This is a genomic window from Pedobacter hiemivivus (genome assembly GCF_005144565.1).
Lineage (GTDB): Bacteria > Bacteroidota > Bacteroidia > Sphingobacteriales > Sphingobacteriaceae > Pedobacter > Pedobacter hiemivivus.
In genome coordinates, this window is record NZ_SWDX01000001.1 from 403,701 (window position 1) to 461,371 (window position 57,671).

Consider the following 57,671-nt stretch of genomic DNA (forward strand, 5'->3'; position numbering starts at 1 on the left):
TAAGTCACTCCTTTATAACAGGCGCACGAGCACAGTTAAAAGCAGGAACAGAGGGCATATATATAAAAGCGGGATCGATGTTCTCATCAGATGGTTTGGGATTAAAGCCTTCAGCTGATCTTACATTAATTGATCTGAGTTTAGAGAAATCAGCCACACCTGTTACGGGTGATGCGGGATCAGGAATAAGCAGGGGCTATAAATTTAGTGTCCCGCTAACCTTTACGGGAAGCCTGGGCTTTAGTTATTTTACAGCAGAACTTAATAGCAACACTGAAAGCCTGCTGCAACTTTTCTATAAATCCACTGAAGCCGACGTTACTTATACCGTTACAACGGGGACTTCAATAAATACTGTTGATAAGTATCTGGAAAACACCTTTACCAGTACCACTTTTTCTACATTGTCTGCAGCCGATCCGGTAATTTTTGTACCTCCTGCTTCGGCACCAATAACTACAACTGCTGCTGCTACTGTGATTACCATTACAGAGGCAACATTAAATGGAACAGTAAATGCTAATTCTGCGAATACCACCATAACATTTGCCTATGGTACGGATGAATCTGTGGTTTCCGCCGGGGGAGGAACAATTATAGCTGCTACACCTGGTACGGCTTCAGGAATAAGTAATACAATTGTATCCGCGGCTTTAACAGGCTTAAGTGCATCTACTACTTATTACTATAAAGTTAATGGATCCAATAGTGTTGGAGACAACTCTGGCTTGGTATTAAGCTTTACAACTAAGGCAGCGCCCTCTACCAATGCCAACCTATCTGCACTGTCGCTCAGCGAAGGTACTTTGTCGCCGGTTTTTGTTTCCGGGACCACCAGCTATTCAGCTACGGTTGGCAATAGTATAACCTTGGTTACGGTGACCGCGGCTCTTGAGGAAGCTAATGCAACCATTATGGTGAACGGGGCTACGGCAACAAGCGGCAGCATATCGGGTGCTATCGCGCTGAATGTGGGCAGTAATACACTGACCACGTTGGTCACTGCCCAGGACGGTACAACGACGAAAACCTATACGGTATCGATAATTCGTTTAGCTGCTCAAACGATTACCTTTAATGCACCTTCGGCAACTATATATGGTGATGCTGACATAACTTTGCCTGCGACTGCAAGTTCCGGACTAACCATCAGCTATATATCTGACAATACATTAGTTGCTACCATAAGCGGAAATACCGTAACGATAAAAAGTGCAGGCACAGCAAAAATAACAGCTAGTCAAGCTGGCGATGCTGATTATGATGCCGCCAGTCTGGTGGAACAGAATCTTATTGTCAGCAAAAAACCTGTTACTATAACAGCAGATGCGAAAACTAAGATCTATGGTGATGCTGATCCAGCATTGACTTATGCGGTTACTACCGGTTCATTAGTTGGTTCTGATGCCTTCACGGGTGCACTGACCCGTACCCCGGGCGAGACCATCAACACTTATGCAATTACACAGGGTACAGTGGCCTTGAGCAGTAACTACGCGTTAACATATGAGGCTGTAAACCTTGCTATCACCCCAAAAGCGCTGACCATTGTTGCAAATAACCGCAGCAAAACTTACGGTGATGCCCTAACCTTTACAGTTACGGAATTTACCACCATAGGACTCATCAACGGAAATACCGTTACGGGTGTCAGCTTAACCAGTACAGGTGCCATCACAACTGCAACTGTGACCACCGGCCCATATCCTATTGTTCCGGCTGCCGCAACAGGAACGGGACTGGAAAATTATGCCATTACCTATGTAAATGGTGCGCTAAGCGTGGATAAAAAAGCCCTCAGCGTTGTCAATACCAATCGTTCAAAAGCCTATGGTGAGGTGCTGACCAATCTTGACTTTATCGGTTCAATCACCGGACTAGTGAACAATGACAATATCAGCTTAACCCGTAATAGTACAGGCGCTACGGCCAATGCTACTGCAGGAACCAACTATCCGATTGTCGCCACACTGACGGATCCGGACAGTAAACTGGCCAATTATACCTTAACCAATGCAGATGGGCTCCTTACTGTAGCTCAAAAAGTGCTGACCATTATTGCAAATAACCAAAGTAAAACTTATGGTGATGCTGTAACCTTTACAGGAACTGAATTTACCACCATAGGACTCATCAATGGAAATGCCGTTACTGGTGTCAACTTAACCAGTACAGGTGCCATCACAACTGCAACTGTGACCGTCGGCCCATATCCTATTGTTCCGGCTGCCGCGACAGGAACGGGATTGGAAAATTATGCCATTACCTATGTAAATGGTGTGCTAAGTGTGGATAAAAAAGCCCTCAGCGTTGTCAATACCAATCGCTCAAAAGCCTATGGTGAGGTGCTGACCAATCTTGACTTTATCGGTTCAATCACCGGACTAGTGAACAATGACAATATCAGCTTAACTCGTAATAGTACAGGCGCTACGGCTAATGCTACTGCAGGAGCCAACTATCCGATTGTCGCTACACTGACGGATCCAGACAGTAAACTCGCCAATTATACCTTAACCAATGCAGACGGGCTCCTTACTGTAGATCAAAAAGTGCTGACCATTATTGCAAATAACCGCAGCAAAACTTATGGTGATGCTGTAGCCTTTACAGGAACTGAATTTACCACCATAGGACTCATCAACGGAAATGCCGTTACGGGTGTCAACTTAACCAGTACAGGTGCCATCACAACAGCAACTGTGATCGCCGGCCCATATCCTATTGTTCCGGCTGCCGCAACAGGAACGGGATTGGAAAACTATGCCATTACCTATGTAAATGGTGTGCTAAATGTGGATAAAAAAGCCCTCAGCGTTGTCAATACCAATCGCTCAAAAGCCTATGGTGAGGTGCTGACCAATCTTGACTTTATCGGTTCAATTACCGGACAAGTGAACAATGACAATATCAGCTTAACCCGTAATAGTACAGGCGCTACGGCCAATGCTACCGCAGGAACCAACTATCCGATTGTCGCCACACTGACGGATCCGGACAGTAAACTGGCCAATTATACCTTAACCAATGCAGATGGGCTCCTTACTGTAGCTCAAAAAGTGCTGACCATTATTGCAAATAACCAAAGTAAAACTTATGGTGATGCTGTAACCTTTACAGGAACTGAATTTATCCCTGTAGGATTAGTTAACGGAAATACCGTTACGGGAGTTACCTTAACTAGTGGTGGTGCAGCGGCTACAGCGAGTGTAACAGGAGCCGCATATTCCATTACTCCCGCTGCAGCTACCGGAATAGGCCTCGATAATTATGCCATCACCTATACCAACGGTGTACTTAGCATTGGAAAAAAGGCACTTGTCGTTATAGCAGAAGACAAAGAGAAATTTTCAGGGAGGGACAATCCGATCTTAACAGCCAGATATACCGGGTTTGCCAATGGTGAGGACAATTCGTCACTTTCGGTTCAGCCAGTGTTAAGTACCACCGCAACAACCAATAGTCCAATTGGCGATTATGCCATTACGGTCTCAGGGGCTGCTGCTGCCAACTATAGCATTACTTATGCTCCTGGGGTACTGAAAATCAAACCGGCTGCGCCAAATGTGATTACATTAGCTGCGATACCTTTATTTGAAAACCAGTCTGCGGGAGCGAATGCAGGTACTTTTAGTAGTGTTTCCGAAGATCCAATGGATACCTTTACCTTCAGCCTGGTTGCTGGAACTGGTGATACAGACAATGGCTTGTTTGCAATCAGCGGAAACAAGATCAGCACAGTTGCCAGTCTTGATTTCGAGAATAAATCCAACTACAACATCAGGGTAAGATCAAACTCCGTCTATGGATTATGGTTGGAAAAGGAACTTAGCATTATCCTAAATGATGTCAATGAAGTACCAACGCTGGCTGCCATTGCCAGTCAGGCGATTTGCTATGCCACAACTACACAAGTCTTGCCACTGACCGGCATTTCTGCTGGTCCTGAGACCAATCAAAGTACGACTTTAAGCGTCAGCAGTAATTCTTCGCTATTTGAAAATCTGAATGTAAGCGGTAACGGAGCTACAGGGAACCTAACCTACCGCATTAAGGAGGGGGTAGGGTCCGGAACGGCAACCATAACCGTAACGGTAAAAGACAGTGGTGGGACGGCTAATGGTGGAACAGATACCTTTAGCAGGTCATTTGTCATCACCGTCAACCCTCTTCCGGTTGCATCCATCAGCAGTGATAAAGGAACACAGATGAGCAAGGGAGAAGTCGCTGTGTTGAGTGCGACAGGAGGAAGTAGCTATGTATGGGCAAATGCCTCAGGAATTATTAGCGGGCACAACACTGCGGTCCTTACGGTCAGACCTTCACAAACCACCACGTACACCCTGACGGTAAGCAATGTAAGTGGTTGTACGCAGGTTCAGCAGTTTACCATTACCATTCTGGATGATTATGCTAAGGTTAAAGCACTCAATATCCTTTCACCAAACGGTGATGGTTATAATGACAAATGGTTGATCGATAACCTTGATTATTATCCAAATAATGAGGTGAAAATCTTTGATCGATCCGGAAGACAAATTTATAGTAAGAAAAGCTACGACAACAGCTGGGATGGTATGTTAAATGGCGCCGTCCTGGAGGAAGGAACCTATTTCTATGTCATTGATTTTGGTAATGGCAGTCCAAAATTAAAAGGATTTATCACTATTGTAAGATAAGAATAATCGCTAAATTTAGTTCTATAGGGGAGTAAATGCAAAAAGCCTTAGAGAAATCTAAGGCTTTTTGCATTTACTTATCAAGTTTCTTCCGGTTGCCAAATTTCGGACATTTTTCAGAACAAAGGATTTTCCTTTAAAGGTTGTCGAAGCTGTCTTGCGCTGACACAAGTTTTGCACTTAAATCCTGACTACCGGCCATTACACCCGCTATTGCAATAGATGAACTGCGAATGAATGCTTTTCTTGTGATCGATTCTGAAACCATTGAATAGAAATTATGGATTACAAATTTAATATATACAAGGGGTATTCTGGAAATATTAACTGCAGCCCCCGTTACTATGTGGGTTCACTCTGGCTATAGTAAAAAGTAATTTACTTTACCACTAATTAAGGAATATTAATCGGACACTGAGCGGCTCAGCCCGTTCAGTGTCCGATCAATGTCCGCTTAAATGCCGTTCAATAAAAGTTACCTTTAAGGTAACTTTCTGGAGTTAGGTCAGCGTTTTTGGATGATATTTAAGTATTTTGATAATATTTTTACAAATCGGATCCATCATGGACGGCTGCGGGTGATCTGTAATTATTGAAAGGCAGGCTGTTTTTTTAATTTTCGTTCGCTAAATTTGGTAGCTCTCCTTAGGTGGATATAAAATATGAAAAAATTAAAGATAGGTTGGGCCGGACTAGGCAATATGGGTACGCCAATGGCTTTTAACATCCTCAACTCTGGATATGAGCTGACGGTTTTTAACCGCAGTAAGGATAAAGAACAGGAATTAATTGCCGCAGGAGCGAGGTCAGCAAAAACTCTTCAGGACTTAGCATCGCATTGCGATGTAGTCTTTACAATGCTTTCGGATGATGTAGCCGTGAAATCTGTTTACAATGAGACTGATGGCTTGCTTTCTGGAGGATCAGAGCCAGGAAAGCTATTCATAGACATGAGTACGGTTGCACCAGAGACCTCTCGCTATCTTTCTGCACTTTGCAGAACCAAACAAGTGTCGTTTTTGGATGCTCCGGTCTCCGGTAGTGTGCAACCTGCAAGAGAGGGTAAATTGATCATTCTGGTCGGCGGTGAAGCGCAAGATTTCGAAAAGGCTAAGCCGATTTTAGATGTATTGGGGAAACTTGCTTTGTATTTAGGTTCTGAGGGTGCAGGGAGTTCGGCAAAGTTGGCCATTAATTACTTGTTGGGTATCAACATTCAGGCATTGGCTGAAACTGTTCTTTTTGCCGAGCAAAATGGCATTAGTAAAGAAAATATGTTAACCATTATCAATGAAGGTGCTTGCGGAAATGGAATCATTAAATTGAAAATCCCATCTGTATTGGCTGATAGTTTTCCATCAGCATTTGCTTTAAAATACATTGTTAAAGATCTAAAACTGGCAAAAGAGGCCGGGTTAAACTCACCGCTTTCTGCTCCACTATTAAACACATTTGAAGCTGCGGCGGCAGATGGACTTGGAGAGGAAGATTTGATGGCCGTAATTAAATATTTGAGGCGGAGCTAATCTTCCGCCACAAAATTATAATCCATACTTTGGCCATTACCTGAAATGGTTGCCTTTACCTTCTGCCCGTTGCGCTGGTAAGTTATTTTTTTAGGGAAGTCATGCTTCGGATTTTCGCAGGTAAAGCCATTAGCACTTAAAGCTGTCAGTTTAAAATAAGTTGGCAGCTTTTCACCTGTAACTAGCACTGAATAAAAAATATCTTTCCCCTTTACGATAAACTCAAGGTGCTCTAAGAAAATGGTTTCCTTTCCTTTTAGTGTTACGCCCTTCCCACTAAGTTTTAAATCTGTTACTTTATTCCAGGTTTCATAACCGGCTTGTCCAGCTTCGGGATTGGTTCTAATCCATTTGCCCACCAGCCATTCCAATTTTTTGAATTTCTGTTTGTTGGTTTCCTGTGCATAAGCAGCGGACATCATTAGTAAGATTGCGATGATAATAAGTAGCTTTTTTGTTCTCATAATGTTTTTTTAACCAAATATAAGTATGGTCAATTCAGTAGTATTGTACAAAACCGACTCGGTTCATTTACTTGTTTAAGAAAAAATTAGCCATGTTTTTCTCTTCAAAGAAATAGGAGGAAGGGTCTTCACCTGTAAAAGCTTTGAAGTTGCGGATAAAGTGTGATTGGTCGTAATAACCAGATTGGTAAACAATTTCCGCCCAGCTGCTATTTTTTAATTTGATCAATTGAAAAATGTAATTGAACCGAATGATGCGGGCATAATATTTCGGCGAAAGTCCGATGTGTTTTTTAAACAAGCGTTCCAATTGGCGTTCACCAAACCTTGCAACTGCAGTCATCTCAGCTACAGAGATCATTCCATTTGAATTAAATATGAGGTCTAGTGTATCTTTTAGCGGATTTTCGGGTACGTTTTTATTGAGTTCAATAAAGTAATTATCTAAAACAAGTTTAAGCTGGTCCTCATTTTCGAATGGAAGCACTTTGTCTTTTAAGGTAGAGAGCTGTTGATTGGGGAAAGTATCTAGATCAACTATTTTATCCAGATACTGCTGCATGTTTAGGTTAAATAGCTGAGTTAATGCAGCCGGTTTCAGTTTGATAGCAAAAGATCCTGTAGGTCCGGTGTTTTCGAGGTAAAAATAGCTGCTGATCTGCCCGGCTAATAAGTTTGGGCTTTGTACATGCCACTCTTTATCTGTTTTTGCTTTATAGACACTTCCATAATTGAAGATCAGCTCGGTAAAGCCATCTGGAATGATCTTTTCTATCCTGGGAGTTGGATCATCGCTTTGCATCATCCAATAACATTCAATGAGCTGTGTTAGATTGGGATGTGGGGCGATTCTAATGAACTTCATCTTGCAAATTAGACAATCATCCAAAGAATACTATATTTACTTTCCAATAAATAATTATAGTTAAAAAAAGACACTTGAAACATGATGACAGAAATTGCATTTATGATCGTAACCTGCCTATCTGTTGTCTTGTTTTATCTTGGCGCCGGGAAACAAAATAAAAGATTTTTATTATATCTATGTTGGATACTGGCTATAGCCTTGCTATCCTGGCTTGGATTTTTTAAGGATACGACTGGGATGCCGCCAAGAATATTATTGGTTATTATACCTGCGGTGATTTTTGTGGTCTATTCTTTTAGAAAGATCGAATTGGTTGGGCTAAGGAGAAATTACCTGATTGGCATCCATATTTTGCGGATACCAGTAGAATTGGTTTTGTTTCAATTGTATCTTCAAGGTAAGATTCCGGAGATTATGACCTTTGCAGGTTGGAACTTTGACATCTTAATGGGAATTTCAGCTGCGCTGATACTTGGTTGGACTATAATTACCGAAAAGGAGATGAATCAAAATCTCTTTCGGCTGTGGAATATAGTTGGAATTGTGTTTTTAGCAATAATTGTAGGTACAGCAATTTTATCTGCACCATCACCTATACAACAATTGGCATTTGATCAGCCAAATCTGGCCATTTTGCAATTTCCTTATACGCTGTTGCCTGGTATTGTCGTGCCGGTCGTGTTATTGTCGCATTTGCTCTGTTTGAAGAAGTAACTAATTACATAATGATTTATTTACCAATGAAAAAACTATTACTCTCCCTTTCCCTTATTCTGCTTGTTACGTTAACAAAAGCGCAATCTACATTGGTACGTTTTGTAACCAATAAAGGTGACATCACGATTATGCTGTACGATGAAACGCCAAAGCATCGGGATATGTTTTTAAACGGCATTAAAATAGGATTGTATAAAGACGCCGAATTTAATCGGGTTATAAAATCCTTTGTAAGTCAAGGTGGCGAATTGGATGATACCATTTTGAATAGAGAGAAACAACATCCTGAGCTAGGTACAAAGCGGTTCCCGGCGGAGATTAAACCTATGCTATTTCATAAAAAGGGAGCTTTGGGGGCTGGAAGAGATGACAATTCTGATAAAGCATCATACTTTACACAGATTTATCTGGTAGTAGGCAAAAAACAAAATGATGCACAATTGGATGCCATTGAGCAGAAGAAAAACAGAAAGATCCCGGAAGCGCAAAGAACAGTTTATAAAACAATAGGAGGCACACCAAATCTGGATCAGGATTATACCATTTTTGGAGAAATAGTAGGCGGAATGGAAGTAGCAGATGCGATTAATCAGATGGCCACAGATAAAAATGATGTACCGCTTAGTGCCATTGTTTTTAACCCGGTAGTGCTTTCTAAAGCAGAAGCGGCAAAACTTAGGCTGCAATTGAAATACTAGAAAAAGAAACGGCTAAGAACATCCGTTCTTAGCCGTTTTCAGTTGTGTTACTTTACTATTTCAGCAATTTCTCAATTGCGGCAAGCATACCTTTAAATTCCTCTTCATTGTATAACCGTGTCAGGTAGGCAATTTTGCCCTGCTGATCGATTACTACATTTCTGGTCACGCCGCTTTTTTTATCTGCAAAGCGACCAAAAATATCTGCAGCAGGATCAAGTGCCAATGGGTAAGTGATTTTCATGTCCTTTGCAAATTTTTGCACAACCTTTAGGGGTTCATCACGATCTACACCAATTAGCATTAGTCCTTTATCCTTATACGCTTGCCAAACATCCTTTTCCAGATGTGGCATTTCTTCACGGCATACTTCGCACCAGCTAGCAGTAAACTGTAGAACAACTACTTTTCCTTTCAATTTGGATAGGCTAGTCGTTTCCCCGTTGGATAAAACCAGTTTAAAATCATTGGGGGCCTGATCACCCAGCTTTACTTTGTATCCTCTATCATCAGGATTGCTATCCTGAGCCATTAAAATGGCAGGGAATAAGCAGATTAGGTAAACTAATAGTGTTTTCATAGCTGTATTTATTTATTCCACCAGATGGGAGTCGTAATCACATCATCTCCTTGGGCAGCAAGCGCCTGCTGGTAGTTGTTTTTGTTTACACTTTGTTCTTTTATTGGATAATAGATGCGTTTAGGTATGCCATTTCCAAACACTGGTTTGAAAACGTAATTAAAGGTTTCTGTAGGGGTAACCCTTGTCCATACCACATCGTTTGGTTTAACCAAAAAGTTAGGGAAGTCAGTGCGGCGAATTTCCGACCAGGATTCAAGTCCTTGGGTATAAAGGGCAAAGTATTTTTGTGTTAACACCCTCTCTTTAGTTGCTGCAGGTAGATTGTTTGCATAAGTCTGTGCGGTTGGTTCTGCAATGCCCCAGCGGGTTAGGGAAGCTACGACTCCTTTTTTGTATTCGCTATCGCTCCAGTTTTGATATTCAGAGATTAGAAATGCTACCTCTGCATACTCCTGAAGTACTTCACTAAAATCAGCCGCATTAACCAACGTACCTGGTAAACTGATGTCGGCAGGTTTATTAATCCCAGCAGCTTCTAATGGTAAACCATAAGGCTGACCTACATACTCATTGTTTTTATTAGGCTTTGCATAGATCGGTAAACGAGGATCTAAAGTGTTAAAAGGGCCCAATTCTCCTTTTAAGGAATTGATGAGGATGTGTGATACCGCAAAATCCTGACGGTTGGCGGTAATCGTTGCTTTGTAAAGCGGAGCTTCGTTTGGCGCCGATGTACTGTATTTAAAAGCAGCAGTATGTATATTGGATGTAAATACACCTTGTGCTAATGCTTCTGCAAAATGTTGCTGCGAAAGCGTAGGTAATTTAGTACGGATTCTGGTAGCCAGGCGTAGACGTAATGAGTTGGCAAATCTTGCCCAGTTTTCATTCTTGCCTTTGTATATAATATCCGAAGCGCCAAAAGTGTTGGCTGTCGAATATTTCCATAAGGTATCAGCCGCCTGTTTCAGTTCGTTCAGCAGGTCCGTATAAATTTTTTCCTGAGTAGCATACTTCGGGGTATAATTGTCAGGGTTTTGCTGCAAAGCTTCAAATGAAGGATCTGCGTTACCGAACGATTGGTAAGGTATATCGCCAAAAGCATCACTTAGGGAATGAAAGGTAAAGGCCTTTAGTACACGACAAATCGCAATCTGATTGGCATTTGTACCTGCAATAGTACCAGCAGCGGCAATGGCTTTAGTGGCTGGATTGGTGTTGAGCTTAATGATCTCATTTAAGTTGTTTAAAGCTTTAAACCCATCAGCCCAATAGCGATCCGAAGTGCTCTTTGGAAGATCGTAACGACTTTGATCTGTATAAATATTCTGGCTGTAGTACTGTGCAAACAGCATGGTGCCATTCAAGGAGAAATCCAGATTCCTCACATTGTCCATGATTTGTTTTTCAGCAGATAAAATTAAGGTAGGAGTAGTCACATTGCCCGGTCTGTTGGGATCTATATTGATTTCGGCCAGGTTCTCATCCTTGCATGAAATAAATGCAGTAAAAGACAAGAGTGCAATGGCTGATATTTTGTTATAAAAGTTCATCTCAGTAATTTTTAGGGTTAAAACTTAACACTTACATTTAAACCATAGGTAATAGGGACTGGAATATTACCGCCCTCTATGCCCTGTACATTTCCGCCACTATTGGTGAATTCTGGATCAATGTATTTACTTTTGGTATAGATGTTCCAAAGGTTTCTTCCGTAGGCAGTAAGACCAAGGGAGCGAATTGCGCTGTTCTTTTTCAGGTCGAAAGTATAACCCAGGGTAAGCTCTCTTAGCTTAATATATGAAGCATCAAACACACTAAAAGTAGTTGGTCCATTGTACTCATTCCTTGCCCAGGCCAGTGCCGATATATTAGTGTCGTTTTTACGGGTATTGGTCACTGTATACGAACCATCAGGATGGAAAGCTACATCGGCTTTTACGCCATCTACAACAATGCCAGTTTCCCTGATGCCATTTGCTGCAGTTTTATCCAATACGCCCGCATACATGCCTACTTTATAGGTCTGGGAGAAGAAACTTCCTCCCATTCTCCCATCTATGAGGAAGCTGAGGCGCATTTTTTTATAAGTGAAAGTATTTTGAAAACCAAACAAATAATCGGGTAGCACACTTCCTAATGCTACTTGTTGTGAGGTTTTAAGGTAAGTGCCGTCTGCCTGTACCACGCGTTGTCCATCTGGCGCATACACAAAGTCATTCCCCATTATCTGTCCGTAAGGTTTGCCTTCCTGTGCTACCAAAGTTACCAGCAGGTTGCTGAGTTCAAGAGTGTTTACACCTTTGTCTAAGGAAACCACTTTGTTCCGGTTTCTAGACCAATTCAGTGTACTGTTCCATTCAAAGTTGCTACTTTTTATCGGTGTGCCATTTAAGGTCACCTCTATACCTTTATTGTTTATTTTTCCCGCGTTTAGTATTTTGTTGTCATATCCAAAGGCGGCAGACATCGGTACAGGAAGAATTTGGTTGCGACTGTTGTTGTTGTAATACGTTACATCAAGCCCTAAACGATTCTTAAACATCTGTACATTTATCCCTGTTTCTACAGAACTGGTAATCTCAGGTTTTAACAACGGATTATTTAGTGTAACTGGCAAACGATAATTCGCAGTTCCATTAAATGGTTGTTGCGCTTCAAAAACGGGGAGTAGTTGATATGGGTCCGTATCATTACCAACCTGTGCCCAGCCTAAACGTACTTTGGCAAAATCAAGCCATTCTTGTTTTTTTAAACCTGCAAGTTCACTAAATACAAAACTTCCGGTAAGTGATGGGTAAATGAATGAATTGTTGTCTACAGGAAGGGTCGAAGACCAGTCGTTACGCAAAGTTCCATCGAGGTAAAGCATTCCTTTCCATCCGGCCGAGAAACTGCCGTATAAAGAATAGACTTTTTTGTGGAAAAAGTTATTGTTGTTTAGCACGATAGGTGCATTTTTAAGGTTGTAGTATTGCGGGATAATGAGACCCCCTTGAGTTAATCCATCACTAATACGGCGTTTTTGATCTCTGATGTTTCCCCCAATATTACCCGATAGGGAAAAATCTGCCCAGCTTTTCTTTGCTGAAGCCAGGAACTCGTAATTGAATTCGTTAAAATGATTGGTATACTCCTGATATTGTGATTGAGAACGTGAATATACCGCTATGCGGTCTTGGTACTCAGAAGTGTAGATGTCGGCATGTACTTTTCCAGTTAGTTTAAGCCAGCTATTGGCATCCACTGTGAAGCCCATATTTCCATAAATTCTATCGCGATTTTCTTCCATGTAACTTTCGTAGGCAGACCAGTATGGGTTGTCAATAAATCGGGTTGCTTCGTCAGTAGCTGTATTCTGATATCCTGTTCTGTTCCATGGGCGCGCAGTACCATCGGCTCTTTTGTATTCGCTTAGTTTTTTGTAATCCACCTGTACTCCGCCCCATTGGAAGGCTTCGAGCATGATGTTCCGGTTGGATGCCCCAGTCCAGGGTCTGCCCAGCGTGTTGTTTTTGACATAGTTCAGGTTGCTGAATACATTTACAATGCCTAGTTGTGTAGAACCTGAAAAGTTTACGGCATTACGTCCTAAACTGGAATTTGGAATTGTACCACGTACATTTTTATTGGTATAGGATAAACGGTAATTGGTTTGGCCGCTAGATCCACTAACCGCAATGTTATTGGTATTGGCAATACCGGTGCGGAAAAAGTAGTTGACATCATTCTTAGGATAAACCCATGGCTGTGGATTTAGATAATCGGCAGGATATTCTGGATCCAGGTTATACCAATGTAATACAGGCGTTCCATCCAATTTTGGCCCCCAGCTTTCATCAGCAGCATAATCTACGATATTATATTCCTTTCCGTTAATTGTGGCCTTAGCAAAGGTATTGGCATAGCCTTGTCCGTATAGATGCTGTCTTGTAGGTAGTCGGATAATGTTCTCTAAATCAATTCCGGTATTTAGGGTAATCTCGAATTTTTCGTTCTTACTTCCTTTTTTAGTCGTAATTAAAATTACTCCGTTGGCAGCTCTCGAGCCATATAGTGCGGCAGCAGAAGGTCCTTTTAGGACTGAAATGTTTTCTATGTCATCAGGATTCAGATCCTGTATCATGTTCCCTACATCTTTACCAGCACTTCCATTTACGGTGGAAGAGGTGTTCAGGTCTGAGTTGTCTATCGGTGTGCCATCAATTACATATAAAGGTTGGTTACTGCCAGTTATAGAATTGATACCGCGGAGTAAGACACGTGTTGAACCACCCATATTACCTCCAGAGGAAATGACTTGCAGGCCAGATACCTTACCGGAAATGGCACTCAAAGCATTAGTTGGACGAGTGGTCAGCTCTTCCGCCTTTACTTCTTGTACCGCATAGCCTAGTGCTTTTTTCTCTCTGGATATGCCCATTGCGGTGACTACAACTTCATTTAATCCTGATTGTGCAACCTGTAAAATAATCTTACCGATGTTGGCTGTGGCTTTTATTTCCCGGGTTATAAAACCTAAATAAGAAATTTCCAGGATCGAATTTTCTTTCACATCCTTTAAAATAAATGTGCCACTAGCATCAGTTATGGTCACTTTAGTACTACCTTTTACCCTTACTGTGGCACCCGGTAAAGGCAGCCCGGTGGTATCAACTACCTTTCCAGTAATGGATTCTTGTACAAGTGTTGTATGCGTAGGTGCAGCTTCTTCTTTTTCCATAATGATTACCATTTTGTCGGTAATACGGTAAGTAAATGTTTGATTCGCAAAGCATTTTTGTAGCGCTTCATCGAGCGATACATTTCTAACATGAATAGATACCGGTCTTGCTTTTACAATTAGCGCATTGTTATAAAAGAAGTCGTATCCACTTTGTGCGCGAATCTCTTTTATAATTTTGTTAAGGCTGGTATTGGTTTTATCCAGCGTAATTTTTTGTGCGAATGCATCCCTGGCCGATACTTGGATCATGGCTAGTAAGATGAAAAATATGGATAAGTTGATCCGCATGATGAGTTTTCGTATAATACTGTGGCTTCCACCACGTTTAACGTTTAGGTAAAAAATCATACATTTGATAGTTAGGGTTTAGATAATTGTCAATTCAATAATAATCCCGCTTAAGCCGCGGTTTTTAGAGCCCTTACAATTCTGCCGGGGATGAGTCCAATCATTCCCGGTTTCTTTTTAAGGTCATCTTTATGTGTAGTTTTATGGCATAACGATGATCCTCCTTCCTTCAATTTTAAAGTTTACATTTCCGGTTAGTTCCATCACCTTTAGTAGGGCAGACACATTTCTGGTTTTAGAGACTTCACCTGAAAAGGTTTGGTTTAAATCTACTCCAGGCTTGTATACTACGTCTATATCGTACCATCTGGCAATTTTATTCATGATGCTTTTAATGTCTTCATTAAACTTGAAATACCCATTTTTCCAGGAAACGACTTCCTCTAAATCGACATGATTGGCAATTGTAATGTGCTGTCCAGCTACCTGAGCCTGTTGTCCTGGAACGAGGTATTTAGCGGCTGATTGGTTGCTTACTTTTACTGATCCTTCGAGTAGTGTTGTTTTTATGGCCTGTTCATTTTCGTAAGCCATTACATTAAAATGAGTGCCCAATACTTCTACAGTTTGACCTTTAGTCATCACTTTAAAAGGCATAGCTTTATTTTGTGCAACTTCAAAATAAGCTTCGCCCGCAATTTCTACTTTCCGTTCTTTACCCATAAAGCTGGTCGGGTAGCTTAATGATGAAGCCGAATTAAGCCAAACTTTAGTCCCATCTTGCAAAATGATCTGATATTGTCCGCCTACCGGGGTACTGATGATGTTGTGTGCTGCAGCTTTAGCATTAAGCGCATTGGTGCTAATTTGGGTGCCATCATTGTAGACTAGTTCATCGGCTTTAATGATAATTCCTTTTTTATCGCCGCTTAAATTAATAGTTTGACCATTTGCCAGCCTAAGTACTGCTTTATTTCTTCCGGGTTGGACATCCGTTTTTGCCACTGCTGTATGGTGCTGTCCAGGTTTATTTTTGTCCAGATAAGTATATAGTCCAAAGCTGACGAATGCGAATACCACAGCTGCTACAGCCGCTATTTTTGGCCAAAAGACAATTTGTTTTACAGGTGCAATACTTTGTTCAAGTGCTGCAAGTATTTGCTGCTTGTCTTCTAAGCGCTCTTCAACATTCATATCCGGATAAATATCCGGGGTATGTTGGAGGTACCATGATTCAAGAAGCGCTTTTTCTGCTTCAGTACAATTACCTGCTATATATTTTTGAAACAGTGCTTGTGCCTTTTTTTCTTCCATATTCGACCAGACATTTAATGCCTTATAAAGATATACAGTTGAACACTGTGGAGGGGGTAAATAAAAATGAAAAAAATTAAATACCGATCAGCAGGGATAGAATCAGGTAGATTCCGATTTTGAAGCGTAAGATTTTTAAGGCATGTTGAACGTGCTTCCTTACGGTTAATTCGGAGATGTTAAGCTGACCAGCAATGGCTTTATGGCTTAGGTTCTCTTTTCTGCTTAATTGAAAAACCTCACGCATTTTTCCCGGCATACCTGCAATTTCATTTTCAATGAGTGCAGTCATTTGTTTTTCTCTAACCAAGTGGTCTGTAACACAGTTGTCTTCATTTGAAAAGGTTTCCAGTGTGGTTAAGTAGGCTGACTCAATACGTTTATGAGATAGTAGATTAAATATACGGTTCCTTACAGCTGCCGAGAGGTAGCTGAGCAGGCTAGGCTCAAAAGATAAAGTTTCCCGTTTTTCCCAAAGGGCCAAAAAAAGCTCGTGGATAATGTCTTTGGTTTCTTCCCGGTTGCGCATCCATTTATAAGCGTGGGCATGGAGTTGCCAGAAATACCTGTCGTATATTTCAGTAAAGGCCATACGATCACCATCCTTTAATAGGGTGGTTAGTTCGTAATCACTTAACTTACTGTATGTTGACATATTTGTATATATTATCTATGGCGAAGGTAGATATTTTTGTTTTAATTTGAAATATATGTATTAAAATGAGGCTTTGATGACTTGAAATATAAAGCTCCTTTCATAATGAATGTTAGATGAGATACTTGATTAATACCCAGAATCGACTTCAGTATTTTGCAAAAAAATAAATATAGTAAATTAATAATTATATATTTGCAGCCTCAAAACTAACCACCTTATTTTTCGAATTCAGCGATTTAATGGATTGAAAATGGATGTGTTATAATGATTGGATTGAATAGGTAAAATTAAAATATTTTCAATGGTGAAGTCAAAGTTTGTAACAATAGGTATTATTAAATCTTCCTTGAGTTGCATCTTGTCCACTTTGAAAGCTTAAATAACAACCAAAAGCCTTATGCCACGCTGGCAGAAGGCTTTTTAACTTTAAAGACAACCCAAATGCTGAATTTTGTTCTCTTTGGCCCACCGGGTGCAGGCAAAGGCACCCAATCTGAAAAATTGATCGAAAAATATCAATTGATCCACATCTCAACAGGTGATCTTTTCAGGGCACACATTAAAAATCAATCACCACTTGGACAACAAGTGAGTGCTTTAATTGCTGAAGGTCAATTGGTTCCTGATGAAATTACCATCGCTATGTTGGAAGAGGAAGTGGATAAAAACCCACAGGCCAAAGGATTTATATTTGATGGTTTTCCTCGCACAGTGCCTCAAGCACAAGCACTAGATGAGTTTTTAGTGAGCAAAGGCAGTAGCATTGCGGGTGTAATTGCACTTGATGTAGATCAGGATGAACTGACTAAACGTATTGCACAACGCCAGATTGAAACCGGTCGTGTTGATGATCAGGCAGATAAGCTGCAAAAACGTATTGAAGAATATTTTAGCAAAACGATCCACGTTTTGCCTTATTACGAAGCACAAAATAAATTGAGCAAAGTAAATGGTATCGGTAAAATCGATAACATCTTTGCTGATTTAAGCGCAGTAATAGACAAATACTAGTACAAAAACATTATTGATAGCGGGACAGAACTTAATGCTGCCCGCTATTGTTATTTATAAAAAAAACAGAAATTATGTCGCAAGGTTCCAATTTTGTAGATTATGTTAAAATATGCTGCCGTTCTGGTAAAGGAGGGGCAGGTTCTGCACATTTGCACCGTGATATAAGAACAGCTACAGGAGGTCCAGATGGTGGTGATGGTGGTCGCGGTGGTCACATCATCCTTAGAGGTAACACTCAGTTCTGGACACTACTTCACTTAAAATATCGTAAACACATTATTGCTCCTGATGGTTTATCTGGTTCAAGCGGAACTTCTACTGGTAAGTCTGGTAAAGATGAAATTCTTGACGTGCCCCTGGGTACGATCGCTAAAGATGCGGAGACAGGAGAAGTGCTATTTGAAATTACGGAAGAAGGAGAAACTAAAATTCTAACGGCCGGTGGCCGTGGTGGATTGGGTAACTGGCATTTTAAAACGCCTACGCTACAAACACCTCGTTTTGCGCAGCCAGGTGAGGCAGGAAGAGAAGAGTGGATTGTACTGGAGCTTAAGGTGCTTGCCGACGTGGGATTAGTAGGCTTCCCTAATGCAGGTAAATCAACTTTGCTATCTGTGGTTTCGGCAGCTAAGCCAGAAATTGCTGATTATCCTTTTACTACCTTGGTGCCAAACCTGGGTATCGTATCTTACCGTGATAGCAAGTCGTTTGTAATGGCCGATATTCCGGGTATTATAGAGGGCGCTTCTAAAGGTAAAGGTTTAGGTTATCGTTTTCTACGTCACATAGAACGTAATTCAGTATTGTTGTTTATGGTTCCGGCGGATACGCACAGAAGCATAACAGAGGAATACGAGATATTAAAATCTGAACTTAAGGATTACAATTCTGAACTGATGCAAAAGCCACATTTGTTGGCGATTACTAAATCAGATATGCTGGACGATGAGTTGATGGCGGAAATGAAAAAGGAACTTCCTAAAAATATTCCATCCATATTTATCTCATCTGTAGCCCAAAAGGGATTGGTACAGTTGAAAGATATGATCTGGGAAGCTATTAATGCTAAATAAGTCGATCGTCATTAATAATTCAGGATGACGACCGCTTCAGGATAACGACAGTGATAAAATAAAACTGAAATGGGCTGTATCATGTAAAATGATACAGCCCATTTCAATTTTATTACGCTACGAAGTTTCTACTGCTCTACGAAATTCTTAAGGTTCTTACCTATGATTTCTGTCCATCCGGCAGCAAAGCTTTCCTTGGCAAAATTAGGGTCATCTTTGCTTGGGAAGCTCTCCAAGCCACTATGTGTTAATTTTACCCTGGTATCTGTACCCGCTTCAAAAAGTTCGAATTTAACCCATGATTGCCCCGGGTAATTGTCATAACACCAGGAATACGTTAATTTTTTACCTTCTTCTACCTCAGTAACCTTACAGATATGGAGGTACTTTTTGGTGTCACTACCTGCTAGAAATTGAAATTTAAAGCCTACTTCCGGTTTAAATGCTTCAAGGTTAAAATACCATTGCTTCATTTTTTTTGTATCAGTTATAGCTTCCCATACTTTAGCTGGGGCTGCGCTAAAGGTTCTTTCTATTACAAATGGATCTGTTTTCATTGGCTATTATTTATTTTACAGAAAACGGTTTACTTATTCTAAAACTATCAGAAGGGGCAAACAGTTTTTAATATTATCATAAAGCCATTATTTTATGTTCTGGTTAACAATTCGGGCATTTGCATTTTCCATAAATTGGCATAAGCCGAATTTGCGTTGAACAATAGTTCATTGTGTGTGCCTTGCTCTACAACAGCCCCCTTATCCAATACAATGATCTTATCGGCTTGGTTTAAGGTGCTTAGTCGGTGCGCAATTACAATCACCGTTTTGTGATTCGCTTTTAAAAGATCAATTGTCTTTTGGACGTATTGTTCGGAGGCAGAATCCAATGAAGAGGTAGCCTCATCCAAAATTAGAATTTCTGGCTTGCGGTATAGCGCTCTGGCAATGGCAATGCGCTGTCTTTGTCCGCCTGAAAGTGTAGTGCCATTCTCACCTAGATAAGTTTGAAATCCCTTGGATAAGGTTTCTATAAAATCGATGATCCCAAGTTGCTCTGAAATATCTAATATTCGCTGCATATCTGGTTCATCATCGCCAATGGCGATATTGTCGATCACATTGCCGGCAAATAAGTCAATTTTTTGAGGTACAACAGATACTGCGCGGCGGAGGGAGTTCATCCGTATGTATTTTAGATCGTATTTCCCGATGCTCACATTGCCCTTTTGTATGGGGTAAATACTTTGGAGTATGGACATGAGTGTGGACTTTCCTGATCCACTTTCGCCAACAATTGCCGTGAATTTTCCTTGAGGGATGGTTAGACTTAAATCTTCAAACACAGGAGCCCTTGTTCCATAGCGGAAGTAAACATGTTCAAAGTGTATATCGCCAATTTTATCTGCGGTAAGTTCAATCTGGTTTTCATCGTTCTCCCGTTCAAGATCCATGATCTCGAAGAGCCTGTCGGCAGCAATAACAGCATCCTGTACAGTCTTGTTCATGCCGATCAAGGAGGAAACTGGCCCGGTAAAATAACCGATAAGGGTATAAAATGAGAGCAGTTCACCTGGAGTAATGTTATTGTCGAGCACAAAACCAGCGCCAACCCAAAGTAAAACAATACTGAGCAATCGTGAAATTAACTCAGCGGATGTTGCTGAGAATAGGGAGTTCATGTTAGAGGTAAAACCGGTTTGTAACAGCTTTACAAATCTGGTTTCAGTTTTTTCGTTGGCATGGTTCTCTAACCCGAAGCGCTTGATGGTACCTATGGAATTTAAACTCTCCACCAGTTGAGATTCCAGTTCGGCAGAGTTTTCCATCAGCTTACGTTGTGCTTTTTTATTTAGTTTATTGGTTACGATGTAAATCAGAAGGTATATCGGGATAACGGCAAGCATCAATAGGGCCAGTTTCCAGTAATAGGTAAACATGACGATAAAAGAAAAGAAGACAATGAAAATGTTGACCAGAAAGTTAATGCTGACATCGTTTAAGAATGTTCGGATCTTTACCGCGTCATTGATCCTTGAAATAATTTCACCGACACGCATGGTGTCGAAAAACTGTTGTGGTAGTTTGAGCAGGTGTTTGTAATAACCCAATATGAGTTGGGTATCTATCATTTGCCCTGTTTTTAACGTGAAAATGGTTTTTGCTGTGCCTATAAAAAGCTGCACGGTCAAGATCACCACCATGGCCATACTCATAAGATTGAGTAGATTCCTGTTGCCATCTACCAATACAAAATCGACTAGTTTTTGTACAAAAATGGAAGTGGATAGCCCCAAAATAGTATAGACAATGGCTCCAAATAAGGCTTGTATTAAAATGCTCTTATGAGGTTTTATCAGATTCCAGAAACGCCCATGCAAGGAGGTTTTTGCATCTGCGGGTTCAAATGTTTCCGCAGGTAATAAGAGGACTAAGGTGCCGGTCCATTCTTTTTCAAACTCATCATGGGTTTTGCGCTGCATTTGCCCATCAATGGGATCCATAACCTGGATAAACTTGCTACTGACTTTGTAAATGACTACATAATGCTGTAAAACCTGGTCTACAAGTACATGGGCTATAGCAGGGGTAGGTATTTTAAAAAGACTTTCGAAAGGGCTTTTAACGCCTTTTGCTTCAAAACCTAATTTTTGTGCAGCCTCTACAAGGCCTAATATGGTGGTGCCTTTTTTATCGGTGCCTGCGAGTTGTCTGATTCGGGCAACTGGTAAATTTAATTTATAGTGTGTAGCTACAGAAGCGAGACAAGCTGCTCCGCAATCAGTAATGTCACGTTGTTTTACTTTAATGCTCATAGCCTTTTTTATATCTTTCCGCTTACGTTTGGATTCACCCAGTCATCTACTTTGTCGTACAGCAACTGGTATAAACTGCGTTCGGCAACGGTAAAACGAGCTGTAAAGCTCATGCCTTTTTTTAAGTAGCCTTTGTAGCCGTTTTTTAATTCCAGATAGCCTTTTGTAAAATCGCACCTGACTTTAAATACGGGTTGATTATCGATGACAATGATGTCATCCGAAATGTCGAGGACCTTGCCAGTTGCCAGTCCCCATTGATTATAGTTAAAAGCGTCGACCTGAAAACGGACATCCTGTCCTTTTTTGATCAATCCTATATCAGCTGGTTTAACATAGCAAAATGCAGTTATAGCCGCGTTTGGTGATATTTCGCCTATCTTTTGACTTGCAAATACGTATGCACCCACTTGTAGTCCGGTTAGGTTTTGTATCGAACCATCAATTGGCGCTTTTAAGGTATATTGCTTTTTTTGCTCATTCAATTCAACCTGTTGCCCACTTAACTGTTGTAGTTCGGTGCGAAGGTTGTTCGCTTCGGTTTGCCATTGCGTTTTATAGCGGTTGATGATCATTTTATAAGCCGATTGCGATTGTGCAAATTCGAATTTGTAGCGTTCATATTCTGATTCGGTAATTGCCTTATTCTGGTATAATTTATTGTAGCGGTCGTAAGTATTTTCGGCTTGATTTTTAGCGATACGCGCATTTTCCAGTTCCTGAGCAAATTGCTGCCAGGAAGCGGTATATTGTCCGGTTTGTAATGGGGGATAGCTGAAACCATGACGGTTGATATATACCATCAAGATGCGGATATCTTGTAAAAAGGCTGCGGTTTGACCTTGTCGGTTTTGTACGATGCTGCCTTGTTGTTTGGCTAATGTAGCATCTATAATTAATAAGGTTTCTCCCTGCTTAACCTTTTTGTTGTCCGTTAATTGCATTTTTATCAAACGGCCATTTACAGGCACGGTAAGTTCTGTTTTTTCAATAGAAGATTGCAATAATCCATTGCTCTTTACACTGATGGGTATTTTGATAAAGGGTAGGGCTGCAATTGTAAGCAGGATAGTGAGTACGGTTACCAGGTAAATAATTTGGGTAGACCTGTTGATTTTGGAGCGATAAACAAGGGAAGTATTGGAAATGGCTGCTGAAGAATAAGTGGATAGCGACATGTGAGCGGTGATATTGAAATAGCCGTTAACTGGGAGGATTAGTTAACAGCTATTTATTAGTTTATTTGTTTTTTACAAGCCGCCTAGGGCTCCTAAAACAGTCTGCAGTTGTTTGGTAGTAAACGAAAAAGTGTCGGTGAGTATACTTTTTACAGCCCCTGTTACTGGAGCTGTTGCGCCCCCTAAATTGCCTAAACCTAATCCATTAAGAAAGCCAAGTCCGCTTAGCAGACCACCACCTTCTACTGTTGTCATTTCAACAGTGTTCAGTTCTTGAACACCAAGATTGTTTAAATCTAGTTTTTTCATGGTTTTAAAATTTGTTTTTAGGAATGATGTAATTCTATGTTTTTATTTCTTCCTTACTCGTATAAGGCTTTTCAGGATACGCCTATGTTGGCCAACATTACAAACGAAAGTAATAAAGCTGGCTGTTCGGTGGTTTATTCAGTTTGTTCAATTCGTTAGTGCTTAGCGGATTACTGAACATCGGTATTGATTTTGTCCTGTTTTGTCACAATTGTCAATTGAAGATTGTCTTGTGTTCAGATAAATCATTAAAAAAAGAATTATGAAGAGCGTTAAAGTAACTTATACCGTAAAAGCATCATTTGTGGCTAAAAACAAAGAGAACATTAGCATATTTATAAATGACTTGCAAAAAATGAATAACGATGGCATTCGTTATAGTATTTACCTGGGGGAAGATGGAAAGACATTTACACACCTATCCTTATATAAGGATGAAATAGCACAACAAACTTTTCTCGAAATGGATTCGTTTAAGGCTTTTCAGGAACAAAGGGATGCCAGTGGACTGGAAGTCGAACCAAATATTGAGCTGATGAACTTGGTTGCGTCCTATTAAAATCAATAAGAAAATACTGGAATTTATGGTTTTTTAATGGTTTCTTTGCTTAATAGCAGGTATTCGTAATGGATTCGTTTGCCTGGATAAGCATTTTTTTAAATGGAAATAGGGAAACTTTTAGAAGATATTTTACCGAAAGAACGCATTAAGGTACGATTGATAGATCTTGTTGCTTATGCATCGGATGCTGGATTTTACTATTTACGGCCTAAAGCTGTAGTGCGGCCAATTGCTGAATCGGAGATTATAGCACTATTCCGCTTTTCACATCAGCATCAGGTGCCTTTAACTTTTAGAACGGGGGGGACTAGTCTTTCAGGTCAGGCGATAACGGATGGAATTCTTGTAGATTTAAGTCAATACTGGAATAAGGTAGCGATTGAAGAGAATGGAGATCTGGTAAGGGTGCAGCCTGGAATTACAGGAAGCGTGGTAAATGGCCATTTAAAACGATATAAAAGAAAGATTGGACCTGATCCATCCAGTATAGATGCTGCGATGATGGGCGGAATTCTATCGAACAACTCGAGTGGCATGTGCTGTGGGGTGAAGTTAAACTCTTACCATACCACCAAACACATCCGTTTCATTTTGCCTGATGGTAAAACTTTTACCACAGAAAAGGTGGCTGATTACGAGCGGTTTGAAAAGGAATGCGGCCATATTTATGAGGCGATAAGGGGGATGCAGGATCAGCTTAGAGACAATACTGCACTTTATGATCTTGTCCGCAGAAAATACGAGACTAAAAATACGGTAGGCTATTCCTTAAATGCCTTTATTGATCATCAGCATCCGCTGGATGTGTTGGCACATCTTTTAATAGGTGCCGAAGGAACGCTAGGCTTTATTGCTGAGGCAGTAATGGCAACTGTTCCCGATTATCCTTATAAAACCACGGCCTTTTTATATTTCCCTGATATATATGCGGCCTGTCAGGCCATCATTCCTTTAACAGTTTCGGGTGCCGAGGCTGTTGAATTGATGGATAGAGCTTCTTTAAGGTCTATCGATAGTTTGAAAGGAGTGCCATTAAGATTAAAAACTTTGCCGGAAACGGCTGCCGCTTTGTTGGTCGAATTTCAAGCCAATACCTTAGAAGAGTTGCATGCTAAGAAAAATGTATTTCTCGCTTCTGCTTCTTTCTTATCTATGCTTGAAGCGCCTTTGTTTACTGAAGATGTAAAAGAACAAGCTTTTTTCTGGAAACTAAGGAAAGGGATGTTCCCTGCTGTTGGTGCAGTACGGGCTAGCGGGACTACCGTTATTCTGGAAGATATTGCTTTCCCTGTCGCAAAACTTGGGGATGCTATTCTTGATCTTCAACAATTGTTTAAAAAATACAAATACCATGAAGCCATCATCTTTGGTCATGCCAAGGATGGTAATATCCACTTTGTGGTGACACAGGCTTTTCATACCGCCGCGGAAATTGAGCGTTACGATTTGTTTTTGCAAGAGGTAGTAACGTTGGTGGTTGAGACCTATGATGGGACTTTAAAAGCAGAGCACGGTACTGGTCGTAATATGGCCCCTTTTATTGAAACGGAATGGGGAGGAGAGGCTTATCAGATCATGAAGCAGTTGAAGTCTGTCATTGATCCGCAGAATTTGCTCAACCCCGGAGTCATCATTAACGAAAATAAAAAAGCACACATTACCAATTTAAAGCCTTTGCCTTCAGTAGAACATGAGGTAGATAAGTGCATTGAATGTGGCTATTGCGAGCATAAATGCCCAAGCCGAAACATTACCACTACACCGCGTCAAAGGATTGTGATTCGACGGGAACTGGCCATATTAAAGGCAAAGGGCAATAAGCGGGATTTTGATCAGTTGGTTGGCGAATACCAATACGATGGATTGGATACCTGCGCGGTTGATGGTTTATGCGCTACAGCTTGTCCTGTTGATATCAATACTGGTGATTTGGTGAAACGTTTAAGAAGAGAGAGCCATAGCAAAACTGCTAATGGCCTGGCTTTGACGGTTGCAAAGAACTTTGGTGCCACGGCCTTTACAGTAGGCTTGGCGGTGAAAGCTGGTGATGGTATGAACAGACTTTTTGGTGAATCCACCATGAGAAACATTACAGGTGGTTTGAAAAAGATGATCCCTGCTATGCCTTTGTGGAGTAATCAGTTGCAGCCTACAAAAGGTAAAATCGAAGGAAGTCGCAATGGATCTGTAGTCTATTTTCCTACCTGTATCAACCGGATGATGGGGGGAGCTAAGGACAACAAGAAGAGTGTGCCACAAACCTTTATGAGTGTTTCTGCTAAGGCTGGAATCGAAATTGTTGTTCCTGATGACATTAACAGTACTTGCTGTGGACAGTTATTCTCCTCTAAAGGTTATCAGGATGCTTATGTTTATACTTCAAACGAAACGGTTAGGAAGCTTTGGAAATGGACTGAAGGTGGTAAATTACCTATAGTGCTTGATGTTAGTTCTTGTACGCATACTTTACAGCATTGTCGTACAGTTCTTTCTGATGAAAATAAAGCTTATTTTGATCAAATGAGCATTATCGACAGTATAGATTATTTACATGACCTTGTGTTGCCTAAGTTGAATGTGGTACATAAAAAAGATAGTATCGTTTTACATCCTGTTTGTACGTTAAAGAAAATGGGACTGGAAGGCAAGTTGTTTCAAATTGCAGACCGGTTTGCGCATGAAGTAGAAGTACCTTTGATGGCTGGTTGTTGCGGAATGGCGGGGGATAGGGGGTTTCTTTTCCCTGAGCTTACTGCTGCGGCTACTGCACCGGAAGCTAATGAGGTGAAAAGTGCTGAATACTCAGGGTATTATTCTACTGCTAAGACTTGCGAAATGGCGATGTCTGATGCGGTAAGTAAAAATTATGAGTCAATTCTGTATCTGGTTGACGAGTGTTTGTAAAATAGCCATTATAATTCTATTCCACATACGGATAATCTGAGATGAATGTAATCTCTAAAAGAACCTTTCTTATTGCATCAATTTGTATACTTCTTTCATAAAAATAGCTTCATCAATTGCTGCTTTGCACAACTCAAATTCTTCTTCAGCAAAAGCAAAACTAATGTCATCGTGTGGCGTATGTAGAATTATCCTTTCTTCTCCGCCGGGAAAGGGGAGGCACCTGTCTTCGAAAGAAAGGCTATGGAGCACTTCTTTAAAAGATATAAATGCCTCCTCTGTAAAACTCAACATCAGGTTGTCGTGCCAGATGTAAAATCTTTTGCAACCTATACAGCTACTAATTATCGTTTGTCCTTTTTGACTTAATATTTTGTTAATACACATCGCAATTAATTTTTAGTCATTAGATGATTGTCGCGAGATTTTGCCCCCTGAATTGAATTATTTTGTGTTTAAATCAATACTTCCTGATTTGGCTATAAATATAGTGTCTATTATTTATATTCATTCTAAATAGTTGAATTAAAATAAATTTGGTCTCCGTTGTGTCGCCTCTATATAGGCCTGGGGCATTATGTTACAGCTTTATACTTATCTTTGCGCGAATGCCATATTTTAAAAAACTGCTTGATCTTCTAAAAACGGAACGTGAGGAAGATTTACAAAGCTATATCAAACAGAAAGAAACGCTTTCAGTTGCAGAACGTAGAGCGAACGGGTTAACCTGGTATCCTATTGCCATCCGTGGATCGGAAATGAGTAGGGGAGACTATCTGACTGTTGAAGTAGAGCGGACAACACATCAGGATTTGCCACATCAGTTAAGGTTTGGTATGCCTGCGGTATTGTTTTCGAATCATGACCCGAAAAACGACCGGGTTGAGGGCGTAATTGCTTACCAGGGCGGTAGTCGCTTAAAAATTACTTTACGTACAGATGAATTACCTGATTGGGCCAGAGATGGTAAATTGGGAATTGATGTGCTTTTTGATGATCACACTTATGATGAAATGCAGGGAGCGCTTAAACGGGCTTCCTTACGGAATGAGCAGGGTGATGATCATCAGTTGATAAAAGTGTTAACGGGAGCAGATACCCCTTCTTTTGCGACTGATATTTTTCATTATCCAATTGCTAAGTTAAATGAGGTACAGCAATTGGCTGTAAACCGTATTGTTGCCGCAGAGCAATTGGCGATTGTGCATGGCCCGCCAGGTACTGGTAAGACTACTACGCTTGTACAGGCGATTAAGGCATTAATTAAAGATAAAGGCAGACAGATTTTAGTGGTAGCCCCCAGTAATACTGCTGTAGATTTGTTGACTGAAAAGCTGTCTTACGAGGGCTTGAATGTACTTCGCATTGGGAATCCTGCAAGGGTCTCGGAAAAACTGTTTTCTTTAACTTTAGATGGTAAAATGGCTAACCATGGCACTATAAAAGAGGTTAAAGACTTGAAAAAGCAGGCTGCGGAGTATAAAAATATGGCTCATAAATACAAAAGGAATTTTGGTAGAGCTGAAAAGGAGCAACGTAAGGCCCTTTTTGATGAGGCGCATAAAATCATGAAAGCCGTTGCCAATACCGAGCAATATATCATGGACGATCTGTTAGATAAGGCTCAGGTGATTACAGCAACATTGGTTGGTGCCAGCCATTATACCGTTAGAGACCGTATGTTTGATACGGTTGTAATTGACGAGGCTGGGCAGGCTTTGGAGCCTGCTTGCTGGATTCCAATTTTGAAAGCACAAAAACTTGTATTGGCGGGAGATCACTGCCAGTTATCACCTACTATAAAATCTAATGCAGCTGCTAAGGCCGGTCTAAGTATGACTTTACTGGAAAAATGTGTGGCATTGCACCCAGAGGCTGTTGTTTTGCTGGAAGAACAATATCGGATGAATGAGAAGATCATGAATTATTCTTCTTCGGTGTTTTATGAAGGGAAGCTAAAGGCGAATGGCTCTGTAGCTAGTCATTTGTTATTTGAAGGGGATGCGCCATTGGCTTTTATTGATACTGCTGGTTGTGGATTTGAGGAGAAAACGGAAGGCACCAGTACCTATAATCCAGAAGAGGCTGTGTTTTTATTGAAGCATATGACGCAGTTATTTACCCAGCTAAGTGCCGTTTATACCGTTGAAAATTTTCCTACTGTAGCTGTGATCTCACCCTATAAGCAGCAGATTCATGTGTTAAAAGACTTGTTGATCAATCATCCTACTTTGCAGGAATATGCCAGTAAGATTTCAGTGAATACCATTGATAGTTTTCAGGGGCAGGAAAGGGATATTGTTTATATCGGCATGACCAGAAGTAATGATGAAGGAGCGATAGGCTTTTTATCGGATATTCGCCGGATGAATGTGGCTATGACCAGGGCAAGGAAAAAGCTCGTTGTAATTGGAGATAGTGCAACCTTATCGAGATTACCTTTTTATGCCGATTTTATCAATTATGCGGAGCAGATGGATGCTTATCAGAGTGCATGGGAGTTTGCTGATGTGGATTAGCTTAGTCGGAATCTTCATCCGATTGGTCTCCACTTCCATATTTTTCTGAATAATCTCTGGCGTTTTCATCTGCTAATGAATTGCCTTCTCTTTCGCTTTCCAGGTTGCGGTCTAAACGGTCATTCCATTTATCCAATCCATCTGGATGGTTGTGTTTTTTAATGAGGTTGGCGTTTTGTTTTTTAGGGGTTTTCATTGCTGTATGTTTTTTGGTTCATCTTAATAAACAGCGTCAGGCCGGAATAGGTTTTGATTAATCCATCATAAAAATTATTATCTTTCGTACGAAAAACAACATTTACCGATGAAAAAATACATTACCATTGTTCTTATTTTTTTTAGCTCAATAGTTTTTGCACAAGAAAAATATTGGCAGCAGCATGTAAGTTACAAAATAGATGTCGCATTAAACGACCAGGAAAAGTCATTGAAAGGCTTTGAAACAATTGTGTATAAAAACAATTCGCCTTCTACGCTTAACTTTATCTGGTTTCATATCTGGCCTAATGCCTATAAAAATGAAAATACGGCCTTGTTTCAGCAATTGAAAAATGATACCGCCAGAGCTGCAAAGCTGGAGAAATATACTCATGGGAGTATAGAGGGCTTGAATTTTAAAGTCGATGGCAAAGTTGCGACTACCGAAGCGCATCCAAATCCACAATATATTGATGTGATTAAACTGAAATTGCCGAAGCCGTTAAAGCCTGGCGATTCTGTAAGTATTACTACTGATTTTAAAGTGAAGTTGCCTTCGTATTTCTCTAGATCTGGCTTTGCAGATGGTGAATTTATGGTTTGTCAGTGGTACCCAAAACCGGCGGTATTTGATAAGAATGGCTGGCATGAGTTTCCTTATCTGGATATGGGAGAGTATTATAGTGACTATGCTTCTTTTAATGTAAATATTACGGTGCCTGCTGATTATGTAGTTGGGGCAACAGGTATGCTACAAAACGTGGACGAGCTGGCTACCTATAAAAAGGTAGGTGCTAAGAATGTTGCTGATCGCAATGCCAAGCCTGCGCTTTATGTTGCAAAAAATAAAAACGGCGTTAAAAAATTGAATTATAAGATCAATAATGTACCTGATTTTGCCTGGTTTGCAGATAAGGACTTTGTGATTCAATACGATACTTTAAAACTAGAGTCGGGTAAAATAGTTGATGCTTTTACCTATTATCACAATAAGGACAGCACTTTGTGGAATTATAGCATTGACTATGCAAAGGACGCGACTAAGCGTTATAGTAAATGGATTGGGGAATATGAATATCCTGTAGTGCAGGTAGTAGAAGGGCCTAAAAATAATTCCAGTGGTGGGATGGAATATCCAACAATTACGCTAATCACCAGTCCCGATGCTAAAAAAGAATCATTAGATGCAGTGATTGCACATGAGGTTGGACACAATTGGTTTATGAGTATGTTGGGGAGTAATGAAAGACAACATGCCTGGCAGGATGAAGGATTGAATACTTATTTCCAGTTCAGATATGAAGCCGAAAAGTACCGGTCCAATTCTGTATTTGGCGATGGCATCCCTGTTGAAGTTCAGGCTTTGCCGGTTAAAGAATTTTTGGCCTCGATTTATGGTGCTTTGAGTGGAGCGCCTATGACCTCAGCTATTGATATCCCTTCGGACAAGTTTCCTTCGTCTGATCAGTATAGCGAAGCTTCGTACTTAAAAACGGCTTTGTGGTTGTATATTCTGGAAGATGGAGTAGGGCGTGAAAAGATGGATAATGCTTTTAAGCTTTATTTTAACTTGTGGAAAGGAAAACACCCACAACCAGAAGATTTAAAGGCTGCATTTGAGCAATCGCTCGGCATCAATTTAGATAAGTATTTCGAATTGCTGAAGAAAGAAGGAAAGTTTCAATAGCATCTGGTACCTTCAAGGTATATTAGCCAATATTTGGAGGGGTGTTGAGCAGGCCGCTGGCCCCAGCAATGCCTCGTCAACACCCCGGTAAGGCCCCAACAACGTCCCCGCAATTATAGGTTGTTTTTTGAACTCGATTACGATTTTTTTAGGAATTGATAGCTGTTGTCCTGGTACTAAGGTTGTCTCAGGAATTAACCCATATATAGCTTATGAATAGAATTGCAATATACAAAACCGCATTGAAAATGTCGTGGTGATTGACAGAAAGCATGGTTATTTTTGGATTGTAAAATAAAGAGATCAGTATCAAGCGGCATAGATTCATGCTTAAAATTAGACTTAGTCCGACGCAAATAAAGGTAAGGCGTGAGCGAAGTGGTTTTGGGAAGGCAAGGACAAAGGCCGAGAAACAGCTCATGATTCCATAGCCAAGGCAGGAGTAGACGAGTCTGAATCCTGAATGGCTTTCAACTTTTAAACTGATGTTGGTTGTGTAAACCACATAACCCATGAGTTCTAGTATTTTTGCTGCGGCAGCAATATATAGGTTACGCCACAGTTCTATATAATTCAAATGATCATCTAAAAATGGGAAGTATAGTCCTCCAGGGCTTGTGATCCCAATATACCCTATGTTAAAGCCATAAAAGGTAACAAAGAGTATCAGGAAATTTATTGAAAATCGGACTCCACCCAGCATATATTTTTTAGTAAAGTTTATTTTTTTAGGTGGATTAAAAAAAGCTATGGCTTTGTTTACCTAAAACAAAGCTCCTTTCCATTTGTCTTATATAATCATAGATAGACAAAGCGTATGGAAAAGATAATTCAAGCAGTATTTGACAATGAGGCGGATGCATTTACCGGTTTAAAGGCATTACAGGAATTGGATTTGATCCATGATTTATCTTTAGGAGAGTCGTACTTGCTAACTAAGAGTAAGACAGGTGAAACCTCAATTAAATCAGCAACTGATAAGGCTGCGGGTTCTGGAGTGGCGGGAGGAGCCTTAGTTGGTGGATTGGTTGGACTTTTAGCTGGGCCTCTGGGATTTATTATTGGTGTAGCTGGGGGGATGATTGCGGGCTCTGCAGGGGAGACTTTGAGGGCGGAAGATCGGTCTGACTATCTTGATGTGGTATCAAAGCAAATCCCCAACGGGAAATCAGTGTTAATTGCCCATGTTTGGGAAGACTGGAAAACACCTGTTGATACAGTGTTGGAGCCTTTAGCTACCTTGATTACTCGTTATGAAGTGCATAATAAGGTGTTTGATGCTGATTATCAGGCTAAACAATATGAAGCCTGGATTAATAGTGATCAGCAGGCAGGGACAGGCTTGGATGAAGAAAAACAGAAGAGAATTGAGAGTAGGCTAAAAAGTCAGAAAAAGAGACTTACGGAGATTAAAAAATAATTTAACATCGATGCTGACCTATAGACCGGGTAGTTGATGTTAGTTGGCTTCATGACAGTGTTAGTGAATAGTAAATAAACAATAAAACTACCACTACGTTAAAGAATATAGGTACTTTTGCGCCCATATTTATACGAGCAAATGAAATTAGCGATTAATGGTTTTGGAAGAATTGGACGTATTTTTTTACGCAGTGCAATAGAAAGAAACATCAATGTTGTTGCCATAAATGATCTTGGCGATCCAGCTACTTTAGCTCACCTTTTTAAGTACGATACCGTTCATAGGGGATTTAAAGGAAAGGTGAGTTATGAGGATGATGGCTTGGTCATCAATGGAAAGAAAATTCTAGTATATAATATAAAGAAACCTGAAGATTTGCCTTGGGCTACTTTAGGGATTGACCTTGTTTTGGAGTCGACCGGTAAGTTTACCACAAAGGCCGGCGCTGAACTTCATTTGAAAGCTGGTGCGAAACAGGTATTGATATCTGCACCATCACCTGATAAAGAAGTGCCGATGGTGGTGTTGGGGGTGAACGATGCCGAAATAGATTTGAGTTCGCCTATCCTGTCAAACGCATCTTGTACAACTAACAATGTTGCACCAATGGTAAAGATATTGGACGACAATTGGGGGATACTAGATGGTTATATTACTACGATACATTCTATGACGGGTGATCAGAATCTACATGATTCGCCTCATAAAGATTTAAGAAGAGCTCGCGCGGCTTCTGCTTCTATTATTCCTACAAGTACAGGAGCAGCTAAAGCCATCACTAATATTTTTCCGCATTTGGAAGGTAAGCTAGGTGGTGCTGGGATAAGGGTGCCTGTATTGAATGGATCATTGACCGATTTTACTTGTATTTTAAAAAGTCCTACTACCAAAGAAGATATTAATGCTGCCTTTAAAAAGGCTTCTGAGAATGAATTGAGTGCTATTGTGGAGTATACCGAAGATCCGATTGTTTCGGTGGATATTTTGGATAATCCGCATTCTTGCATTTTTGATGCACAGTTGACTTCTATTGTTGGCGATCTGGTAAAAGTTGTAGGCTGGTATGACAATGAATCTGGTTATTCTTCCAGATTGGCTGATTTAGTTCAGAAAATAGAAAAGCATCATGATTAAATACATTACAACGACAGAAACGCTTGGATTAAGAAATCTTGTCTTGCGGAACAATGCTGGGCTGGATAAATGCATTTTTCCGACTGACGAAACTGAGGGTAATTTTCATTTGGGATGTTTTGTGGAAGATAGATTGGCCTCAATAGCTACTTTTTTTCCAGAAGATTGTGAGGGTAGAGGTGCTGGAGGCTTTAGATTGCGAGGTATGGCTACAGATCCTGCTTTTTCAGGTAAAGGTTGTGGCTCGGATCTTATAAAATTTGCAATTAATGAGCTGAGATCTGCTAATGCTTCTTATATTTGGTGTCATGCGCGTAGTTCTGCTGTCGGTTTTTATGAAAAACTGGGCTTTGAGGTAATTTCGGAAGAATATGAGGTGCCAGAGATAGGTCCTCATTTTAATATGATTAAAATTATCTCATAAAATACACGCAAACCAACCTTAATCGAAAACAAAATATTTAAAATGAAAACAATAGATCAATGCAATTTTAAAGACAAGAAGGCTTTAGTTAGAGTAGATTTTAACGTTCCTTTTGATAGTGATTTTAATATTACTGATGATAAAAGGATGCGTGCTGCATTGCCAACTATTCAAAAAATACTGAATGATGGTGGTGCTGTAATTTTGATGTCGCATTTAGGTAGACCTAAAGGTGGACCAGATGATAAAAACTCTTTAAAGCATATTTTAGGTGATCTTTCGAGGATGCTTGATTTGCAGGTGAAGTTTGCTGATGATTGTATTGGTGCTGATGCTGTAGAAAAAGCAAAGAACTTAGAACCTGGTCAGGTTTTGCTTTTGGAGAATTTACGTTTTCATAAAGAAGAAGAAAAAGGTGATCGTGACTTTGCTGGAAAATTAGCGAAGTTAGGTGATGTATATGTAAATGATGCTTTCGGAACAGCGCACCGTGCGCATGCATCGACAGCTATTGTTGCTGAGTTTTTTCCTACTGAAAAATACTTCGGTTATTTAATGGCTGAAGAATTGAAAAATGCTGAAAAGGTAAATGTAGGTGCTGCTAAGCCTTTTACTGCAATTATGGGTGGCGCGAAAGTGTCGGATAAAATTTTACTGATTGAGAGTTTGCTAGATAAAGTAGATAACTTAATTATTGGTGGCGGTATGGCTTATACTTTTGCAAAAGCACAAGGTGGTGAAATCGGAACATCTTTACTAGAAGCAGATAGAATGGCTTTGTGTTTAGAATTGTTAGAGCAGGCTAAAGCTAAGGGTGTTAATTTATATTTGCCTTTAGATACGGTTATTGCTGATAAGTTTGATAATGAGGCAAGTAAGGGTACGGTGGATACAGGACAGATTCCTGCAGATTGGATGGGCTTAGATATTGGTCCAAAAACAGTCGCTTTGTTTTCTGAAGTGATCGCTAACTCTAAGACTTTGTTGTGGAATGGCCCAATGGGTGTATTTGAAATGGCAAATTTTGAGCAAGGTACACGTGCGGTTGCGGATGCTGTTGTTGCTGCAACACAGAAAAACGGTGCTTTCTCTTTAATTGGCGGTGGTGATTCGGCTGCGGCGATTGCTAAATTCAATTTAGAAGATAAGGTTAGTTATGTGTCTACTGGTGGTGGTGCATTGCTGGAATATATGGAAGGTAAGGAGTTGCCTGGTGTTAAGGCAATTAATGACTAACGCTAAGGATATTTTTTAGGACAGGCGTTTCGTTTTTACGAAACGCCTGTTTTTGTTTACCACCATATTTTCTGCGTTTTTGATGGTTTAAAGGCAGAAAAATATTGGTATGAAATATGTTGATAATTTTTTGTGGTAGAATGTGGTAAAAAGTGGTAGAAATATCTATTTTTACACTACATAAAAAGTGCACATAGAGAAATGGTACAGCTATTAGGAGAGTTTGATTGTAAATTAGATGCGAAAGGCCGCTTGATGGTCCCTTCGAGTCTAAAAAAACAATTGCCTAATGTTGAGGATGAGGGACTTGTGATTAACCGGGGCTTTGAGAAGCATTTGGTTATTTATCCCAAAAAAGTTTGGGAAAGCATGGTGGAGGAGATGAGTAAGTTGAACCAGTACGAACCAAAAACAAGAGCGTTTATTCGTTATTTCACTCGCGGCGCGACGTCTTTGACGTTGGATGCTGCCGGAAGAGTGAATTTACCGAAGTCTTTATTGGAATCTGCGGGTATTGAAATTAGTGAAGATCTTGTTTTAGCTTGTCAGTTTGATAAGGTGGAAGTTTGGTCGAAAAAGGCTTATGAAGCTTTGTTTGATGAGGAGCCTGAGAACTTTGCTTTTCTTGCTCAGGAAGTAATGGGAAATAAAAACAGGGGGGAAGATGGAAAATAGTTATCATGTTCCTGTTTTGTTGAAGGAGTGTATGGAAGGCTTGGATATTAAGCCGGATGGAGTGTATGTGGATGTGACTTTTGGTGGTGGTGGACACTCTCGTGAGATCCTTAAAAAATTAGGTAAAGACGGAGTTTTAATTGCGTTTGATCAGGATCCTGATGCGCAAAGAAATAAGATCGATGATCCCCGTTTTCATTTTGTAGATCAGAATTTTGCTTTTCTTAAAAATAACCTGCGTTTGTTGGGTTATAAAACTGTAGATGGTATTTTGGCTGATTTGGGAGTTTCTTCTCATCAGTTTAACGAGCCAGAAAGAGGTTTCTCTACCAGGTTTGATGCTGCCTTAGATATGCGTATGGATAAACAAGGTAAGTTGACAGCTGCCGATGTTTTGAATACGTATACTGAAGATCAGTTACATAAAATTTTTGGTATTTATGGTGAGGTTAAAAATGCAAAATCTTTAGCTAGGGTTATTGTTACTGGTCGTGTTGATCGTCCGGTTTTAACCTTGGCTGACTTTAAGGTGGTTGCTGCAGCGCACATTCCTAAAGGTAAAGAGCATAAATATATGGCGCAGGTTTTTCAAGCTTTACGCATTGAGGTGAACGCCGAGATGAAAGTGTTGGAAGATTTTCTGTTGCAAACTGCTGATGTTTTAAAACCAGGAGGTCGTTTGGTGGTGATGTCATATCATTCATTAGAAGATAGGCCGGTTAAGAATTTCCTTGCAAAAGGAAAGTTTAGAGGTGAAGTAGATAAAGATTTTTTTGGTAACGAGCAAAAACCGTTTAAAGCGATTACGAGGAAAGCTATTGTGGCTGATGAGGCTGAGTTGGAACGTAATAGTCGGTCGCGGAGTGCTAAGTTAAGAGTGGGAGAGCGGTTATGAACAACAGGTTTAGGGAACATCTAGATGAAGAACCGGAATTAGAAGAGGAGATCGATGTTAAGGTTAAACCTAAACCGAAACAAAAAGAGCCTGAAAGTAGTAATGCTTTTTTTAAAAAGCTGTTTACTGAGGGGGTAGTAAGTAAAGAGGCTGCAACGGAGATGTTGCCGTTTTTGATATTTCTTTCGGTTTTATGTATGCTATACATAGCCAATAGCCATATGGCTGTTAAGAATATCAGGAGTATTGATAAGTTAAATAAAGAAGTAAAAGAGCTGAGTTGGGAATATAAGTCGCTAAAGGCCGACCTGATGTTTAAGAGTAAACTGACGGAAGTAGCAAAAAAAGTAGACACTTTAGGGATAAAAGAACTGACTGAGCCACCTAAAAAAATTGTAATAAACACTAATGAATATTAGAGATAACATCTTATTGCGTGTTTATCTGTCCTTCGGGCTGATTGTACTGCTTGCCGTGGCGGTATTGGTCAGACTGTGCGATGTACAGTTTGTGGAGGGACATAAATGGCGTGCCATGGCCGATAGTCTCTCTACAAAGTATATCAATATTGAAGCTGCAAGGGGTAATATTTATTCAGTAGATGGTAGTCTGCTGGCAACCTCTATTCCTGAGTATGAATTGAGGATGGATTTGTTTGCTGGTGGAATACAGGATAAGGATGTTTTTAATGAAAAAGTAGATTCATTAGCATTTAGCTTGTCTCAGTTTTTTAAAGATAAATCACCTAAAGAGTATTCGCGTTACCTGCGTGCTGCACGTAGGGATAGTGTTCGTTACTTGTTGATTAAGCGTAAAGTTGGTTATCAGGAATTGAAGACCATCAGAACTTTCCCTTTGTTTAATATCGGAAAATATACTGGGGGTTTGATTGCTGTTCAGCAAAATAAAAGAATCAGACCGTTTAAGTTTTTAGCGGCTAGAACCATTGGTTATAAGAACGAGAATGTTCCGAATGGCGTTGGTTTGGAAGGTGCTTTTGGAGAATATATTAACGGCGAAAGTGGTAAACGATTGGTTCAGCGTATTTCGGGTGGTGTTTGGATGCCTGTTAATGATGAGGCTGAGGTAGCGCCTAAAGAAGGAGCTGATATTATATCTACGATTGATATCAATATGCAGGACCTTGTGCAAACAGCGCTGGAAAAGCAATTGAAAATTAGCGATGCTGATTATGGTACGGTTATTTTGATGGAGGTTGCTACCGGAGAAGTTAGGGCTGTGGCTAATTATACCCGGGTAAGTGAGGGGGTTTATGAGGAGCAGTTTAATTACGCTATAGGTGGTAGTCAGGATCCAGGTTCAACCTTTAAGTTGGCTTCTTATATGGCCTTGTTGGAAGACAAAAAAGTAGATACAAACACACTGGTGTCTACGGGTGATGGTACTTACAGGGTTAAGGGGCATACGATTAAGGATTCTCATGGTGGAATAGGTACAGTTACAGTGATGAAAGCTTTTGAGCAATCGGCAAATACGGCGGTTGCTAAGTTGGTAAATATGCATTATCAGGATGATCCATCTCAGTTTACAGATCACTTTTATGATATTCATATGAATGAGCGCTTGGGATTGCAGATTCCGGGTGAAACAAAACCGGTGATTAAGAATCCGAAGTTTAAAAGTTGGAACAAGAATTTGACCTTGCCGCAAATGGCTTATGGTTACGAAATGCTGATTACGCCATTGCAAATGTTGACATTTTATAATGCGGTTGCTAACGATGGGAAATACATTGCGCCGCTTTTTGTGAAAGAGATCAGACGTTTGGGTAATCCGATAGAGCAGTATCAGGCAAGAGTAATTTCTGATCGTATCTGTTCTGAAAAAACGATTAAAAAGTTACAGGCGATGTTAGAATCGGTTGTGACCAAGGGGACCGGTAAACTGATGGGTTCTCCATTATATAGGGTTGCAGGAAAAACAGGTACAGCTCAGGTTGCTGATGGGCGTAAAGGTTATAAGGGTAAGCCAAGCTATCAAGCTTCGTTTTGCGGATATTTTCCTGCAGAGAAACCGAAGTATTCAATTATAGTGTCTATCAATGGGCCTAAAAATGGTTATTACGGAGCAACGGTTGCTGGTCCGGTATTTAAAGAAATAGCGGATCGTATTTATGCAAGTGACATGGAAATGTATAACAACATTTCGGAGCATTATGTTGGTAATACGATTAATCCGGAAGCTAAAGCTGGTCATAGTAAGGCGGTTAAAAGGGTGTACAATGCTTTAGGTGTTAAAGCTTTATATGCGGCTAAATCGGATTACTTTAATAGTGTGGATACCAGTAATGGTATAGTTTACGAAGAATTTAACTTGATAAAAGGAGTGATGCCTGATGTGAATGGGATGGGCTTAAAAGATGCTTTGTATCTTTTGGGTAATGCTGGTTTAAAGACCAGAGTGAAAGGTAGCGGAAAGGTTGTGAGTCAATCCATCGCAGCCGGAAATAAAATAGGAAAAGGTTTATCAGTACAAATAGATTTACAATAAGATGCAGCTGCAGGAAATTTTATATGGAATAGCAATAACTAACCTGGTTGGGAATACCAACAAGGAGGTGAGTGCTTTGGTATTTGATTCTCGTCAGGTGACTCAGGATGATGTGTTTTTTGCGATAAAAGGTACTTTGTCTGATGGTCATGCTTACATCGGTAGTGTTGTAAGTGCGGGTGTTTCTGTCGTGGTTTGTGAACAGATTCCTGAGGAAACTGTTGCTGGTGTAACTTATATTCAGGTGGCTGATAGTTCGGTTGCGCTTGGTAAAATGGCTGCTAATTTTTATGGTAATCCTTCTGCTAAATTGCAGTTGATTGGTATTACTGGCACCAATGGCAAGACGACCATTGCCACTTTATTGTTTAAATTGTTTCGTGAGCTGGGTTATAAAGTTGGTCTGATTTCGACTGTTGATAATCACATTAATGATCGCGTGATTGTGGCGACGCATACTACCCCAAATCCAATAGCATTGAATATGCTTTTGCAGGATATGGTTGATTCGGGTTGTGATTATTGCTTTATGGAAGTGAGTTCTCATGCTGTTGTTCAGCATAGAATTGAAGGATTGAGTTTCGCTGGTGGTGTGTTTTCTAACATTACGCATGACCACCTGGATTTTCACGTAACGTTTGATAATTATATCAAAGCGAAGAAAGCATTTTTTGACGTGTTGCCATCTTCGGCTTTTGCCTTAACCAATCTTGATGATAAAAATGGAATGGTTATGCTGCAGAATACGAAGGCAGTAAAAAAGACATATGCCTTAAAACAGCTTGCTGATTTTAAAGCCAATATTATTGAAAACAGTTTTAATGGTCTGCATCTGAATATTGATCATGCTGATGTTTTCTTTAAGCTTGTAGGCTCATTTAATGCTTATAATTTATTGGCAGTTTATGGCACTGCGATGTTGCTTGATCAGGATCAATTGACGGTATTGACTACTTTGACTAGTCTGACTGGCGCTGAGGGTAGGTTTGATTACATGATGGCCAACGGTATTATTGGTATTGTGGATTATGCGCATACACCTGATGCTGTTCAGAATGTGTTGAGTACAATACATGACATTAGAAAGGGAACAGAGCAAGTGATTACCATTATTGGTTGTGGTGGGGATAGGGATAAAACTAAGCGTCCGATTATGGCTCAGGTGGCTTGTGATTGGAGCGATAAGGTGATCCTGACTTCGGATAACCCAAGGACTGAAAACCCGCAGACGATAGTAGAGGAAATGGAAAAGGGGGTTTCTCCAACAAATAGGCGTAAAACATTGAGTATAGTAGATAGAAGAGAAGCGATTAAAACGGCTTGCCATTTGGCTAAGCCCGGAGATATTATTGTGCTTGCAGGTAAAGGGCATGAAAAGTACCAGGAGATAAATGGGGTGAGGTATCATTTTGATGATAAGGAAGTGTTAATGGAACAATTAAACTTGATCAGCTAATGTTATATTATTTATTTGAATACCTGAACCAGCATTACGATTTCCCGGGATTGAGATTGTTTCAATACATCACTTTCCGTACTTCTTTGGCGGTGATTCTTTCGCTGATTATCACTACTGTTTATGGTAGAAGGTTGATCAATTATCTGCATAAAATGCAGGTTGGAGAGACGGTAAGGAATCTTGGATTGGAAGGCCAGATGCAGAAGCAAGGTACACCAACGATGGGTGGTATCATCATTTTGCTCGGTATTTTGGTACCAACATTATTGCTGGCCAACTTAACCAATATCTATGTGATTTTGATGCTCATCACTACTGTGTGGATGGGTGCTGTCGGATTTTTGGATGATTATATCAAAGTATTTAAGAAGAATAAAGAAGGGTTAGCCGGTAGGTTTAAAATTGTTGGACAGGTTGGACTTGGGTTAATTATTGGTTGTACCATGTATTACCATCCAAATATTGTAGTTAGACAAACAGTGGAAGAAGTAAGTGTGGCTAAAGCGGCTACAGCTCCTATGGTTTTGAGACAAAAGGGGGAGAGCTTTTATTACACTCAGGATGTGAAATCTACTTTGACTAACGTTCCTTTTTATAAAAATAATGAATTTGATTATGCCAAAGTGCTTAAGTTTTTAGGCGATGGTTATGAGAAGTATGCAGCCTTGGTTTTCATTTTTATCACTGTCATAATTATTGCGGGGGTATCTAATGGGGCGAATATTACTGACGGAATCGATGGCTTGGCAACGGGAACGTCTGCGATTATAGGAATTACACTCGGCTTGTTGGCTTATGTGTCTGGTAACACGGTAATTGCCGACTACCTCAATATTATGTATATCCCAAATTCGGGTGAGTTGATGATTTTTGCGGGTGCCTTTGTTGGGGCTTGCGTAGGATTCTTATGGTACAATTCTTATCCGGCCCAGGTGTTTATGGGGGATACAGGAAGTTTGGCTATTGGTGGGATCATTGCGGCATTTGCCATTATGATTAGAAAGGAATTGCTAATTCCTGTTTTATGTGGTGTTTTCTTAATTGAGATCTTATCTGTGATGCTTCAGGTGTCTTATTTTAAGTATACCAAGAAACGGTTTGGCGAGGGCAGAAGGATTTTCTTAATGTCTCCTTTACATCACCATTACCAGAAGAAAGGATATCATGAAGCTAAGATTGTAACTAGATTCTGGATCATTAGCATATTGCTTGCGATCATTACCATCATCACTTTAAAATTAAGATAATGGAAAAGCAGAGAATCGCAATTTTAGGTGGGGGAGAAAGTGGTGTAGGTGCGGCAATGCTAGCGCAGAAGCAAGGTTTTGATGTGTTTTTGTCTGATTTTGGCGCTATTCCGATGCAATACAAAGAGAAATTACAAGAGCTAAATATCCCTTTTGAAGAGAATAAGCATAGTCAAGCTGAAATATTAAAAGCTGTTGAGGTAATTAAGAGTCCGGGTATACCTGATACTGCGGGGATCATCAAGGAGATTAAAGCGAAGCAGATTCCAGTAGTGTCTGAAATTGAATTTGCCAAGCGTTATACCAATGCAAAAACGATTTGTATCACTGGCTCTAATGGCAAGACAACAACAACCATGTTGACTTACCATCTTTTGAAGAATGCAGGATTAAACATTGGACTTGCGGGTAACATAGGGCATAGTTTTGCAGGGCAGGTGGCGACATCGCATTTTGATTGGTATGTATTGGAGATTTCCAGCTTTATGTTGGATGATATGTATGATTTTAAGGCTGATATCGCTGTTTTATTAAATATAACACCTGATCATTTAGACCGCTATGACTATAAGCTGGACAATTACGCTGCATCAAAAATGCGTATTGTTCAAAATCAGACCAGTGATGATATTTTTATCTACTGTGCTGATGACGAGGAAACTTTAAAAGCGTTGAAAAGCACTAAAGTAAATTCGAAAAAATACCCTTTTTCAATCCGGAAGAAAATTGAAGCGGGTGCATACCTTGAAGACAACAACATACACATCAATATAAACCTAAACGATCCATTAATCATGTCTATTACAGAATTAGCCCTACAGGGAAAGCACAATATTTATAACTCTATGGCATCTGGCATAGTGGCTAAAGTATTAGATATTAGAAATAGCTCTATACGTGAAAGTATGGGTGATTTTAGAAATATTGAACATAGGTTAGAGCATGTCGCAAAAATCTCTGGAGTTGATTACATCAATGATTCTAAAGCGACCAATGTGAACTCTACCTGGTACGCACTGGAAAGTGTTGGTGAAGGTGTGATTTTAATTATGGGTGGTGTTGATAAAGGTAATGATTATGACATGCTAAAGGATATGGTACGCCAAAAGGTTAAGGCGATTGTATGTTTAGGTAAAGACAATAAGCGGATTCATGAAGCTTTTGAAGATGACGTGGAGATTATTGTAAATACATTTTCTGCGCATGAGGCTGTTCAGGTAGCTTATCATTTGGCAAAAAAGGGGAACACCGTATTGTTGTCTCCAGCTTGTGCCAGTTTTGATTTGTTTAAGAACTATGAGGACCGCGGTAACCAATTTAAGGCAGCTGTTAAAGAATTGTAATTATGACTACAATAAATAGGCTTTTAGATAAAACAAAGGGAGATCGCTGGATTTGGCTGATCATTATCCTTTTGTCGCTAATTTCTATACTTACCGTTTACAGTGCAACCGGGACTTATGCTTATAAGACGGGGAAAACTGTAGAGAAGATTTTGCTAACTAAGCACTTGATCTTTGTGGTAATGGGGATTGGTATGATCTATATTGCGCATTTATTGGACTATAAATATTACGCTGGGATCTCGAAGGTCTTAATGATCATTACGATTCCGCTCTTGTTTTATACCGCTATTTTTGGTGCTAATATTAATGATGCATCCCGTTGGGTAAAGATTCCTTTAATTGGTTTAACCTTTCAGACTTCAGATTTAGCGAAGATTGCCTTGATTACATTTTTGGCTAGAATGCTGACTAAGAAGCAAGAGAATATTAAGGATGTTAGAAAAGCATTTATACCGATCATGGGATCTGTGTGTGCGGTATTTGTGTTGATTGCCTGGGCCAATTTATCTACAGCTATTATGCTGTTTGGGGTAAGTATTTTGCTGCTGATTATTGGAAGGATCAGTATTAAGCAGATTAGTATGGTATGTGCAGGTGGAGCTGTACTGTTGTTGTTTATTGTGTTTTTAGGGCCGAGGGCCGCTACTTATAAATCCAGGGTAAATTCATTTTTACATCCTGAGCTGCAACATTCGGATAAAACTTACCAGGCTGATCAATCAAAAATTGCATTGGCGACTGGTGGGGTATTTGGTAAAGGTCCTGGGAACAGTACCCAGCGTAACTTTTTACCGCACCCATATTCGGATTTTATTTTTGCAATTATAGTAGAAGAATATGGGTTGATGGGGGCGATGACGGTGATGCTATTGTATCTCGTGTTGCTTTACCGTTGTGTACGGATCGTAACCCAAAGCCCAAAGGCTTTTGGGGCTTTGCTGGCTGCAGGGCTAAGCTTTAGTTTAACCATACAGGCTTTTGCCAATATGGCGGTAGCTGTAGGTTTAGGTCCGGTTACAGGAGTTCCGCTACCACTGGTGAGTATGGGTGGTACTTCGATGATATTTACAAGTATAGCCTTTGGGATTATATTGAGCGTAAGCAGAGATGTGGAAGAACAGGGCACTAAAAAAGTAATTGTTGGTGAAATACCAGCAATGGCATAAAGATTAAAAGATGAGACCAACGAGGATAATAATTTCAGGAGGCGGTACTGGCGGACATATATTTCCAGCCATATCCATAGCTAATGCGCTAAAGCGTATGGAGCCGGGCTGTGAAATTTTATTTGTTGGTGCAGCCGGTCGGATGGAAATGGATAAAGTCCCAGCTGCTGGTTATAAAATTATTGGTTTAAATATTAGCGGTATACAAAGAGGTTCTATTGTGAAAAACTTAGAGCTGCCGTTTAAATTGTTTGGAAGTGTGCGTAAAGCCTTGCGAATCATTGCTGATTTTAAACCTGATGTGGTTGTGGGTGTCGGTGGCTATGCGTCCGGACCAATTTTGTTTGCTGCATCATTAAAAAATATTCCTTACCTGATACAAGAGCAAAATTCTTATGCAGGTATGACCAATAAATGGCTGGGTAAAAAAGCAGCTAAGGTTTGTGTTGCATTTGATGGAATGGAGCAGTTTTTTCCTGCTGATAGGTTGCTTAAAACAGGTAATCCGGTAAGAAAGGATGTAGTGGATGTTTTAAATAAGCATTATGCAGGTGCAGAACTGTTGAAACTTGACCCATTAAAGAAAACGATATTGGTTACAGGTGGAAGTTTGGGTGCTGGTACATTAAATAAGAGTATCGAAAAACATATTCTTGAGTTTATAGATGCTGATGTACAACTGATCTGGCAAACAGGTAAGTACTATTACAATGGAATTATTGAGCGTTTGGGTCTTGATTTTAATCCTAATGTTCGGATTCTGGAGTTTTTGAATAAAATGGATTTGGCTTATGCTGCTGCTGATGTGATTATTTCACGTGCGGGTGCAGGAACGATTGCTGAATTGTGTATGATTAAAAAGCCGGTTATACTGGTTCCTTCGCCAAATGTGGCTGAAGATCATCAGACAAAGAATGCATTGGCATTGGTAAAAAACAATGCGGCTTTGATGATTGTGGATCAATCGGCAGAGGATATTCTTGTAAAAGAGGCTTTAAGTTTATTGAATGATAAAGATAGAAGTTCAATCTACACTGAAAATATAGGTAAGATGGCTTTGCCTGATGCTGATCAAGTGATTGCAAAAGAGGTAATGTTGTTGGCAGAAAGGGGGGGTAATAGCTAATGGAACTGGATAACATAAAACGCGTTTATTTTGTTGGCATTGGTGGCATTGGCATGAGTGCAATTGCTCGTTATTTTGCTAAACGTGGATGTGTAGTTTGTGGCTATGATAAAACACGGACTAACCTAACTGTCGCTTTAGAACAGGAAGGTATTCTTGTTTCCTACATGGATGATGACGCGGTTTTACCGGTTACATTTCATGAAAAAAATAATGATACGCTGATCGTGTATACGCCTGCGATTCCTAAAAATTCGGAGATCTTAAATTATTTTAAGGACAATGGTTTTATTTTAAAGAAACGTTCGGAGGTCCTTGGCATCATTAGTAAAGGACAGTTTTGTATTGCTGTTGCGGGTACACATGGTAAAACAACTACCTCGTCAATTGTAGCGCATGTTTTAATTGCAAGTGGTTATGGTTGTACTGCTTTTTTAGGTGGGATAGCTTCGAATTACAATAGCAATTTCATCATTGGGGATAACAATGTGGTAGTGGTTGAGGCTGATGAATATGATCGTTCTTTCTTAACGCTTCATCCAGATATTGCTGTGGTTACTTCAATGGATGCTGATCATTTGGATATTTATGGTGATGCAAGTCATTTAGAGGAGTCGTTCAGGATGTTTGCTGGTCAGTTGAAGCCTGGTGGAACATTGTTTGTTAAAAACGGGCTTCCTTTAGCAAATGGCATAAGCTATAGTGTTGGTTTGCCTTCGCAAATCAAAGGGCAAAATATCAGAGTTGAAGGTTCCAGGTTTGTATTTGATTATGTGGATGCTGATGTAACTATTGCTGATATCCAGCTGATGTTGCCTGGTAAACATAATGTAGAAAATGCGGTAGCTGCAATTGCGGTTGCGCTTAAACTTGGAATAGATCCGCAAAAAATTGCAGCGGCGATTGGTTCTTTTAAAGGAGTTAAAAGAAGATTTGAATATGTAGTAAATACACCGGAGCATATTTATATTGATGACTATGCGCATCATCCTGAGGAGCTTCGTGCTTGTTTTGATGCGGTTAGACAGTTGTACCCGGATAAAAAGTTAACGGTAATCTTTCAGCCACATCTGTTTACACGTACGCGTGATTTTGCAGATGATTTTGCAAAAGTCTTAAGTACAGTTGATCATTTGCTGTTGCTGGAGATTTATCCTGCACGTGAATTGCCGATTCCTGGTGTGAATTCGCAATTGTTGCTTGATAAAATCTCATTGAAAGACAAAGAGATATGTGGTAAAGATTTAATAACTGCGTACATAGAAAACAATAAGCCTGAGTTACTTTTAACAGTAGGGGCTGGAGATATAGATACATTGATACAACCACTTAAAGCCATTTTGACCCATGCTTAAAAGGATTAATTGGAGACCAATTTTTAAATGTTTTGCCTGGATGATTTGTCTGGCCGGTTTGGTCGTGCTGATGAGTTTCGTTGACGGCAAAAAGAAAAAGCTGGTTTGTACCAATGTTAAGATCCTGATTCCGGGAGCGGATAATTTTATTGAGCGGGAAGAGGTTGATGCAATTTTGAAGCAGAGTCAGGGTTCATTGATTGGTCAGAACCTGGCCGGTATTAACCTGCAACGTATTGAGAAAAACATTATCGCCAATCCATACATTGCTTATGCTACAGTGTATGCCGATATGAATGGTGTAATACAGATAGAAATTAAACAAAGACAGCCTATTTTGAGGGTGATTAACTCAGCTGGGCAGGATTATTATATAGATAGTAACGGATTGAAAATGCCTGTTTCACCTAATTTTACAGCAAATGTACTGGCTGCAAACGGTGATATTATGGAGCACTTTAGTGGTAAAGTAGATACGCTGATCACAAAGTTGGCTGTAGATTTGTATAAGGTGGCTGCATACGTTAAAAGGGATACGTTATGGGATGCTCAGATTGAGCAATTGTATGTAAATAATGCTAGAGATATAGAGTTGATTCCTAGGGTAGGTAATCACCGTATTGTTTTGGGTACAGCGGATTCGCTGGAAACCAAGATGAGAAACCTATTGGCGTTTTATAAGAAAGCAATCCCCAAGGTGGGATGGAATCGTTATAAAACGATTAACATAAAATACATCAATCAGGTTGTTTGTGAAAAAAATAAGATTGATTCTTTAACCGGGGAGGTGATTAAGGATCGTGTAACAGATACTGCAAGACAGAGCAGAAAAGTCGTTGATTCTGTTGTCCGAGTGCAAATTGTGACGGATATACAGGGTGAAGGGAATAGTAAGAAGGAAAAAGTTAAAAAAGATACCAGGAATAAAAATTAATAAACTCAACAAATCGATATAGTTATGGGCAAAGAAAAATCTACCATTCAATCTCCAATAGTAGTCGGATTAGACATCGGTACTACTAAAATCTGTGTGATCGTTGGTCGTAGGACACAGCATGGAAAAATAGAAGTTTTAGGGATAGGAAAAGCAGAATCTGCGGGAGTTACTCGTGGTGTGGTTTCTAATATTCAGAAAACAGTACAAGGGATATCGCAGGCGGTTGAATTGGCAAGTGGTCAATCAAATGTTGAGATCCGAGTTGTGAATGTAGGTATTGCCGGGCAGCATATCAAGAGTTTGCAACATAGAGGTATTTTAACCCGTCGTGAGTTGAATACGGAGATTGGGAAAAAGGATATCGATAAATTAATTGATGATATGTTTAAACTGGTTATGCCCCCAGGAGAAGAAATCATCCATGTTTTACCTCAGGAATTTACGATCGACAATGAGCCGGGTGTAAAGGATCCGATTGGCATGGCTGGTGTACGCCTTGAAGCTAACTTCCATATCATTTCTGGTCAGGTGACTGCTGTGAAAAATATCATGAGGTGCGTAACCAATGCCGGGTTACAAACTCAGGAACTAATATTAGAGCCCCTGGCTTCTTCAGAATCGGTGTTGAGCGACGAAGAAAAAGAAGCTGGTATTGCCCTGGTTGATATTGGTGGTGGTACCACTGATATTGCTATTTTCCATGAAGGTATCATCCGTCATACGGCAGTTATTCCGTTTGGTGGTAATAGTGTTACAGAAGATATCCGTGAAGGCTGCTCTGTAATGAGAAACCAGGCTGAGCTATTAAAGACCCGTTTTGGATCGGCCCTGGCAGAAGAAAATAAAGAAAATGAAATTATTTGTGTTCCTGGATTAAGAGGAAGGGAGCCTAAAGAGATTTCAGTGAAAAACCTTGCTTATGTAATCCAGGCCCGTATGGAAGAAATCATTGAGCATGTGTATTACGAAATCAAATCATCAGGTTACGAGAAAAAACTGATTGGTGGAGTGGTGATTACTGGTGGTGGTGCTTTATTAAAACACCTATCTCAATTGGTAGAATATGTAACTGGTTTAGATTGCCGCGTTGGTTATCCAAATGAGCATTTGTCTAAATACGAAGACATGCAGAAAACCATTTATGATGATTTGAAAAGCCCAATGTATGCAACCAGTGTTGGTTTGTTGATCAAGGGTATCCAAAAGGCAGAAGAGCTATTAGAGGAAATGAAACAACCTGGTGTTTTTGTTGAGAAAGCGAAGGAAGTTAAGGAAAAAGCTAAGCGTTCTGGCGGTGGATTGTTTGATAAGCTCCTTGCTAAGACAAAGGATTTTATCAAAGACGATATGAATGTGAGTGACGAAGATTATATAAAACCGTAATATTTATCCACAATAGCTAACTTTTCCACATTATCAACATTTGTGGAAAACGCCTGTTAAAAAAGTGTTAATATTACATAGAGAGATGAACAGGTAAAACGAATTTTTAAATAACTGATTCATAAAGATATGCAGTTCGAAATGTTAAAAGATAAGTCATCAATCATCAAGGTAATTGGTGTTGGTGGCGGTGGTGGTAATGCGGTAAACCATATGTACCGTCAAGGAATTACTGGTGTAGACTTTATTATTTGTAATACAGATGCCCAGGCTTTGGAGTTTAGTCCTATTCCTAATAAGGTTCAGTTGGGTGCTAGTCTTACCGAAGGTATGGGTGCAGGCTCGATTCCCGAAGTTGGAAAAAATTCGGCTATAGAGAATATAGACGACATCAAGCAGATGCTTGGTAGCACAACAAAAATGTTGTTCATAACTGCTGGTATGGGTGGTGGTACCGGAACGGGTGCCAGTCCTATTATTGCCAAAGCAGCGAAAGAACTTGACATTTTAACTGTTGCCATTGTAACTACACCTTTTGCCTTTGAAGGTAAGAGACGTAAGATGCAAGCAAATGATGGTTTGGATGAACTGAAAAAGTATGTCGATTCTTATTTGGTTATATCTAATGACAGGTTGCGCGAAATCTTCGGTAACCTTACCTTAGGTTCTGCATTCTCTCAGGCTGATGATATTTTAACAACTGCTGCAAAAGGCATTGCAGAGATCATTACTGTTCCTGGATACATCAACGTGGATTTTAAAGATGTGCGTACTGTTATGAAAGATAGCGGTGTATCTATCATGGGTAGTTTTGCATGTGATGGTGAGAACAGAGCATTGAATGCAGTTGAGGGAGCTTTAGCTTCGCCATTATTAAAAGACAACGAGATAGAAGGTGCAAGATATATCTTGTTAAATATAAGTTCTGGTTTACGTGAAGTAACCATGGACGAGGTGACTATTATCACGGATTACATTCAGGAAAAAGCAGGTTTATCTGCTGATTTAATCTGGGGTAACTGTATTGATGAGAACCTGGAAGATAAGTTGTCTGTTACTATTATTGCTACTGGTTTCCAAACTACTGAGGAACGTGACGAAGAGAAAAAGAATGTAAAAAAGATTTCTTTGCTTACACCTGAAGAGGCGCCGTTGGTTAGACCGGTAGAACCTGTAAATTCATTTATAGAGACTAAAGCTCCGGTTTATACGAATGAGCCGGTAATGAAAGCCAAAGAAGAAATTAAACAATCAGATCTTTTTGCTGATTTGTTTAATCCTAACAAAAACAGAAATGCTGAAGAACCAGCAAATTCTATTGTTAGACATACTTTGCTTGAAGAGGAAACTCCATTTGTTGAGTCTACTCCGCAGGATTCAGGATTTGAATTTGAGATTAAAGTTGCAGAAACTGATTTTGTATTTGAAACACCCACTACAGTGTTCAATAATGACATCGTTCCTCAAAGGGAAGAAATTATTGAATCAGGTGCTGATGACGATAAAAATGATGAGTCGATTGAAGATCAATTAAAGAAATCTAAAGAGAGAATTCTTAGATTGAAAGATTTGAGCATGAAGCTTCGTACCAGTAATGGTTTGCAGGAACTAGAAAACGAACCTGCATATAAACGTAAGCAAATGCAATTGCAGCAGGTTCAGCATTCTTCGGAATCTCAAGTTTCGAGATTTACTTTAAGTAACGATGAAGACGGATCTACTGAGATCAGACCAAATAACTCTTTCCTTCACGATAATGTTGATTAATTTAACCTAATCGGAATACTAAAAAGCCTTAGCAATTATTGTTAAGGCTTTTTGGTATCCATATATTATGCTTGTGTAAGTAATGCGTCATAGAACGTCAATTATTTTGTATCAGGTATATTAAACATAACTTTGTAAAAAAATAATAACTTAAAATACATATAACATTGGATATTTTTGAAAAGATAGCGAAACACATGGGACCTCTTGGTCAACATCACAAATGGTCTCATGGATATTTCTCATTTCCTAAATTAGAAGGCGATATAGCTCCCCACATGAATTTTCGTGGTAAAGAGCATTTGGTTTGGAGTTTGAATAATTATTTGGGGTTAGCCAATCACCCAGAAGTACGAAAAGCTGATGCACAGGGAGCGGCAGATTTTGGTATGGCTTATCCTATGGGTGCCAGAATGATGTCTGGTAACTCTAAATATCATGAGCAATTAGAGCAGGAGCTTGCAGCATTTGTAGGTAAACCGGATGCGTTTCTTTTGAACTTTGGCTATCAGGGCATGGTTTCTATTATCGATAGTTTGGTGGATAGAAATGATGTAATTGTCTATGATGCAGAGTCGCACGCTTGTATTGTAGATGGTTTACGCCTACATATGGGTAAACGTTTTGTATATAAACACAACGATATTGATAGTGCCCGTAAACAGCTGGAGAGAGCTACTAAGTTAGTAGAACAGAGTGGCGGGGGTATATTGTTGATCACTGAAGGCGTTTTTGGAATGTCGGGTGCTCAAGGTAAATTGAAAGAACTTGTTGATTTAAAAAAAGAGTTCAATTTCCGTTTATTAATTGATGATGCGCATGGCTTTGGTACAATGGGCCCTACAGGTGCCGGTACACATGAGGCACAGGATTGTATTGATGGGGTAGATGTTTATTTTGGTACTTTCGCTAAGTCGATGGCCGGAATAGGTGCCTTTGTTGCTTCAAGTGAACAAATGACTAATTTTTTCAGATATAACATGCGTTCTCAGACCTTTGCTAAGGCATTGCCAATGCCTATGGTTATTGGATTGTTAAAGCGTCTGGAATTGCTTAAAAACAACTCTGAATTAAGAGATAAATTATGGAATGTGGCTTTAACTCTTCAAAAGGGGCTAAGAGATCGTGGTTTTGATTTGGGAGTTACCAATACGATGGTTACACCTGTTTTCTTAAAAGGTGAGTTGTTGGAAGCTACAGCACTAACGATGGACCTTCGCGAGAACTATGGTATATTCTGTTCAATTGTAGTGTATCCGGTTATCCCTAAGGGATTAATTGAGCTAAGGTTGATTCCTACTGCAATGCACACAATGGAAGATGTACAGCGTACGCTAGATGCTTTTAGTGAGGTCTCTGATAAATTGAAAAGTGGGTATTATAAAGAAAATCAGTTTTCTATAGCCTAATATTTAATAAAAACAAAAAACCGCCTTTATGTATTCATAAAGGCGGTTTTTTGTTTAGTTTGTTTTGTATTTGCTTGTTAATCAGTGTTTTGATTTATTTAATGTTGTGGTAATTGTTTATAAACCTGCCTAATGTGGAAAAAAAGAGGGTTTTCGCTTATTTATTTGTTATTGGAAAAATTCTTTTATTAAAATAAACATCTTACTTTAGTAACAGAGTATTAATCAAAACCTTAATAAACTAAAAGAAGCGAATTAACGATGAAAAAATTTAATGAAGTAAAAGAACTTGTTGCAACCTTAGAGGCTGATGCAGACAAATTCTACAACAAAGCAAACAGTGCTGCTGGAACTCGTGTACGTAAAGGTATGCAAGATCTTAAAAACCTGGCTCAGGCTATCCGTTTAGAAGTTCAGGACACTAAAAACAAAGGCTAATTAGCTTTATTGTACCGAAAAAAAAGCGTCTCGAGATTTCGAGACGCTTTTTTTATGCGGTTATCTTTTTTTAAGAGGTGATCTTATTGGTTTCAGCTATGATTGCTTTTCTAAGCTCATCTGAGACCTTAACCAACGGCAAACGAACATGGTCATCACATACGCCCAAATGTTTCAATACTGCCTTCACGCCAGCAGGATTTCCTTCTGCAAACATCATTCTTGTAATTTCAATTAAACTCAAATGCTTTGGCTGAGCAGCAGCATAATCGCCTTTAAGTGCTAATCTGATCATGTCAGACAATTGTTTAGGGAAAGCATTTCCAATAACAGAAATCACCCCAACAGCACCTAATGAGATCATAGGCATTGCAACAGGGTCATCTCCAGAGATCAATAGGAAATCAGCAGGTTTATCCCGCATGATCTGGTTAAACTGATCAAAATTACCAGAGGCCTCTTTTGTGCCAATGATATTTTTGAAGTCGCTAGCTAATCTACATGTTGTTTCCGGACTTACATTGCTTGCTGTACGTCCAGGTACATTGTATAAGAAAATAGGTAATGCACTACTTTCGCTGATGGCTTTATAATGTTGATATATTCCTTCCTGTGTTGGTTTATTGTAATATGGGCTCGCAGATAATATGGCGTCGTAACCATTTACTTCAAAAGTTTTAATGCTGTTCGCTACTTCAGCAGTGTCATTGCCGCCAATACCAGCAACCAATGGCAAGCGGCCATTATTAACTTCAGCAGTAAATTCCCAGATCTTCTGCTTATCTTCTTTATTTAGTGTTGAGGCTTCTCCTGTAGTACCTAATGATACCAGATATTCAACCTTTCCTTCAATTAAATGGTTGATGAGTCTTCTTAGCCCATCATAATCTACCGTTCCATCTGCATTAAAAGGTGTAACTATTGCTACCCCTGTTCCGTGAAATTTGTTCATTTTTTATTCTTTACTTCAATAGCTCTAATAAATCATCTTCTGAAATAAGCGGTACATTCAATTTTTTTGCTTTTTCCAGTTTAGATGGTCCCATATTATCTCCGGCAACAAGATAATTAAGTTTCGCAGAGATGCCACTTAATATCTTACCACCATTACTTTCAATCATGTTTTTGAGCTCTTCTCTGCTATAGTTTTCAAAAACGCCTGAAATTACGAATGTTTTTCCAGTTAACTTATCACTTTGTAATGTAATTTCATTTTCTACGGCTTCAAACTGCAAACCATACGATTTTAAAAGCGTTATTTGCTGTATATGTTCGGGTTTCCCAAAATACTCAATGATGCTCTCAGCGATGCGTTGACCTATTTCGTCAATGCTCACCAAGTCTTCTAAGGTAGCTGTTGCCAGGTTGTCGATATTTTTTGTGCCAAAGGCTAGTTTTTTTGCAACAGTTTCACCTACATATCTGATACCAAGTCCGAATAACACTTTCTCGAAAGGCATTAGTTTAGATAGTTCGATGCCTTTTAGCATGTTCTCAATAGATTTCTCGCCAAAGCGCTCCAATGTTTTTAGATCTTCTGCTTTTTCATGTAAGGTATACAGATCGCTGATGTGGTTAACCAGGCCGCGCTGATAAAATGTTTCAATCGTCTCATCGCCTAATCCATCAATGTTCATTGCTTTTCTGCCGATGAAATGTTGGATTTTTCCGACTATTTGTGGGGGACAGGCTTCGTCATTTGGACAATAAAAGGCGACTTCACCTTCTTTTCTAATGAGTTCTGAGCCGCATTCAGGGCAAACTGTAGGATATATAATTCTTTTTGCATTTGGCTCGCGTTTATCCAGGTTTACCTGAATGATTTTGGGAATAATTTCTCCACCTTTTTCAACAAACACACTGTCGCCTTCGTGCAAATCTAACCGATCTATCTCATTTGCATTGTGCAGGGTAGCCCGCTTTACCGTTGTTCCGGCAAGTTGTACTGGTTTTAGGTTGGCTACTGGGGTTACAGCTCCAGTTCGGCCTACCTGATAGGTCACCTTTTCCAGAATTGTTTCCACTTCTTGCGCTTTGTATTTGTAGGAAATAGCCCAACGTGGAGATTTGGCTGTAAAGCCTAATTCTTGTTGTTGTGCATAGCTATTTACTTTAATCACGATTCCATCGATGTCGTACGATAACTTGAAACGTTCATTTTCCCAATGTTGGATAAATTCTAGTACGGAATCAATGTTATTGGTTAGTTTGGTATGTTCACATACATTAAAACCCCATTTTTTTAAAGTTTGTAAACTTTCCCAATGCGTTTTAAAGTAGTCTTTATCTGTGTTTAATGAATATAAAAAGCAATCCAATGGACGTTTAGCGACTTCTTTTGAGTCTTGCATTTTAACGGTGCCGGCAGCAAAATTTCTAGGATTGGCATATTGTACTTCTCCTAACTCTTCACGTTCTCTATTCAATCGTTCAAAAGCCGCACGGTGCATAAAAATCTCACCCCTAATTTCAAACAAGGGTGGAGCAGCATCTGCTTTTAATTGATGAGGAATGGTATGGATCGTTTTAACATTGGTAGTTACATCATCACCCTTGGTACCATCGCCGCGCGTTACTGCTCTTACCAATTTCGAACCGTCGTAAGTTAAACTAATAGATAGTCCATCAAACTTTAGTTCACATACATATTCAAAGTTTTCACCAATAGCTTTTTTTATCCGTTCATCAAAATCCCTTAAATCCTGTTCGTTATAGGTATTACCCAATGACAACATAGGCCATTTGTGCTTTACCGTAGTAAAGGTCTTCGTGATTTCTCCACCTACTTTTTGCGTAGGGGAGTTGGGGTCGGCAAATTCAGGATGTGCCAGTTCAAGTTGATGGAGCTCTTCCAGTTTTTGATCGAAAGTATAATCAGCAATGGTGGGCATAGCCAACACATAATAATTGTAACTGTGTTGATTAAGCTCCTTAACCAACGCTTCCATTTTGTCTTTTACCTCTAATTGTGACATAGTTTGCGAAGATACAAATTAGCTATTTAGCTGATTTAGATTTGCGGATTTTTTTACTTCGTCTTTAACTGCTCTTCAATATCCTTAAAAATGGATAAATAGTCATTTCTAAGGGTGTCTTTAAATTGATCAAGCTGTACTGTCAATTCGGATAGCTGAGTATCTGTAAATGGATTGTTCCATAAGCGCTTACAGATTTGGTTAAGCGCATAAGCTATGTTTTCTATTTTTTGATAACTGAGGAGATACCTGCTGGAAATGAAACTGTTGAGGAATTTAAAAAATACTTCCGTATCTTCTAAAGAAGAGGTTTGTAGGAAGTCGTTTAATGCTGTTTTATTTGCCCTACTCAGTTGATCGTAAAAGGTATTGATGTTGACCAATCCATCTACAGTTAGTAAATGATCCAAAACCAGCTCTAATCCAATGTGTGCTAAAAAAAACGGTTTAACCGGACTGTTTTCGCAACATGGAAGTATTAACTGTTTCAATTCATTGGTATGTTGCTGAAAGAATGGAGAAGAGTGAAAAATCTGATCTACATCTATATGTTTCTTCCAACCGTTTAATATGGAAGCCTGATGTGGTTCTTTTTCAAAAAGATGCCTGATTTTGAGTGGGTATAGGTTGTAATCCTTATGCGCATTTTTAATGAAATCTGGCAATACAACTCCCAATACCATATTTTCATCTGGATTATTTCTTTCAAAATAAAAATGGGACAAGAAGTTCATGGAGCTAAAAATAGCGATTATTGTTCAATAAGCCATTTTAAGCGGCTATCAAATTTTAGATAACCTAGCTTTTCCTATATTTGCGAACAAAAGTAGAATATAATGACCAATTTCGTTGAAGAGTTACGCTGGAGAGGCATGTTACAGGATATGATGCCTGGCACTGAAGAAAAGTTAAGTGAAGGAATGACTTCTGGCTATATAGGTTTTGATCCGACTGCAGACTCTCTGCATATAGGACACCTTACACAGATCATGACGCTTATTCATTTCCAGCGCGCCGGACATAAACCTTATGCTTTGGTAGGTGGGGCTACCGGAATGGTTGGTGATCCTTCTGGGAAATCTGACGAACGAAATCTTCAAACCGAAGAAATCATTGATTTATATCTTGCAGGAATGAAGGCACAGCTTTCTAAATTCCTAAACTTTGCAGAGGGTGGTAATGGTGCCGTGATGGTAAACAATGCCGATTGGTTTAAAGATATGAACCTATTTACCTTTATCAGGGATGTTGGTAAGCACATTACCGTCAACTATATGATGGCTAAGGATAGTGTGAAAAGACGTCTTGAGGGGGATTCAGGACTTTCTTTTACAGAATTCTGCTACCAATTGATCCAAGGGTATGATTTCTACTATTTATGGAAAAATATGAACTGTCTTATTCAGATGGGTGGTTCGGATCAATGGGGTAATATCGTTACCGGAACAGAGTTGATCAGACGTAAGGATGCTGGAACGGCTTTTGCAATCACTACTCAATTGATTAAAAAGGCAGATGGTACCAAGTTCGGTAAAACTGAAAGTGGTGCAGTATGGCTAGATCCTAAAAAAACGTCTCCATATAAATTCTACCAATTTTGGTTAAATGCTTCTGATGAGGATACCAAAAAGTGGATTAGGATCTTTACTTTAAAAACACAAGAAGAAATTGAAGCGCTTGAGGTTGAGCATAATGCGGCCCCTCATCTTCGTATTTTGCAGAAAGCTTTGGCAGAAGATATTACCATCAGAACCCATTCTGAAGAAGCGTTAGAAACTGCAATAAAAACTTCTGAATTCTTGTTTGGAAATGGTTCATTGGAATTTTTCAAAACGTTGTCTGAGGCTCAGGTTCTAGAAATATTTGAAGGCATTCCTCAATTTTCAATTTCAAAAACAGAATTAGCAGACGGCATGGATGCAGCGACCTTATTGGCTGAAAAATCAAGCGTTTTTGCCTCAAAAGGCGAAGCGAAGAAATTGATA

Annotated in this window: 48 protein-coding genes (2 of these 48 cut by a window edge); 30 read left to right on the forward strand and 18 right to left on the reverse strand. The window is 39.7% G+C overall.

Going from position 1 to position 57,671, the window contains the following annotated elements; genetic code table 11:
• Positions 1-4,679, forward strand: the 3' portion of a protein-coding gene (locus tag FBD94_RS01430) for an MBG domain-containing protein (RefSeq protein ID WP_169472185.1). 37 nt of this gene lie to the left of the window's left edge; 4,679 of the gene's 4,716 nt are visible here — the last part of the coding sequence; its start codon lies beyond the left edge, outside the window; the stop codon is at positions 4,677-4,679.
• Positions 4,680-4,815: 136 nt separating this feature from the next.
• Here FBD94_RS01430 and FBD94_RS26415 read toward each other — a convergent pair whose 3' ends face one another.
• Positions 4,816-4,947, reverse strand: a complete 132-nt coding sequence (locus FBD94_RS26415; protein ID WP_262710963.1) for a hypothetical protein — start codon at positions 4,945-4,947, stop codon at positions 4,816-4,818.
• 394 nt (positions 4,948-5,341) lie between these two features.
• Between FBD94_RS26415 and FBD94_RS01435 the strand changes: the two genes are divergently transcribed.
• A complete protein-coding gene (locus FBD94_RS01435) occupies positions 5,342-6,205 on the forward strand; it encodes an NAD(P)-dependent oxidoreductase (protein ID WP_136878836.1) in 864 nt (287 codons plus the stop codon).
• Here FBD94_RS01435 and FBD94_RS01440 read toward each other — a convergent pair.
• On the reverse strand, positions 6,202-6,669 hold the full coding sequence (locus FBD94_RS01440; RefSeq protein ID WP_136878837.1) for a DUF6265 family protein: 468 nt from the start codon (positions 6,667-6,669) through the stop codon (positions 6,202-6,204). The two genes, FBD94_RS01435 and FBD94_RS01440, sit on opposite strands and share 4 nt — an antisense overlap.
• Before the next feature lie 67 nt (positions 6,670-6,736).
• On the reverse strand, positions 6,737-7,534 hold the full coding sequence (locus tag FBD94_RS01445) for a helix-turn-helix domain-containing protein (protein WP_131607578.1): 798 nt from the start codon (positions 7,532-7,534) through the stop codon (positions 6,737-6,739).
• A gap of 81 nt (positions 7,535-7,615) precedes the next feature.
• On the opposite strand from FBD94_RS01445, the gene FBD94_RS01450 reads away from it, so the two are divergent.
• A complete protein-coding gene (locus FBD94_RS01450; protein WP_136878838.1) occupies positions 7,616-8,251 on the forward strand; it encodes a hypothetical protein in 636 nt (211 codons plus the stop codon).
• A gap of 26 nt (positions 8,252-8,277) precedes the next feature.
• Positions 8,278-8,952, forward strand: coding sequence for a peptidylprolyl isomerase (locus FBD94_RS01455; protein WP_136878839.1), 675 nt, complete (start codon positions 8,278-8,280; stop codon positions 8,950-8,952).
• A gap of 55 nt (positions 8,953-9,007) precedes the next feature.
• Here FBD94_RS01455 and FBD94_RS01460 read toward each other — a convergent pair whose 3' ends face one another.
• The 5 genes from FBD94_RS01460 to FBD94_RS01480 all read right to left on the reverse strand — a co-directional run bounded on the left by FBD94_RS01460 (position 9,008) and on the right by FBD94_RS01480 (position 16,518).
• The gene (locus FBD94_RS01460; protein ID WP_131607580.1) at positions 9,008-9,532 is read right to left on the reverse strand and encodes a TlpA disulfide reductase family protein; all 525 of its coding nucleotides are present in this window, start codon (positions 9,530-9,532) and stop codon (positions 9,008-9,010) included.
• An 8-nt stretch (positions 9,533-9,540) separates the two neighbouring features.
• A complete protein-coding gene (locus FBD94_RS01465) occupies positions 9,541-11,088 on the reverse strand; it encodes a SusD/RagB family nutrient-binding outer membrane lipoprotein (RefSeq protein ID WP_136878840.1) in 1,548 nt (515 codons plus the stop codon).
• 17 nt (positions 11,089-11,105) lie between these two features.
• Complete coding sequence (locus FBD94_RS01470; RefSeq protein WP_131607582.1) at positions 11,106-14,609, reverse strand: SusC/RagA family TonB-linked outer membrane protein; 3,504 nt, start codon at positions 14,607-14,609, stop codon at positions 11,106-11,108.
• A gap of 141 nt (positions 14,610-14,750) precedes the next feature.
• On the reverse strand, positions 14,751-15,863 hold the full coding sequence (locus FBD94_RS01475) for a FecR family protein (protein ID WP_131607583.1): 1,113 nt from the start codon (positions 15,861-15,863) through the stop codon (positions 14,751-14,753).
• A gap of 76 nt (positions 15,864-15,939) precedes the next feature.
• On the reverse strand, positions 15,940-16,518 hold the full coding sequence (locus tag FBD94_RS01480; protein ID WP_131607584.1) for an RNA polymerase sigma factor: 579 nt from the start codon (positions 16,516-16,518) through the stop codon (positions 15,940-15,942).
• Positions 16,519-16,962: 444 nt separating this feature from the next.
• Between FBD94_RS01480 and FBD94_RS01485 the strand changes: the two genes are divergently transcribed.
• Together FBD94_RS01485 and obgE are read left to right on the forward strand one after the other, a co-directional pair.
• On the forward strand, positions 16,963-17,532 hold the full coding sequence (locus FBD94_RS01485; protein WP_131607585.1) for an adenylate kinase: 570 nt from the start codon (positions 16,963-16,965) through the stop codon (positions 17,530-17,532).
• A gap of 74 nt (positions 17,533-17,606) precedes the next feature.
• The gene (obgE, locus tag FBD94_RS01490) at positions 17,607-18,608 is read left to right on the forward strand and encodes a GTPase ObgE (RefSeq protein WP_131607586.1); all 1,002 of its coding nucleotides are present in this window, start codon (positions 17,607-17,609) and stop codon (positions 18,606-18,608) included.
• Between the two features lie 128 nt (positions 18,609-18,736).
• Here the strand turns inward: obgE and FBD94_RS01495 are convergent, their stop codons facing one another.
• The 4 genes from FBD94_RS01495 to FBD94_RS01510 all read right to left on the reverse strand — a co-directional run bounded on the left by FBD94_RS01495 (position 18,737) and on the right by FBD94_RS01510 (position 22,910).
• Positions 18,737-19,165, reverse strand: a complete 429-nt coding sequence (locus tag FBD94_RS01495; RefSeq protein ID WP_131607587.1) for an SRPBCC family protein — start codon at positions 19,163-19,165, stop codon at positions 18,737-18,739.
• Positions 19,166-19,257: 92 nt separating this feature from the next.
• Positions 19,258-21,423, reverse strand: a complete 2,166-nt coding sequence (locus FBD94_RS01500) for a peptidase domain-containing ABC transporter (protein WP_131607588.1) — start codon at positions 21,421-21,423, stop codon at positions 19,258-19,260.
• 8 nt (positions 21,424-21,431) lie between these two features.
• Positions 21,432-22,601, reverse strand: coding sequence for an HlyD family secretion protein (locus FBD94_RS01505; RefSeq protein ID WP_131607589.1), 1,170 nt, complete (start codon positions 22,599-22,601; stop codon positions 21,432-21,434).
• Positions 22,602-22,673: 72 nt separating this feature from the next.
• Complete coding sequence (locus tag FBD94_RS01510; RefSeq protein WP_136878841.1) at positions 22,674-22,910, reverse strand: hypothetical protein; 237 nt, start codon at positions 22,908-22,910, stop codon at positions 22,674-22,676.
• 262 nt (positions 22,911-23,172) lie between these two features.
• On the opposite strand from FBD94_RS01510, the gene FBD94_RS01515 reads away from it, so the two are divergent.
• Both FBD94_RS01515 and FBD94_RS01520 read left to right on the forward strand, forming a co-directional pair.
• A complete protein-coding gene (locus FBD94_RS01515) occupies positions 23,173-23,469 on the forward strand; it encodes a hypothetical protein (RefSeq protein WP_131607591.1) in 297 nt (98 codons plus the stop codon).
• A 102-nt stretch (positions 23,470-23,571) separates the two neighbouring features.
• Positions 23,572-26,376 carry an FAD-binding and (Fe-S)-binding domain-containing protein gene (locus tag FBD94_RS01520; protein ID WP_131607592.1) on the forward strand — a complete coding sequence of 935 codons (2,805 nt, stop codon included), beginning with the start codon at positions 23,572-23,574 and terminating at the stop codon, positions 26,374-26,376.
• 69 nt (positions 26,377-26,445) lie between these two features.
• Here FBD94_RS01520 and FBD94_RS01525 read toward each other — a convergent pair whose 3' ends face one another.
• The gene (locus tag FBD94_RS01525; protein WP_225874638.1) at positions 26,446-26,763 is read right to left on the reverse strand and encodes a DUF6686 family protein; all 318 of its coding nucleotides are present in this window, start codon (positions 26,761-26,763) and stop codon (positions 26,446-26,448) included.
• A gap of 221 nt (positions 26,764-26,984) precedes the next feature.
• On the opposite strand from FBD94_RS01525, the gene FBD94_RS01530 reads away from it, so the two are divergent.
• Complete coding sequence (locus tag FBD94_RS01530; protein WP_131607593.1) at positions 26,985-28,895, forward strand: AAA domain-containing protein; 1,911 nt, start codon at positions 26,985-26,987, stop codon at positions 28,893-28,895.
• A gap of 1 nt (position 28,896) precedes the next feature.
• On the opposite strand, the gene FBD94_RS01535 is transcribed toward FBD94_RS01530, so the two are convergent.
• The gene (locus tag FBD94_RS01535) at positions 28,897-29,091 is read right to left on the reverse strand and encodes a hypothetical protein (RefSeq protein ID WP_131607594.1); all 195 of its coding nucleotides are present in this window, start codon (positions 29,089-29,091) and stop codon (positions 28,897-28,899) included.
• 108 nt (positions 29,092-29,199) lie between these two features.
• Here FBD94_RS01535 and FBD94_RS01540 point away from each other — a divergent pair, with 108 nt between their 5' ends.
• A complete protein-coding gene (locus FBD94_RS01540) occupies positions 29,200-30,780 on the forward strand; it encodes a M1 family metallopeptidase (RefSeq protein ID WP_136878842.1) in 1,581 nt (526 codons plus the stop codon).
• 187 nt (positions 30,781-30,967) lie between these two features.
• On the opposite strand, the gene xrtY is transcribed toward FBD94_RS01540, so the two are convergent.
• Positions 30,968-31,483 carry an exosortase Y gene (gene xrtY, locus FBD94_RS26540; protein WP_131607596.1) on the reverse strand — a complete coding sequence of 172 codons (516 nt, stop codon included), beginning with the start codon at positions 31,481-31,483 and terminating at the stop codon, positions 30,968-30,970.
• 114 nt (positions 31,484-31,597) lie between these two features.
• On the opposite strand from xrtY, the gene FBD94_RS01550 reads away from it, so the two are divergent.
• From FBD94_RS01550 to FBD94_RS01640, 19 genes are all read left to right on the forward strand, one after another.
• Positions 31,598-32,200 carry a DUF1269 domain-containing protein gene (locus FBD94_RS01550; protein WP_131607597.1) on the forward strand — a complete coding sequence of 201 codons (603 nt, stop codon included), beginning with the start codon at positions 31,598-31,600 and terminating at the stop codon, positions 32,198-32,200.
• A gap of 141 nt (positions 32,201-32,341) precedes the next feature.
• Positions 32,342-33,337 carry a type I glyceraldehyde-3-phosphate dehydrogenase gene (gene gap, locus FBD94_RS01555; RefSeq protein WP_131607598.1) on the forward strand — a complete coding sequence of 332 codons (996 nt, stop codon included), beginning with the start codon at positions 32,342-32,344 and terminating at the stop codon, positions 33,335-33,337.
• Positions 33,330-33,761, forward strand: a complete 432-nt coding sequence (locus FBD94_RS01560) for a GNAT family N-acetyltransferase (protein WP_131607599.1) — start codon at positions 33,330-33,332, stop codon at positions 33,759-33,761. Before gap ends, FBD94_RS01560 begins: the two co-directional genes overlap by 8 nt.
• 42 nt (positions 33,762-33,803) lie before the next feature.
• Positions 33,804-34,997 (forward strand): phosphoglycerate kinase, encoded by a 1,194-nt coding sequence (locus FBD94_RS01565; protein ID WP_131607600.1) that lies wholly within the window; start codon positions 33,804-33,806, stop codon positions 34,995-34,997.
• A gap of 201 nt (positions 34,998-35,198) precedes the next feature.
• Positions 35,199-35,672 carry a division/cell wall cluster transcriptional repressor MraZ gene (gene mraZ / locus FBD94_RS01570; protein ID WP_136878843.1) on the forward strand — a complete coding sequence of 158 codons (474 nt, stop codon included), beginning with the start codon at positions 35,199-35,201 and terminating at the stop codon, positions 35,670-35,672.
• Entirely contained in the window at positions 35,662-36,567 is a 906-nt protein-coding gene (gene rsmH / locus FBD94_RS01575) for a 16S rRNA (cytosine(1402)-N(4))-methyltransferase RsmH (protein WP_131607602.1), read from the forward strand. The genes mraZ and rsmH overlap by 11 nt, the downstream gene beginning before the upstream one ends.
• Entirely contained in the window at positions 36,564-36,986 is a 423-nt protein-coding gene (locus FBD94_RS01580; protein WP_131607603.1) for an FtsL-like putative cell division protein, read from the forward strand. The genes rsmH and FBD94_RS01580 overlap by 4 nt, the downstream gene beginning before the upstream one ends.
• The gene (locus tag FBD94_RS01585; RefSeq protein ID WP_131607604.1) at positions 36,976-39,078 is read left to right on the forward strand and encodes a penicillin-binding protein; all 2,103 of its coding nucleotides are present in this window, start codon (positions 36,976-36,978) and stop codon (positions 39,076-39,078) included. Before FBD94_RS01580 ends, FBD94_RS01585 begins: the two co-directional genes overlap by 11 nt.
• Before the next feature lies 1 nt (position 39,079).
• Positions 39,080-40,534, forward strand: a complete 1,455-nt coding sequence (locus FBD94_RS01590) for a UDP-N-acetylmuramoyl-L-alanyl-D-glutamate--2,6-diaminopimelate ligase (RefSeq protein WP_131607605.1) — start codon at positions 39,080-39,082, stop codon at positions 40,532-40,534.
• Entirely contained in the window at positions 40,534-41,784 is a 1,251-nt protein-coding gene (mraY, locus tag FBD94_RS01595) for a phospho-N-acetylmuramoyl-pentapeptide-transferase (protein WP_131607606.1), read from the forward strand. The genes FBD94_RS01590 and mraY overlap by 1 nt, the downstream gene beginning before the upstream one ends.
• On the forward strand, positions 41,784-43,127 hold the full coding sequence (gene murD / locus FBD94_RS01600) for a UDP-N-acetylmuramoyl-L-alanine--D-glutamate ligase (protein WP_136878844.1): 1,344 nt from the start codon (positions 41,784-41,786) through the stop codon (positions 43,125-43,127). Before mraY ends, murD begins: the two co-directional genes overlap by 1 nt.
• 2 nt (positions 43,128-43,129) lie before the next feature.
• On the forward strand, positions 43,130-44,296 hold the full coding sequence (locus FBD94_RS01605) for an FtsW/RodA/SpoVE family cell cycle protein (protein WP_131607608.1): 1,167 nt from the start codon (positions 43,130-43,132) through the stop codon (positions 44,294-44,296).
• Positions 44,297-44,306: 10 nt separating this feature from the next.
• A complete protein-coding gene (murG, locus tag FBD94_RS01610) occupies positions 44,307-45,422 on the forward strand; it encodes an undecaprenyldiphospho-muramoylpentapeptide beta-N-acetylglucosaminyltransferase (RefSeq protein WP_131607609.1) in 1,116 nt (371 codons plus the stop codon).
• Positions 45,422-46,777, forward strand: coding sequence for a UDP-N-acetylmuramate--L-alanine ligase (murC, locus tag FBD94_RS01615; RefSeq protein WP_136878845.1), 1,356 nt, complete (start codon positions 45,422-45,424; stop codon positions 46,775-46,777). Before murG ends, murC begins: the two co-directional genes overlap by 1 nt.
• Positions 46,770-47,711, forward strand: coding sequence for a cell division protein FtsQ/DivIB (locus FBD94_RS01620; RefSeq protein WP_131607611.1), 942 nt, complete (start codon positions 46,770-46,772; stop codon positions 47,709-47,711). The genes murC and FBD94_RS01620 overlap by 8 nt, the downstream gene beginning before the upstream one ends.
• Before the next feature lie 24 nt (positions 47,712-47,735).
• Positions 47,736-49,097: a cell division protein FtsA gene (gene ftsA, locus FBD94_RS01625; RefSeq protein ID WP_131607612.1), complete on the forward strand. Its 1,362-nt coding sequence runs from the start codon at positions 47,736-47,738 to the stop codon at positions 49,095-49,097.
• A gap of 129 nt (positions 49,098-49,226) precedes the next feature.
• Complete coding sequence (ftsZ, locus tag FBD94_RS01630; RefSeq protein ID WP_136878846.1) at positions 49,227-50,864, forward strand: cell division protein FtsZ; 1,638 nt, start codon at positions 49,227-49,229, stop codon at positions 50,862-50,864.
• Between the two features lie 167 nt (positions 50,865-51,031).
• Complete coding sequence (locus FBD94_RS01635; protein WP_131607614.1) at positions 51,032-52,273, forward strand: aminotransferase class I/II-fold pyridoxal phosphate-dependent enzyme; 1,242 nt, start codon at positions 51,032-51,034, stop codon at positions 52,271-52,273.
• A gap of 261 nt (positions 52,274-52,534) precedes the next feature.
• Entirely contained in the window at positions 52,535-52,711 is a 177-nt protein-coding gene (locus FBD94_RS01640) for a histone H1 (RefSeq protein WP_131607615.1), read from the forward strand.
• 70 nt (positions 52,712-52,781) lie between these two features.
• On the opposite strand, the gene dapA is transcribed toward FBD94_RS01640, so the two are convergent.
• From dapA to FBD94_RS01655, 3 genes are read right to left on the reverse strand one after another with little or no spacing between them, the layout of a single operon-like run.
• Positions 52,782-53,663: a 4-hydroxy-tetrahydrodipicolinate synthase gene (dapA, locus tag FBD94_RS01645; RefSeq protein ID WP_131607616.1), complete on the reverse strand. Its 882-nt coding sequence runs from the start codon at positions 53,661-53,663 to the stop codon at positions 52,782-52,784.
• A 10-nt stretch (positions 53,664-53,673) separates the two neighbouring features.
• A complete protein-coding gene (gene ligA / locus FBD94_RS01650) occupies positions 53,674-55,686 on the reverse strand; it encodes an NAD-dependent DNA ligase LigA (RefSeq protein WP_131607617.1) in 2,013 nt (670 codons plus the stop codon).
• A 53-nt stretch (positions 55,687-55,739) separates the two neighbouring features.
• The gene (locus FBD94_RS01655; protein WP_131607618.1) at positions 55,740-56,420 is read right to left on the reverse strand and encodes an ACP phosphodiesterase; all 681 of its coding nucleotides are present in this window, start codon (positions 56,418-56,420) and stop codon (positions 55,740-55,742) included.
• 102 nt (positions 56,421-56,522) lie between these two features.
• Between FBD94_RS01655 and tyrS the strand changes: the two genes are divergently transcribed.
• A protein-coding gene (gene tyrS, locus FBD94_RS01660) for a tyrosine--tRNA ligase (RefSeq protein ID WP_131607619.1) crosses the window boundary here: on the forward strand, positions 56,523-57,671 show its 5' portion. It continues 141 nt past the right edge of the window; only the first 1,149 of its 1,290 coding nucleotides appear in the window; it begins with the start codon at positions 56,523-56,525; its stop codon lies beyond the right edge, outside the window.

Coding starts and splice junctions, on each gene's coding strand:
- FBD94_RS26415 (WP_262710963.1), bottom strand. CDS start 4,947: ATGGTTTCAGAATCGATCACAAGAAAAGCATTCATTCGCAGTTCATCT.
- FBD94_RS01435 (WP_136878836.1), top strand. CDS start 5,342: ATGAAAAAATTAAAGATAGGTTGGGCCGGACTAGGCAATATGGGTACG.
- FBD94_RS01440 (WP_136878837.1), bottom strand. CDS start 6,669: ATGAGAACAAAAAAGCTACTTATTATCATCGCAATCTTACTAATGATG.
- FBD94_RS01445 (WP_131607578.1), bottom strand. CDS start 7,534: ATGAAGTTCATTAGAATCGCCCCACATCCCAATCTAACACAGCTCATT.
- FBD94_RS01450 (WP_136878838.1), top strand. CDS start 7,616: ATGATGACAGAAATTGCATTTATGATCGTAACCTGCCTATCTGTTGTC.
- FBD94_RS01455 (WP_136878839.1), top strand. CDS start 8,278: ATGAAAAAACTATTACTCTCCCTTTCCCTTATTCTGCTTGTTACGTTA.
- FBD94_RS01460 (WP_131607580.1), bottom strand. CDS start 9,532: ATGAAAACACTATTAGTTTACCTAATCTGCTTATTCCCTGCCATTTTA.
- FBD94_RS01465 (WP_136878840.1), bottom strand. CDS start 11,088: ATGAACTTTTATAACAAAATATCAGCCATTGCACTCTTGTCTTTTACT.
- FBD94_RS01470 (WP_131607582.1), bottom strand. CDS start 14,609: ATGATTTTTTACCTAAACGTTAAACGTGGTGGAAGCCACAGTATTATA.
- FBD94_RS01475 (WP_131607583.1), bottom strand. CDS start 15,863: ATGGAAGAAAAAAAGGCACAAGCACTGTTTCAAAAATATATAGCAGGT.
- FBD94_RS01480 (WP_131607584.1), bottom strand. CDS start 16,518: ATGTCAACATACAGTAAGTTAAGTGATTACGAACTAACCACCCTATTA.
- FBD94_RS01485 (WP_131607585.1), top strand. CDS start 16,963: ATGCTGAATTTTGTTCTCTTTGGCCCACCGGGTGCAGGCAAAGGCACC.
- obgE (WP_131607586.1), top strand. CDS start 17,607: ATGTCGCAAGGTTCCAATTTTGTAGATTATGTTAAAATATGCTGCCGT.
- FBD94_RS01495 (WP_131607587.1), bottom strand. CDS start 19,165: ATGAAAACAGATCCATTTGTAATAGAAAGAACCTTTAGCGCAGCCCCA.
- FBD94_RS01500 (WP_131607588.1), bottom strand. CDS start 21,423: ATGAGCATTAAAGTAAAACAACGTGACATTACTGATTGCGGAGCAGCT.
- FBD94_RS01505 (WP_131607589.1), bottom strand. CDS start 22,601: ATGTCGCTATCCACTTATTCTTCAGCAGCCATTTCCAATACTTCCCTT.
- FBD94_RS01510 (WP_136878841.1), bottom strand. CDS start 22,910: ATGAAAAAACTAGATTTAAACAATCTTGGTGTTCAAGAACTGAACACT.
- FBD94_RS01515 (WP_131607591.1), top strand. CDS start 23,173: ATGAAGAGCGTTAAAGTAACTTATACCGTAAAAGCATCATTTGTGGCT.
- FBD94_RS01520 (WP_131607592.1), top strand. CDS start 23,572: ATGGAAATAGGGAAACTTTTAGAAGATATTTTACCGAAAGAACGCATT.
- FBD94_RS01525 (WP_225874638.1), bottom strand. CDS start 26,763: ATGTGTATTAACAAAATATTAAGTCAAAAAGGACAAACGATAATTAGT.
- FBD94_RS01530 (WP_131607593.1), top strand. CDS start 26,985: ATGCCATATTTTAAAAAACTGCTTGATCTTCTAAAAACGGAACGTGAG.
- FBD94_RS01535 (WP_131607594.1), bottom strand. CDS start 29,091: ATGAAAACCCCTAAAAAACAAAACGCCAACCTCATTAAAAAACACAAC.
- FBD94_RS01540 (WP_136878842.1), top strand. CDS start 29,200: ATGAAAAAATACATTACCATTGTTCTTATTTTTTTTAGCTCAATAGTT.
- xrtY (WP_131607596.1), bottom strand. CDS start 31,483: ATGCTGGGTGGAGTCCGATTTTCAATAAATTTCCTGATACTCTTTGTT.
- FBD94_RS01550 (WP_131607597.1), top strand. CDS start 31,598: ATGGAAAAGATAATTCAAGCAGTATTTGACAATGAGGCGGATGCATTT.
- gap (WP_131607598.1), top strand. CDS start 32,342: ATGAAATTAGCGATTAATGGTTTTGGAAGAATTGGACGTATTTTTTTA.
- FBD94_RS01560 (WP_131607599.1), top strand. CDS start 33,330: ATGATTAAATACATTACAACGACAGAAACGCTTGGATTAAGAAATCTT.
- FBD94_RS01565 (WP_131607600.1), top strand. CDS start 33,804: ATGAAAACAATAGATCAATGCAATTTTAAAGACAAGAAGGCTTTAGTT.
- mraZ (WP_136878843.1), top strand. CDS start 35,199: ATGGTACAGCTATTAGGAGAGTTTGATTGTAAATTAGATGCGAAAGGC.
- rsmH (WP_131607602.1), top strand. CDS start 35,662: ATGGAAAATAGTTATCATGTTCCTGTTTTGTTGAAGGAGTGTATGGAA.
- FBD94_RS01580 (WP_131607603.1), top strand. CDS start 36,564: ATGAACAACAGGTTTAGGGAACATCTAGATGAAGAACCGGAATTAGAA.
- FBD94_RS01585 (WP_131607604.1), top strand. CDS start 36,976: ATGAATATTAGAGATAACATCTTATTGCGTGTTTATCTGTCCTTCGGG.
- FBD94_RS01590 (WP_131607605.1), top strand. CDS start 39,080: ATGCAGCTGCAGGAAATTTTATATGGAATAGCAATAACTAACCTGGTT.
- mraY (WP_131607606.1), top strand. CDS start 40,534: ATGTTATATTATTTATTTGAATACCTGAACCAGCATTACGATTTCCCG.
- murD (WP_136878844.1), top strand. CDS start 41,784: ATGGAAAAGCAGAGAATCGCAATTTTAGGTGGGGGAGAAAGTGGTGTA.
- FBD94_RS01605 (WP_131607608.1), top strand. CDS start 43,130: ATGACTACAATAAATAGGCTTTTAGATAAAACAAAGGGAGATCGCTGG.
- murG (WP_131607609.1), top strand. CDS start 44,307: ATGAGACCAACGAGGATAATAATTTCAGGAGGCGGTACTGGCGGACAT.
- murC (WP_136878845.1), top strand. CDS start 45,422: ATGGAACTGGATAACATAAAACGCGTTTATTTTGTTGGCATTGGTGGC.
- FBD94_RS01620 (WP_131607611.1), top strand. CDS start 46,770: ATGCTTAAAAGGATTAATTGGAGACCAATTTTTAAATGTTTTGCCTGG.
- ftsA (WP_131607612.1), top strand. CDS start 47,736: ATGGGCAAAGAAAAATCTACCATTCAATCTCCAATAGTAGTCGGATTA.
- ftsZ (WP_136878846.1), top strand. CDS start 49,227: ATGCAGTTCGAAATGTTAAAAGATAAGTCATCAATCATCAAGGTAATT.
- FBD94_RS01640 (WP_131607615.1), top strand. CDS start 52,535: ATGAAAAAATTTAATGAAGTAAAAGAACTTGTTGCAACCTTAGAGGCT.
- dapA (WP_131607616.1), bottom strand. CDS start 53,663: ATGAACAAATTTCACGGAACAGGGGTAGCAATAGTTACACCTTTTAAT.
- ligA (WP_131607617.1), bottom strand. CDS start 55,686: ATGTCACAATTAGAGGTAAAAGACAAAATGGAAGCGTTGGTTAAGGAG.
- FBD94_RS01655 (WP_131607618.1), bottom strand. CDS start 56,420: ATGAACTTCTTGTCCCATTTTTATTTTGAAAGAAATAATCCAGATGAA.